Here is a 53,672-nt window from a genome sequence, read left to right as displayed (position 1 = left end):
CTGGGCCTGGCCGCCCTGCCGAGCGTGGTGTCGGTGCTCTCCAACCTCGACGTCGCCGGCACGTCCAACCTGGGCGGGCCCAGCGTCGGGGCCGACCGGACGATCCTGGTCGGCGGCCTGCTGCTGGCGCTGCTGGCCGCGGCCGTGCCCGCCAACCGGCGCACCGGCACCGGGCAGGCGCACCTGGCGGTGGTGCTCGGCGCCGGCGTGGTGATATGCGGCTTCGCCTGGTGGCAGATGCACACCATCGGGCACGTCTCGTACTACTTCGAGAAGCTGGCCGGCACCGGTGTGGTGATCGCACTGGTCTCGATCGGCGCGATCGGACCGCTGCTGCGGACCACCCCGCCCGCCCGGGTCCCGGCGCTGCGGCGCCTGATCGGTGACGGCGTGCTCTCGGTGGTCTCGGTGGCGACCGCGCTCAGCCTGTTCGCCGGCGTGCAGTGGGGGATGGAGTCCTTCAAGGCGGCGCCCACGGCCTGGTACCAGAACTCCCTGACGGCCTGGGGCCGGGGCGAGTCCTGGAGCGACATCGGCCCGCGTGAGGGCGCCACCGTCATGGGGGACCTCGACGGCATCAACGAGCCGATGATGGTGCTGTACTCCAACGACGACTACAAGAACCTGAAGTCGACCTGGATCACGGCCCTGCTGCGCGGGCGCGGCGGTGACATGCGGGCGCTCTACGAGACGCACTGGGTGAACATCGGCGCCGAGCCGCGGAAGGACGCGGAGCACGAGGCCGCGCTGGCGCACGTGAAGACGGCCGCGCAGAAGCTCGGCCGGCCGATGACCGTGGTGGTCGCCGACCGGGCCACCGGCGACCGGCTGCGCAAGGAGCTGACCGGCTTCCAGCCGCGGATCACCGTGGTCGAGAAGCCGGGCAACAACTGGGTCGAGCCGTGGAACCGGAGCTTCCCGGGGGACTGATCCGCGACCCGGCGACGCCGGGGTGGCAGCATCGCGTGGGGGCACCGCTCGAACCGGGCGGTGCCCCGTCCGTTTCCGGCCCCGGGGCCGTCGGTCAGCTCTCACACCTCGCTCATCCGGTCTCATCGGGGGCTCACGACCGGCTGCTATTGTCGCCACAATCCAGCCCCACCAGTGGAAAGCGGGACCAAGTCATGTCGACAGCGCCTCAGTTGTCGGTCGTCATGCCGATCTACAACGAGCAGGAGGCGCTCCCGCTGACCGTCGAGCGGCTGCGGCCGATCCTCGACGGGCTCGGGGTCGACTACGAGGTGGTCGGCGTCGACGACGGCAGTACCGACGCCACTCCGGTGCTGATGCAGAAGATCCGGCAGGACTGGCCCGAGTTCCGGATCATCCGCTTCTCCCGCAACTCCGGCCACCAGGCGGCGCTCAAGGCGGGCCTGCACCGGGCGTTCGGCGACTACGTGGTGAGCATCGACGCGGACCTGCAGGACCCGCCGGAGAAGATCCCGGAGATGCTCGCGCTCGCTCGGGAGGAACACCTCGACATCGTCTACGGCGTGCGCGGGGACCGCGGCACCGACAGCGTCTTCAAGCGGCGCACGGCCGGCGCGTACTACTGGCTGATGCGCAAGCTCGTCGGCAAGCGGATGCCCAGCCAGGCCGGCGACTACCGCCTGCTCAGCCGGGCGGCGGTGGACGCGCTCAAGGCCTTGCCCGAGCACCAGCCGGTCTACCGGCTCCTGGTGCCGTGGCTCGGCTTCCCCAGCGGCGAGGTGGTCTACGTCCGCGAGGAGCGGGTGGCCGGCGGCACCCACTACCCCCTGTCCAAGATGGTGCGGCTCGCCCTGGACAGCATCACCAACTTCTCCGCCGCCCCGCTGCGGCTGGCCACCTACCTCGGCCTGGTGAGCTTCGTGGTCTGCATCGGGCTCGCGATCCACGCCACCGTCGCGTACTCGCTCGGGTCGACCGTGCCCGGCTGGTCCTCGCTGTTCATCGGGATGCTGTTCCTCGGCGGCGTGCAGCTGATCTGCGTCGGACTGCTGGGGGAGTACGTCGGCCGGATCTACTCGGCGGTGCAGGCCCGCCCGGCCTACTTCGTCGGGTACGACTCGGCCGAGGACGACGAGCGGGGCCCGGGCCGGTGACCTTGACCGAGGAGCCCGCCGAGCCCGCCCCCAGGACCCGGCAGCTGCCGTCCTTCCTGGTCATCGGCGTCCTCAGCACCCTCTTCTACCTGGGGTTGTTCGTCGCCGCGCGGTGGTTCACCGACCCCCAGGTCGCCAACCTGGTCGCGCTGGCGGTCAGCGCGGTGGCCAACACGGCGGCCAACCGCCGCTTCACCTTCGGGGTCGTCGGATCGGAGGGCATGGTCCGCCACCAGCTGCAGGGCGCGGTGGCCTTCGTGATCGGGCTCGGCCTCAGCAGCGGCGCACTGGCGCTGCTCGACCTGGCGGTGCCGCACGCGTCCCGGGCGGTCGAGGTGGCCGGGCTCGTGGTGGCGAACGGTCTGGCCACGCTGGCCCGGTTCGTCCTGCTCAAGCTGTGGGTGTTCCGGCAGCACTGAGCGGGGCCGGACCGGCGCGCCGGGACCGAACACGAAGGAGGGGGCGCGTGCCGCTGCACGCGCCCCCTCCTGTCGGTCCTGCGTCACCGTTACCGCTCGTTGAGCGAGTCCGTGTAGGCCTTGCACGCCTCGTAGGTCGGGAGCAGACCGGTGGCGATGGCTTCCTTGAGGGAGGGCGCAGCCGCGTCGCGGGCGGACAGCTGCGGAGCCTCGGCGGGCCACTCGATGCCCAGGTCCGGGTCCAGCGGGTGCACGCCGTGCTCGCCGGTCGGGTTGTACGTCGCCGAGCAGAGGTAGGTCAGCGTGGCGTCGTCGGTGAGCGCGCAGAAGCCGTGGCCGAGGCCCTCCGGGATGTAGACGGCCTTGCGCTCGGTGTCGTCGAGGCGCACGCCCTCCCAGCGGCCGAAGGTCGGCGAGCCGACCCGCAGGTCCACGATGACGTCCAGCACCGCGCCGCGGGTGCAGGCCACGTACTTGGCCTGGCCGGGCGGGACGTCGGCGAAGTGGATGCCGCGCACGACGTCCTTGGCGGAGAGCGACAGGTTGGCCTGCGCCAGGTTCAGCGGGTGGCCGACCACCTCGGCGAGCCGGTCGAAGCGGTACCACTCGGTGAAGTGGCCGCGCGGGTCGCCGTGCACCTGCGGGGTGATCTCGAAGGCGCCCTCGATGGAGAGCTCGCGGAACTTCACCGGCCCGCCGCCTCGTCCAGCAGCGCCAGCAGGTACTGGCCGTAGCCGCTCTTCAGCAGCGGCTCGGCGAGCTCGCGCAGCTGGGCGTCGTCGATCAGGCCGGCCCGCCAGACCGCCTCCTCGATGCAGCCGATCTTGAAGCCCTGGCGCTCCTCTATGACCCGGACGAACTCCGACGCCTGCACCATCGAGACGAAGGTGCCGGTGTCCAGCCAGGCGGTGCCGCGGTCCAGGATGGTCACGTGGAGGTCGCCGGACTCCAGGTACGCCTCGTTGACGGCGGTGATCTCCAGCTCGCCGCGGGCGCTCGGCTTCAGGCCGCGGGCGATCTCGACCACCCGGTTGTCGTAGAAGTACAGGCCGGGGACGGCGTACCGGGACTTGGGCGCGGTCGGCTTCTCCTCGATGGAGATGACCTGGCCGTCCTCGTCGAACTCGACCACGCCGTACGCGGTCGGGTCGGCCACCGGGTAGGCGAAGACCCGGCCGCCCTTGGCGCCGGTGTGCTCCGAGAGCCGGGTGCCCAGGCCGCTGCCGTGGAAGATGTTGTCGCCGAGGATCAGCGCCACGGGCTCGTCGCCGATGAAGTCGGCGCCCAGCACGAACGCCTGGGCGATGCCCTCGGGGCGCTCCTGGACGGCGTACTCCAGGCGGAGGCCGAACTGGGAGCCGTCGCCCAGCAGGCGCTCGAACTGGTCCCGGTCGTTCGGGGTGGTGATGATCAGGATTTCGCTGATCCCCGCCATCACCAGGGTCGAGAGGGGGTAGTAGATCATCGGCTTGTCGAAGACCGGGAGGAGCTGCTTCGACACCGCTCGGGTCAGCGGCCAGAGCCGCGAGCCGGTGCCGCCGGCCAGAAGGATTCCACGCATGGGGTGCACCTTATTCGAGTTCGAAGGGGTCGGTGAGGCCCGGGTCGGCGGGTCCCCGGCGCGCCGGTAGACTACGGCGTACTATGCGCATCCTCGTGACCGGCGGTGCCGGCTTCATCGGTTCTGAATTCGTTCGCCAGCTGCTGGGCGCCGACTCCACTGACCAGATCACGGTCTTCGACAAGCTCACCTACTCGGGTGTCGAGGCCAACCTGGCTCCGGTGGCGGGTCACAGCGGCTACTCCTTCGTCCAGGGCGACATCTGCGACGTCGACGCCGTCGATGCCGTGATGCCCGGCCACGACGTCGTGGTGCACTTCGCCGCCGAGTCCCACGTGGACCGGTCCATCGCGGGCGCCGGCCCGTTCGTGCTGACCAACGTCGTCGGCACCCAGGTCCTGCTGGACGCCGCCCGCAAGCACGGTGTGGGCCGATTCGTGCACATCTCCACCGACGAGGTGTACGGCTCGATCAGCGAGGGCTCGTGGACCGAGACCTGGCCGCTGGAGCCGAACTCCCCGTACTCGGCCTCCAAGGCCTCCTCCGACCTGCTGGCGCTGGCGTACCACCGCACCCACGGCATGGACGTCGTGGTGACGCGCTGCTCCAACAACTACGGGCACTACCAGTTCCCGGAGAAGGTCATCCCGCTCTTCACCACCAACCTGATCGACGGCAAGAAGGTCCCGCTGTACGGCGACGGCGGCAACATCCGCGACTGGCTGCACGTCTCGGACCACTGCCGGGGCATCGAGCTGGTCATGCGCGGCGGCCGCGCCGGCGAGGTCTACAACATCGGCGGCGGCACCGAGGCCACCAACAAGGAGCTCACCGGCCTGCTGCTGGAGGCCGCCGGCGCCGGCTGGGACATGGTCGAGCACGTGGAGGACCGCAAGGGCCACGACCTGCGCTACTCGATCGACATCAGCAAGATCCGCGAGGAGCTCGGCTACGAGCCGCAGGTCCGCTTCGAGGACGGCCTCGCCGCGACCATCGCCTGGTACCGCGAGAACCGCGCCTGGTGGGAGCCGCTGAAGCAGAAGGCGGCGCTGCAGAAGTGAGCGCCACTTCCCCGGGCCGGGTCCGCTGGCTCGTCACCGGCGCGGCCGGCATGCTCGGCCAGGACCTGCTGACGGTGCTCGCCGGTGACCCGACGGCCGAGGTGACCGCCCTCGGCCGTGCCGACCTCGACATCACCGACGCGGCGGCCGTGCTGGCCGCCGTCGAGGGCCACGACGTCGTCGTCAACTGCGCCGCCTGGACCGCCGTCGACGCGGCGGAGACCGAGGAGGAGGCCGCCACCGCCGTCAACGGCACCGGTGTGCGCCACCTCGCCGCCGCCTGTGCCAAGACCGGCGCCAGGCTGCTCCAGGTGTCGACCGACTACGTGCTGCCCGGGGACGCCGCCGAGCCGTACGCCGAGACCGCGCCGACCGGCCCGGTCAACGCGTACGGCCGCGGCAAGCTGGTCGGCGAGCAGGCCGTGGCGGAGCTGCTCCCGCAGCACGGTTACGTGGTGCGCACCGCCTGGCTGTACGGCGAACACGGCAAGAACTTCGTCGCCACCATGCTGCGGCTCGCCGCCCAGCGCGAGACGCTGGAGGTCGTGGACGACCAGCAGGGCCAGCCGACCTGGTCGCTGGCCCTGGCCCGGCAGCTCGTCGAGCTCGGCACCGCCGCGCTCGCCGGGCGGGCCCCGGCCGGGGTCTACCACGGCACCGCGGCCGGCCGGACGACCTGGTGCGGGCTGGCGCGCGAGGCCTACCGGCTGAGCGGCCTCGACCCGGAGCGGATCCGTCCGACCACCTCTGCGGCGTACGTCACGCCCGCCGTCCGGCCCGCGTTCAGCGTGCTGGGCCACGACCGGTGGACCGCGGCGGGCCTCAGCCCGCAGCCGGACTGGCGCGAGCAGCTCGCCGAGGCGCTCGGCACCCCCGTCTTCACCGAGCTGGCCGTCAAGGCCCGGACGACCGAGAGCGACAGACCGCAGTGAGGAATCCGCTGACCAAGGTGGCCGCCGCGCTACCGCCGGGAACCCTGGCGGTGGCGGGCGGCACTGTCGTGCTCGGCGCGGCTTCGTACATCCACCTCGGTGTGGCGGGCCACAGCCTCTCCGTCGACGACATGGCGAACGTGTCCCTGCTGTGGACCATCGTGATGTCCGTCGGCATCGGCGTCTTCTTCCCGATCGAGCAGGAGCTGACCCGGATCGTCGCGGCCCGCGCCGCGCTCGGGCACGGCGCCGCCCCGGTGCTGCGCCGCGCCACCCTGCTGACCGGCGGGATCCTCGCCACCGTGCTGCTTGCGCTCGGGGCCGGATCGCGCCAGATCGCCGACGCCATGTTCCACGGCGACCGCTCGCTGGTGCTGGCGCTGGGCGGCGCGTTCCTCGGCATGGCGGTCTGCTACCTCACCCGCGGCGTGCTGGCCGGCCTCGGCCGGTTCGGCGCGTACGGCACTCAGCTCGGCCTCGACGGCGGCCTGCGGATCGGGCTCGCCTTCGGCGCCGCGGTCGGCGGGGTGCACTCGGCGCTGGCGTTCAGCCTGATCCTGGCCGTCGCGCCGGTCGCGGCCACCTTGCTGACCCTGCCGCCGCTGTTCCGGGCCGTTCGGCCCGGCCCGCGGGTGCCCTGGTCGGAGCTCTGCTCCGGGCTGGGCCTGCTGATCTGCTCGACCCTGCTCTCCCAGGTCGTGGTGAACGCCGCCGTGGTGAGCACCAAGCTGCTCGCCCCCTCGGACTCCGCCCTGATCGCGGCGCTGCTCAACGCGCTGGTGCTGGCCCGGGTCCCGCTCTTCGTGTTCGGCTCGCTCCAGGCCTCGCTGCTCAGCGGGCTGTCCTCGGCGATCGCGGTCGGCGACCGTGCGGCCTTCACCGGCATGCTCCGCCGGATCGGCCTCGTGGTGGGCGGACTCGGCGTGCTCGGCGGGATCCCGGCGGTGGCCCTCGGCCCCTGGCTGATCCAGGTGCTCTTCGGCGCCAAGCCGGTGCTCGGCTGCCTCGACTTCTTCTGGATGTCCGCCGGCACCGTGGCGTACATGTTCGCGATGGTGCTCGGTCAGGCGCTGATGGTATTCAAGCGGCACAACCTGCAGCTGCTCTGCTGGGCGGTCGGGACCGCGGTCCTCGCCGGGGTCACCTTCCTGCCGGGCGACGTGTCCACCCGCGTGGTCGTGGCCTACACGGCCGGATCGGTGGTCACCGTGCTCGGTATGCTGGCCGCTCTCAGGCGCAGCTTCCCGGGTTCGACCGGGAACCGGGCCGGTACCGCGCGGAGCACGTCGGAGCAGGCCGCGCCCACCGTGACTGCCGGGGTGGTCGGCGAATGACCGCACCGCCCCACGACATACAGATTGCCGCGCACGAGCGCGGGAGACACCCCGAACATGGAGCCCCCGTGTCCCAGTACGACGATGTCTGGCTGGTGATCCCGGCCTACAACGAAGGCCAGGTGATCGCTGACGTTGTGGAGGGAGCGCGCAAGACGTTCCCGAACATCGTTGTGGTCGATGACGGCAGTGCGGACGACTCCGCCAAGCACATCATGACGACGGGCGCCCACCTGGTGCGGCACCCGGTGAACCTCGGTCAGGGCGCCGCGCTGCAGACCGGCCTCGCCTACGCGCTCGACCAGCCCGGCGCCAAGTACTTCGCCACCTTCGACGCGGACGGTCAGCACCAGACCGCCGACGTCGAGAAGATGGTCGCCCTGCTCCGCACGGGCGAGGCCGACGTGGTCCTCGGCTCGCGCTTCATCGAGCAGAACGGCCAGGTGCCGTGGATCAAGCGCGTCGTGCTGCGGACCGCCGCGACGGTCAGCCCGACCGCGCGCAAGCTCAAGCTCACCGACTCGCACAACGGCCTGCGCGTGCTCAACCGCGAGGCCGCGAGCCGGATCCGGATCACCATGAACGGCATGGCCCACGCCTCGGAGATCGTCAGCTTCCTGGCCGGCGCCGACCTTCGGGTGGCCGAACTCCCGGTGGACATCCTCTACACCGACTACTCGCGCGCCAAGGGTCAGTCCCTGATCAACGGCGTGAACATCATCTTCGACATTTCGCTTCGGGAGCGTGGCCGCCGATGAACTACTTCTGGATCCAGCTGGTGCTGATCGTGGGCGCGGTCACCCTCGCGTTCATGTTCATCCGGCGTTGGGACGCCGCGAACACCCGCGCCTGGAAGCGCATCGCGTTCTCCGTCTTCGTGATCGCGAACATCTACGCGATCCTGCGTCCGAGTGACGTCACCTGGGTGGCCCACAAGCTCGGCGTCGGCCGCGGCACCGACCTGGTGCTGTACGTCATGGTCCTGGCCATGGGCTTCCTGACCCTGAACACCTTCCTGCGCTTCCGCTCGCTGGAGAAGAAGCTCACGGACCTGGCCCGCACCGTCGCGATCAACGAGGGCTCCCGGCTGAACGGGGAGCGCTTCGACCTGGACCTGCCGGTCTCCGCCCCGGTGAAGAGCAACGGAGCCTGAGTCCCATGGCGACCTTCGAGTTCATGCTGCCGTACTACGGCGACGTGGCGTTGATGCAGGCCGCCGTGCGCAGCATCCTGGGGCAGACCGACCCGGACTTCCGGCTGACCGTCATCGACGACGGCAAGGAGCCGGAAGTCCCGGGCTGGTTCGCCGAGCTCGGCGACGAGCGGGTCCGCTACCTGCGCAACGAGCAGAACCTGGGGATCACCAAGAACTTCCAGAAGTGCGTGGAGCTGTCCACCGCGGACCGCGTGGTGATCATGGGCTGCGACGACCTGCTGCACCCGCACTACCTGGAGACCGTCCGGGCGATCCTCAACGCCAACCCGGACCTCGGCATGGTGCAGCCGGGCGTCGAGGTGATCGACGGTGACGGCGTGGTCAGCCACGGCCTGGCCGACAACGTGAAGGGCAAGCTGTACGCCCCGAACGTCAAGGGCCGGCGCCTGATGGGCGGCGAGGAGCTCGCGGCCAGCGTGCTGCGCGGCAACTGGCTGTACTTCCCGTCGATCTGCTGGCGGGGCGAGGCCCTGCGCCAGGTCAACTTCCGCGACGAGTACTCGGTGATCCAGGACCTGGCACTGGTGGTCGACCTGCTGGAGCGGGGTGAGTCGATGATGATCGACAACACCACCGTGGTCTTCCAGTACCGCCGCCACGCGGTCAGCGAGTCGTCGGTGCAGGCTTTCTCCGGCACCCGCTTCACCGAGGCGGAGCGCTACTTCAACGCGGTCGCCGAGCGGATGGACGCCCGTGGCTGGCCCAAGGCCGCCCGCGCGGCCCGGGTCCGCAGCGCCTCCCGCTTCCACGCGCTCACGATGCTCCCCGGCGCCCTGCGCCGCGGCCAGTCGGCCGGCGTCAAGGTGCTGGCCAAGCACGCGTTCACCGCGGGGCAGCGTCACTGACGCGCGACTCGGCGGCTATGTGAAGGAGCCCGGCCCCCCGCTCAGGCGGGGGGCCGGGCTCTTGCGTTCGCGGCGGTCAGTGCGCCGGCGGGGCCAGCACGCTGTCGATGACGCCGGAGGCCTTCGGGCGGGCGGGGTACGGGCTGTTCGGGGAGCACCCCAGGGTGCCCTGGTCCGGGCCCTGGACGAGCCGTCCGGACAGGTCGCCCGGCTTGGCGCACTTGTGGTCCGGCGCGTACTTGGAGCAGTGCCCGTCGAAGCTCGCGGTGGTCTGGGAGGCCAGGGCGAGGTGCCCGGTGTCGCTCTGCTGGGTGGGCATGAAGCGGTCGGTTGTGGCGGAGCCGGCCATCCCGTACAGCAGGCCGAGGGCGCAGAGCGCGCCCGTGGCGACCGCACGCGGGGTGAACCGGGGGAGCACGCGGGCCGGCGCGGCTTCGGTGGCCGCGGCGCGCCGGGCACCGAACCGGCGGGAGGCCAGGTAGCAGGCGAGGCCGACGAGCACGAGCGTGCAGTAGAGGAGCTGGGCGCTGGTGCGGGGGTAGAGCATGACCGCCTGGTCCTTCTCCATGTGGGAGGCGTACCAGTACCGCATGACCAGGGCGCTGGCCGCGCAGGCGGCGGTCACCAGGACGGAGGGGCGGTTGATGCCCAGCGCCAGGGCGAAGCCGAGGCCGGCGAGCAGGACGACGGAGAACAGCCCGACCCCGCCGAGCTCACCGGGCAGCGGCCAGGTGCTCCAGGCGTCGGAGCCGGGGAGGTCGTCCCGCCACATCGCGAAGTACGTCGGTTCGACGTAGGTGTCGAAGTAGCAGTACCGGTCGACGGTGGATCCGGCCGAGCCGAGCATCCGCACCAGGTAGCTGCCGGCCACCGCGAGGAAGACCACGGTGGTCGCCGCGAGAGTGGTCCCGGCCGTGGCCAGCGCCCGGGTCCCGCCGTCCTTCCAGACCCGGACGAGGAGCAGTGCGGTCAGGACGACCATGCCGAGCGCCGACCAGACGAACCAGCCGGAGTAGAGGATGAACAGCAGGCCGATGGCGAGGCCGAGGCCGGCTCCTTGGGCCGCGGCGCGGCCGCGGCGGAGCTCCTTGGAGCGCTGGAGCAGCTGGACGAGCTTGCCGAGGACCGGCACCAGCGCGACCAGGACCAGGGTGGTGTAAGGCTTGTAGGGCTGCATCATCGGCAGTGACGCGGTGACCCCGACGCCCAGCGCCCACAGCGGCGGCAGCAGCAGCCGCCACGACAGGTAGGCGAGCGGGCCGAGCAGCCCGGTGAAGAGCAGGGTGACGAGCTTCATCGCGTAGCCGACGTCGCCACCGGTGAAGGTCTCGGCGGTCCAGGCGACCAGGTGCGGGAACATCGGGGGGTAGGCGCCGTCGAGGGGCCTGCCGTGCATGAGGGCGCCGGCCCACGCCTGGAGCGTGCCGGAGTCGCCGCCCTGGGCGTACAGCGGCCAGAAGGTGTCGCGCAGGGCGAGCGAGACGCCGGCCGCGACGACGCCGGAGGAGAGCCCGGCGACGGCCGCCGCCGCGAACCGCAGCGGGGTCTCCGGCCAGCGGCGCATCGCCGGGAGGCAGATCACCAGGACGAGGGCGAGCACGAGCAGCAGCTGGAGCTGCAGCGCGGCCAAGCCGCTGACCTGGCCGATCCGGGACATCGGGTTGAGGTCGACGAACCGTGCGAGGTAGGTCATCAACAGTGCCGCGGCCAGCGCGACCACACCTTCGAGGATCCAGAGCAGGACGGCGTTGGCCGGGGGTCTGCTCGAGCCCCGGTGCTGCACGGGACCTCGTATGTGGTCGGCCGGGAGAGCCGCGGTCTGGAGGCTGGTCACTGCGTGGTCCTTCGGAGCCGGGCGGTGGATGGTAGACGAACTGTGTCGAGCGCCCAGGACCGGTCGCTCAACTGCTCGACTGATTCTGCCAGGGGGCGGATGCCGATTTTCCTTCGATCGGACACATGTGCGGACGTCCGGTGGAGGCCGGGCTCCCAACTGTGATCAAACCGGCGGAAAGCCCTCCGGCGGCGGTCGGGACGGCGCGGACCGCCCGGGCGGCGCAGCCGTGGGAGCCCGCCCGCGCCGTGTCGCGGGGCGGCCGGGGGAGCGCCCTGTGGACCAGCTCCGCCCGCCGCCGCGGCACCGGGGCGCGGTAGTGTCTCCGAGGCGGCCCGGGCGTCCGGCACCGCCCTGTGGAAGTCCGCAGTCCTACGGAAGTGAAGCGACAATGACCGATCTGGCAACCGACCGGCTCAGCGGACCGAATGTGTCACCAGGAGCGGACGACGGTGCCCGTACCGCCGACCGGGCGGCCGGTGACCGCTGGTTCGAGCAGCGCCGGGTGCTGGTGGCCGCGGAGATCCTGGTCAGCGCGGTGGCGGCGCTCGGCTTCACGCTGCTCTGCGGCCACATCAGCGTGAACCCGCTGAACCGGATAGGTCAGGTCAGCGGTCTGGCCAAGATCCAGCAGTACGCGGCGGTGATCGGGCTGCCGGTCCTCGCGGTCCTGGTCTACACCGCCTACCGCGGCGGGCTGCGCCGGCACGGCATCGTCCAGCGGCTGGTCTGCGGGGCCCTGGCGGGCCTGGCCACCGGCGTGGTGGCCGGCGGCGTCGTGGTCGCGCTGCGCGGTACCCCGTGGCCGCTCGGCGGGCAGGAGGGCGACCCGAGCGTCCTGATCGACATGGCGACGTCGATGATGCATGGCCACGGGATCTCCGGTGTCTACCCGCCGCTGTTCCCGGCGGCGATCGCGTTCTGGTCCGAGCTGCGCTACGGGGGGGTCGGCGGCGCCGGCTTCGCCCTGCACGACCTGCAGATCGTCTGCAGCGCGCTGGTGGGGCCGCTCAGCTACCTGGCCTGGCGACTGATGCTGCGGCCGTTCTGGGCGCTGGCCATCGCCGTGCCGTCGGCGCTGGTGTTCCTTGACCCGATCCGCCCGTACAGCCACGTCACGATGATCGTCCTGCTGCCGCTGCTGGCGGCCTGCCTGCGCGAGCTGCGCCGGGCGGGGGAGCTGTCGACCCGTTCGCTGTGGCTGCGCGGGCTCGGGTTCGGCGCCGCCTTCGGGATCCTGTTCCTGTGGTACTCGGGCTGGTTCGTCTGGTCGGCGCCGGGGGTCTTCCTGCTGACCCTGTTCCTCTTCCCCTGGCGCGCAGGCCGGCAGACCGTCCGCCGCACCCTGCTGTTCCTGGCGGCCACGCTGGTCACCGCCGGGGTGATCGGCTCGCCGCTGCTGTACAACATGATCAGGCTGGGCGCCGACACCCCGGACCGCTACGCCTACATCGTCAACTACATCGACCCGACCTACGTGCTGGGCTGGATGTCCGACCGCAGCGGCTCGCTGACGTACCACAACTGGCCGCAGGCGGGCGAGTTGGCCGGCCAGACCGGGTTCGCGATCATGCTGATCGCCGCGGTCGGCATCGGGGTGGGCCTGGGCCTGCGCAACATGGTGGTGCGGGTCGCGGCGGCGGTGCTGGCCGGTGCCTGGCTGATGCGGTTCTGGTTCGCCTCGCACATGGCGCACTCCCAGACGATCCAGCTCTACCCGCGGACCACCTGGATCATCATGTACTGCCTGCTGATCCTCGCGGTCGTCGGCCTGATGACCGGCCTGGAGCGCGGCACCGGCTGGGTGGAGCGGCTGTTCCGCTCCGGCGGGCGCGCCCCCTCCGCGGGGCCGGTGATCCCGCGCCGGGTGACCAAGCAGCTGGCGGCCGGCCTGATCTGCGCCCTCGCGCTGTTCGCCACCATGGGCGCCTCCTGGTCGGTGGACCGCTACATGCCGCAGTCGGAGTCCACCAACAGCATGGGCCTGGACGCCTGGCGGGCGCACACGATCAAGAAGAAGGACGGCACCTGCCCGAAGTTCTCGCCGGTGCAGAAGTGCGCGGACATCATCACCAAGGACTGGAAGCCGGACACCGACAAGGGCTTCATCTGGTGCGCCAACGTGAGCACCGAGGACTGGCCGGCGGTCTGCGGCCGACAGGCCCCCTGGGTGACCGATCAGAAGAAGTAATCCGCGCGAGCGACGATCGGGGCCGGTGAGGTACACCTCACCGGCCCCGATTGGCATCCGGGCTGCTCCATGTGGCAGTATGTCCAAGTTGCTCGGTTGAGTGCCGATGCTGCGCGCCTCCCGCCGGGAGGACTGGAAGCGAGTCCCATGTACTCGTCGTTCCCGTGATGGCCGTCAAGCGTGAGTTCTACGCCACGGCAGCTGCGGGGCGGACGTACGGGAATCTTCCGGGAAGCGTATGCGGGGCCTCGGCCCGGCTCCCCCCACCCCGAAAGTTCGAAACCGACGAGTTCTTCGCCGGTTTTTTCCAAGCGCGAGTGCGACACGCCCGAGCGCGGGGGTCGGAGGGGGTCGCGCAGTGACTAAGGACAAAGGACTACTGAGTAGCCATGGCGGGACAGAAGATCCGCATCCGGCTCAAGGCCTACGACCACGAGGTCATCGACTCCTCGGCGAAGAAGATCGTCGAGACGGTGATCCGTACTGGTGCGCAGGTCGCGGGCCCGGTGCCGCTGCCCACTGAGAAGAACGTGTACTGCGTCATCCGCTCGCCGCACAAGTACAAGGACTCGCGCGAGCACTTCGAGATGCGTACTCACAAGCGTCTGATCGACATCCTCGACCCCACGCCGAAGACGGTTGACTCGCTGATGCGTCTCGACCTGCCGGCGGGCGTCGACATCGAGATCAAGCTCTGAGAGGCGCACCGAAGATGGCTAAGCAGATTAAGGGCATCCTGGGCGAGAAGCTCGGCATGACCCAGGTCTGGGACGAGAACAACCGGGTCGTCCCGGTGACCGTCGTCAAGGCCGGGCCGAATGTCGTGACCCAGGTCCACACCGCCGACAGCCCGGCCGGCTACGACGCCGTCCAGATCGGCTTCGGCGAGATCGACCCCCGCAAGGTGAACAAGCCCCTCGCGGGCCACTTCGCCAAGGCCGGTGTCACCCCGCGTCGCCACCTGGTCGAGCTCCGTACCTCGGACGCGTCCGAGTACACCCTGGGCCAGGAGATCACCGCGGAGCTGTTCGAGGCGGGTGTCAAGGTCGACGTGACCGGCACCTCCAAGGGCAAGGGCTTCGCCGGTGTCATGAAGCGCCACAACTTCCGGGGCCTCGGCGCCGGTCACGGTGTGCAGCGCAAGCACCGCTCGCCCGGCTCGATCGGTGGCTGTGCCACCCCGGGTCGCGTGTTCAAGGGCGTGAGGATGGCCGGCCGGATGGGCCACGAGCGTGTGACCACCCAGAACCTGACCATCCATGCCGTTGACGCGGAGAAGGGGCTGCTCCTCATCAAGGGCGCAATCCCGGGCCCGAACGGCGGCCTCATCCTCGTCCGCACCGCGGCGAAGGGGCTGTGAGGATATGAGCACCATTGACATCCTGTCGCCCTCGGGTGACAAGACCGGCAGCCTCGAGCTGCCGGCCGAGATCTTCGACGCGAAGGTCAGCGTTCCGCTGATGCACCAGGTCGTCGTGGCGCAGCTCGCTGCGGCCCGTCAGGGCACCCACAAGACCAAGACTCGTGCCGAGGTCCGCGGTGGCGGCAAGAAGCCGTACCGCCAGAAGGGCACCGGCCGCGCCCGTCAGGGCTCGACCCGTGCGCCGCAGTTCGCCGGCGGTGGCGTTGTGCACGGTCCCGTGCCGCGCGACTACTCGCAGCGGACCCCGAAGAAGATGATCGCCGCCGCCCTGCGCGGTGCGCTCACCGACCGGGCCCGCCACAACCGCATCCACGTCGTCACCGGCGTGACCGCGACCGAGGCGCCGTCGACCAAGGCCGCCAAGGGTCTGTTCGGCAAGATCACCGAGCGCAAGAACATCCTCCTCGTCGTCGAGCGTGCCGACGAGCTGGGTCTGAAGAGCGCCCGCAACCTGCCGCACGTGCACATCCTGGACGCCGGTCAGCTGAACACCTACGACGTGCTCGTCTCCGACGATGTGGTCTTCACCCAGGCCGCCTTCGAGCGTTTCGTGGCCGGTCCGGCCGCGTCCGCCAAGGCCGTGGCTGCTGAGGGCGAGCTCGAAGGGAGCGCCGCCTGATGAGCGACGTTACGAGCAAGACGTTCACGGACCCCCGTGACGTCCTGGTGAAGCCGGTCATCTCCGAGAAGAGCTACAGCCTTCTCGACGAGAACAAGTACACGTTCATCGTGTCGCCGGGCGCCAACAAGACCCAGATCAAGCAGGCCGTCGAGGCGGTCTTCTCGGTCAAGGTCGAGGCTGTCAACACGATCAACCGTCAGGGCAAGCGCAAGCGCTCCAAGACGGGCTTCGGCAAGCGCAAGGACACCAAGCGCGCCATCGTGACGCTGGCTGAGGGCAACCGCATCGACATCTTCGGTGGTCCGGTCTCCTAACGGAGATCGTGATCGTCGATAAGGACGAGGACGAGAGAGCCAAATGGGCATCCGCAAGTACAAGCCGACTACGCCGGGCCGTCGTGGCTCCAGCGTGGCCGACTTCGTAGAGATCACGCGGTCCACGCCGGAGAAGTCGCTGGTTCGCCCCCTGCACAGCAAGGGCGGCCGTAACAACGCCGGTCGGATCACCGTTCGCCACCAGGGTGGCGGTCACAAGCGCGCCTACCGCGTGATCGACTTCCGTCGTCACGACAAGGACGGCGTGCCGGCCAAGGTCGCGCACATCGAGTACGACCCGAACCGCACCGCGCGCATCGCGCTCCTGCACTACGCGGACGGCGAGAAGCGCTACATCATCGCTCCGCGCGGCATCACGCAGGGTGACCGGATCGAGAACGGCGCTGGCGCCGACATCAAGCCGGGCAACAACCTGCCGCTTCGCAACATCCCGGTCGGTACGACCATCCACGCGGTGGAGCTGCGTCCCGGTGGCGGTGCCAAGATGGCCCGCTCCGCGGGCTCCGGCATCCAGCTGCTGGCGCGTGAGGGCAAGATGGCGCACCTGCGCATGCCCTCCGGCGAGATCCGCCTGGTCGACGCGCGCTGCCGCGCCACCGTCGGCGAGGTCGGCAACGCCGAGCAGTCGAACATCAACTGGGGCAAGGCCGGCCGCATGCGCTGGAAGGGCGTCCGCCCGACCGTGCGTGGTGTCGCCATGAACCCGATCGACCACCCGCACGGTGGTGGTGAGGGTAAGACCTCTGGTGGTCGCCACCCGGTCTCGCCGTGGGGCCAGAAGGAGGGTCGCACCCGTCGCCCGAAGAAGGCGTCGGACGCTCTCATCGTGCGCCGCCGCAAGACCAACAAGAAGCGCTAGGAGCAGGTCAGATGCCGCGCAGTCTCAAGAAGGGCCCCTTCATCGACGGCCACCTTCTCAAGAAGGTGGACGCTCAGAACGAGGCGGGTACCCAGAACGTCATCAAGACCTGGTCCCGTCGCTCCGTGATCTTCCCGGCCATGCTCGGCCACACGATCGCGGTGCACGATGGCCGCAAGCACGTCCCGGTGTTCGTCACCGAGTCGATGGTCGGCCACAAGCTCGGCGAGTTCGCTCCGACCCGCACCTTCCGTGGCCACGTGAAGGAAGACCGGAAGTCGAAGCGTCGCTAAGCGCCTGAGCTTCAAGCGCCAGAACGACTCAATGACTTACTCCATTAAGGGGACAACCATGGAAGCCAGGGCCCAGGCGCGGTACATCCGCGTCACGCCCATGAAGGCCCGCCGCGTGGTGGACCTCATCCGTGGCCTGCCGGCCACGGAGGCCCAGGCCGTCCTGCGTTTCGCTCCGCAGGCCGCCACCGTGCCGGTCGGCAAGGTGCTCGACAGCGCCATTGCCAACGCCGCGCACAACTACAACCACTCCAACGTGGACGACCTCGTCATCAGCGAGGCGTACGTTGACGAGGGCCCGACCCTGAAGCGGTTCCGTCCGCGTGCCCAGGGTCGTGCCTACCGGATCCGCAAGCGGACCAGCCACATCACCGTGGTCGTCAGCAGCAAGGAAGGGACCCGGTAATGGGCCAGAAGGTTAACCCGCACGGGTTCCGCCTCGGCATCAGCACGGACTTCAAGTCCCGCTGGTACGCCGACAAGCTGTACAAGGACTACGTCAAGGAAGACGTCGCCATTCGTCGCATGATGACGAAGGGCATGGAGCGCGCCGGCATCTCCAAGGTCGAGATCGAGCGCACCCGCGACCGCGTCCGCGTTGACATCCACACCGCCCGCCCCGGCATCGTCATCGGCCGCCGTGGCACCGAGGCCGACCGCATCCGCGGCGACCTCGAGAAGCTGACCGGCAAGCAGGTCCAGCTGAACATCCTCGAGGTCAAGAACCCCGAGCTGGACGCCCAGCTCGTGGCTCAGGGCGTCGCGGAGCAGCTGTCCTCCCGCGTCTCCTTCCGCCGTGCCATGCGCAAGTCGATGCAGGGCACCATGAAGTCCGGCGCCAAGGGCATCAAGGTCCAGTGCTCCGGTCGTCTCGGCGGCGCCGAGATGAGCCGTTCGGAGTTCTACCGCGAGGGCCGTGTGCCGCTGCACACCCTGCGCGCGAACGTCGACTACGGCTTCTTCGAGGCCAAGACCACCTTCGGCCGTATCGGCGTGAAGGTCTGGATCTACAAGGGCGACGTCAAGAACATCGCCGAGGTCCGCGCTGAGAACGCCGCTGCCCGCTCGGGCAACCGCCCGGCCCGTCCCGAGGGTGGTCGTCCCGCCCGCGGTGGCGAGCGCCGTGGTGGCGAGCGCGGTGGCCGTGGCCGTCGTCCCGCCGCTGCCGAGGCCCCCGCGGCCCCGGTCGCCGAGGCTCCGGCTGCCGAGAACACCGGAACGGAGGCCTGACTCCCATGCTGATCCCCCGTCGGGTCAAGCACCGCAAGCAGCACCACCCGAAGCGCCGTGGCGCTGCCAAGGGCGGCACCGAGCTCGCGTTCGGCGAGTACGGCATCCAGGCCGTCACCCCGGCCTACGTGACGAACCGGCAGATCGAGTCCGCTCGTATCGCCGTCACCCGTCACATCAAGCGTGGCGGCAAGGTCTGGATCAACATCTACCCGGACCGTCCGCTCACCAAGAAGCCGGCCGAGACCCGCATGGGTTCCGGTAAGGGTTCGCCCGAGTGGTGGATCGCGAACGTGCACCCGGGTCGGGTCATGTTCGAGCTGTCGTACCCCAACGAGAAGGTGGCTCGTGAGGCGCTGACCCGCGCAGCTCACAAGCTCCCGATGAAGTGCCGGATCATCCGGCGCGAGGCAGGTGAGAGCTGATGTCGGCCGGCACCAAGGCTGCTGACCTCCGCGAGCTGGACAACGAGGGTCTCGTTGCCAAGCTCCGTGAGGCCAAGGAGGAGCTGTTCAACCTCCGCTTCCAGGCGGCGACCGGGCAGCTCGACAACCACGGACGGCTCAAGCTCGTCCGCAAGGACATCGCGCGGATCTACACCCTGATGCGCGAGCGCGAGCTGGGCATCGAGACGGTGGAGAACGCCTGATGACTGAGAACACCAACGAGACGCGCGGTTTCCGCAAGACCCGTGAGGGTCTCGTCGTCAGCGACAAGATGGACAAGACCGTCGTCGTCGCCGTCGAGGACCGCGTCAAGCACGCTCTGTACGGCAAGGTCATCCGCCGTACGAACAAGCTGAAGGCGCACGACGAGGCGAACGCCTGCGGCATCGGCGACCGGGTCCTCCTCGCGGAGACCCGCCCGCTGTCCGCGACGAAGCGCTGGCGCGTCGTCGAGATCCTCGAGAAGGCCAAGTAACGAAGCCGATGTGGTACGGCCGTATGTGCAGCGGGTCCCCCTGGGACGCCGGTGTGAGCAGCGGCCGGCCCGTCGACTCTCGTTGACGATCAGGAGAAAGCTGTGATCCAGCAGGAGTCGCGACTGCGTGTCGCCGACAACACGGGCGCGAAGGAAATCCTTTGCATCCGCGTTCTCGGTGGCTCCGGTCGCCGCTACGCCGGTATCGGGGACGTCATCGTCGCCACCGTCAAGGACGCGATCCCCGGCGGTTCGGTGAAGAAGGGTGACGTCGTCAAGTGCGTCGTCGTCCGTACCGTGAAGTCGCGCCGTCGCCCCGACGGTTCGTACATCCGGTTCGACGAGAACGCCGCCGTCGTCCTCAAGAACACCGAGGGTGACCCCCGCGGTACCCGCATCTTCGGCCCGGTGGGCCGCGAGCTGCGCGACAAGAAGTTCATGAAGATCATCTCGCTTGCGCCGGAGGTGCTCTAACCCATGGCGAACAGCATGAAGATCAAGAAGGGTGACCTGGTTCAGGTCATCACCGGCAAGGACCGCGGCAAGCAGGGCAAGGTCATCCAGGCCATGCCCGCCGAGAACAAGGTCCTGGTCGAGGGTGTGAACCGGGTCAAGAAGCACACCAAGCCGGGCCCGGGCACTCAGGGTGGCATCGTCACCGTCGAGGCCCCGGTGCACGTCTCCAACGTCCAGCTGGTCGTGGAGAAGGACGGCAAGAAGGTCGTCACCCGCGTTGGCTACCGCTTCGATGACGAGGGCAACAAGATCCGCGTTGCCAAGCGAACCGGTGAGGACATCTGATGTCTGAGACGACTGTTGAGAAGGTGACCCCCCGTCTCAAGGAGCGTTACAACTCCGAGATCAAGGGTCAGCTGCAGGAGCAGTTCTCGTACGAGAACGTCATGCTGACGCCCGGCCTGGTCAAGGTCGTCGTCAACATGGGTGTCGGCGAGGCCGCCCGTGACAGCAAGCTGATCGAGGGCGCGATCCGCGACCTGACCGCGATCACCGGTCAGAAGCCGGCCGTGACCAAGGCTCGTAAGTCCATCGCGCAGTTCAAGCTGCGCGAGGGCCAGCCGATCGGCACGCACGTCACCCTCCGCGGTGACCGCATGTGGGAGTTCCTGGACCGTCTGGTCTCGCTGGCCCTGCCGCGAATCCGTGACTTCCGTGGTCTCTCCCCGAAGCAGTTCGACGGCCGTGGCAACTACACCTTCGGTCTGACCGAGCAGGTTATGTTCCACGAGATCGACCAGGACAAGGTCGACCGTCAGCGCGGTATGGACATCACCGTCGTGACCACCGCTCAGACCGACGACGAGGGCCGGGCGCTCCTGCGTGCTCTGGGCTTCCCGTTCAAGGAGGCGTGAGCCAATGGCGAAGAAGTCCCTCATCGCGAAGTCCGAGCGCAAGCCGAAGTTCGGCGTCCGGGCCTACACCCGGTGCCAGCGCTGCGGCCGTCCGCACTCGGTGTACCGCAAGTTCGGCCTCTGCCGTGTGTGCCTTCGTGAGATGGCGCACCGCGGCGAGCTGCCGGGCGTGACCAAGAGCTCCTGGTAATCCAGGACCTCGCGGTAACGCCATAGCGAAGCAGGTGTGCCCGACCCCACAGAGCCCCTTTTTGGGGCTACGTACGGAATCCCGTAGGGTAGTGAGGTCGGGCCCCCTGTCGCGGGAGCTCCATAGCTGCCGTCGACCCTCTTCGGAGGGCTCGCACCCAGTCTTACGACGCCGCAGGTCCCCTGCGTCTGTGCCCCCGCCGCACTCCTCGGAGTGCGGCGGGGGGACCTGGCGCGGAGAAACCACGGCGAGAGAGGCCTGAGGCCATCATGACCATGACCGACCCCATCGCAGACATGCTCACGCGTCTGCGTAACGCGAACTCGGCGTACCACGACACCGTGGCGATGCCGGCCAGCAAGATCAAGGCGCACGTCGCCCAGATCCTGCAGCAGGAGGGGTACATCTCCTCCTACAAGGTTGAGGAGCCCGCTGAGGGCGAGGTCGGCAAGAAGCTGACCATCGAGCTCAAGTTCGGCCCCAACCGTGAGCGCTCCATCGCCGGCATCAAGCGCATCAGCAAGCCGGGTCTGCGCGTTTACGCAAAGTCCACCAACCTGCCGAAGGTTCTCGGCGGCCTGGGCGTGGCGATCATCTCCACGTCGTCCGGCCTCCTGACCGACAAGCAGGCCGCCAAGAAGGGCGTAGGCGGAGAAGTTCTCGCCTACGTCTGGTAATTCGGGAAACGGAGGTACAGCAATGTCGCGCATTGGACGGCTGCCCATCCAGGTCCCCGCTGGCGTGGACGTCACCATCGATGGCCAGGCGGTCTCGGTGAAGGGCCCGAAGGGCACCCTCACCCACGTTGTCGCCGCGCCGATCGAGATCGGTAAGGGCGAGGACGGCACGCTGCTCGTCACCCGCCCCAACGACGAGCGTCTGTCGAAGGCCCTGCACGGTCTTTCCCGCACGCTGGTGGCGAACATGATCACCGGCGTGACCGCGGGCTACCGCAAGTCGCTGGAGATCAGCGGTGTCGGCTACCGAGTTCTGGCGAAGGGCTCCGACATGGAGTTCCAGCTGGGCTACAGCCACCCGATCCTGGTCGAGGCCCCCGAGGGCATCTCCTTCGTCGTCGAGTCGGCCACCAAGTTCCACGTGGACGGCATCGACAAGCAGAAGGTCGGCGAGGTCGCCGCGAAGATCCGCAAGCTGCGCAAGCCCGACCCGTACAAGGCCAAGGGTGTCAAGTACGCGGGCGAGGTCATCCGCCGCAAGGTCGGAAAGAGTGGTAAGTAAGCGATGAGCGTCTCTGTCAAGATCGGCAAGGGCAACGCCTACAAGAGCGCCGCTCGCAAGCGCCGCGCGATCCGCGTTCGCAAGCGCGTCGTCGGCACCGAGGTGCGTCCGCGCCTCGTCGTGACGCGCTCGAACCGTCACATGGTCGCCCAGGTCATCGACGACGCCAAGGGTCACACCCTGGCGTCGGCGTCCACCCTCGACGTGTCCATCAAGGGCGCCGAGGGCGACAAGACCGAGCTGGCCAAGAAGGTCGGGAGCCTGGTCGCCGAGCGCGCCAAGGCCGCCGGCATCGAGTCGGTCGTCTTCGACCGCGCGGGCAACCGGTACGCCGGCCGCATCGCCGCCCTGGCGGACGCGGCCCGCGAGGCCGGGCTCGACTTCTAAGCCGCTCGTCGACTCAGTCGACGGACGTAATCGAGAGAGGTAATTCCAATGGCTGGACCCCAGCGCCGCGGTGGCGGCGCCGGCGGTGGCACCGGCGGTGGCGAGCGGCGCGACCGTAAGCGTGACGACCGGGGCAACGCCCCCGCCGTCGAGAAGACCGCTTACGTCGAGCGCGTTGTCGCGATCAACCGTGTCGCCAAGGTTGTCAAGGGTGGTCGTCGTTTCAGCTTCACCGCGCTGGTCGTGGTGGGCGACGGTGACGGCACCGTGGGTGTCGGTTACGGGAAGGCGAAGGAGGTTCCGGCCGCCATCGCCAAGGGTGTTGAGGAGGCCAAGAAGAACTTCTTCAAGGTCCCCCGTATCCAGGGCACCATCCCGCACCCGATCCAGGGTGAGAAGGCTGCCGGCGTCGTGCTCCTGAAGCCCGCCGCCCCCGGTACCGGTGTTATCGCCGGTGGTCCGGTGCGCGCCGTCCTGGAGTGCGCCGGCATCCACGACATCCTGTCGAAGTCGCTCGGCTCGGACAACGCGATCAACATCGTGCACGCCACGGTGGCCGCTCTGAAGGGCCTCGTGCGCCCCGAGGAGATCGCCGCCCGTCGTGGCCTGCCGCTGGAGGACGTGGCCCCCGCCGCTCTGCTGCGGGCTCGTGCTGCAGGGGTGAGCGCCTGATGGCTCGCCTGAAGATCACGCAGACCAAGTCGTACATCGGCAGCAAGCAGAATCACCGTGACACCCTGCGTTCGCTTGGCCTCAAGCGCATGCACGACGTCGTGGTGAAGGAGGACCGTCCCGAGATCCGCGGGATGGCCCACACGGTCCGTCACCTGGTGACGGTTGAGGAGGTGGACTGATCATGGGCGACAACCCGATCAAGATCCACAACCTGCGTCCCGCCCCGGGTGCCAAGACCGACAAGATCCGCGTGGGTCGTGGTGAGGGCTCCAAGGGTAAGACCGCCGGTCGTGGTACCAAGGGCACCAAGGCCCGCTACCAGGTTCCGCAGCGCTTCGAGGGTGGCCAGATGCCGCTCCACATGCGTCTGCCGAAGCTGAAGGGCTTCAAGAACCCGTTCAAGATCACGTTCCAGGTCGTCAACCTCGACAAGCTGGCCGAGCTCTACCCGCAGGGTGGCGAGGTCACGGTCGAGGACCTGGTCGCCAAGGGCGCGGTTCGCAAGAACTCCCTCGTCAAGGTGCTCGGCACCGGCGAGATCTCGGTCGCCCTGCAGGTGACGGTGGACGCCGTCTCCGGCTCGGCCGCCGAGAAGATCACCGCCGCCGGCGGTACGGTCACCGAGCTCGTCTGAGCCCGCTGACCACCGGCTTCGAGCCCCGCACTTCCTCCGGGAAGTGCGGGGCTCGCGCTTTTTCGGGCCATTCCCGTATTGGCCGCTCCGGCCCGGTAATGCGCTCGTTCTTTTGTGTGGCAAACCCGGGCATCCCGTACCCCGTGAGTGGGGGAGCGGCCGTACGCGCTTCTTTCGAGCGGCCGCGCACTGTTAGAGTCCGTGGAGTTCCCTTGTAGGCTGCGCGTAGGCTCGCCTATGCCGTCTGTACGGGAGCCCGAACCGCAAACTCCCCATTCCAGGACCGACCCTCCCGCCGACGACGTGCGGGAGGCGCAGGAGGCACCGTGCTCAGTGCGTTCGCGCGGGCGTTCCAGACGCCCGACCTGCGCAAGAAGCTGCTGTTCACGCTGGGCATCATGGTGCTGTTCCGGCTGGGCTCGCACATTCCGATGCCGGGCGTGAACTTCACGGCCGTGCACGAGTGCGTGAAGGAGACCAAGAACAACGGCCTCTTCGGGCTCGTCAACCTGTTCAGCGGTGGCGCGCTCCTCCAGCTGACGATCTTCGCCCTCGGCATCATGCCGTACATCACGGCGAGCATCATCCTCCAGCTCCTCACCGTCGTGATCCCGCGACTGGAGATGCTGAAGAAGGAGGGTCAGGCCGGCCAGGCGAAGATCACCCAGTACACCCGCTACCTGACCATCGCGCTCGCCGTGCTCCAGGGCACCGGCATCGTGGCGACGGCCTCCAGCGGCGCGCTGTTCTCGGGCTGCCCGCTGGCCAACCAGATCGTGCCGGACACCTCGGTGTTCCGGATCGCCGTCATGGTCATCACGATGACCGCCGGCACCACCGTCATCATGTGGCTGGGCGAGCTGATCACCGACCGCGGTATCGGCAACGGCATGTCGCTGCTGATCTTCACCTCGATCGCCGCGCAGTTCCCGACCAACATGTGGGCGATCAAGCAGTCCGGCACCATCGGCGGCGGCTGGGTCGAGTTCCTCTCCGTCATCGCGGTCGGCGTCATCGTTGTGATGCTGGTCATCTTCGTCGAGCAGGCCCAGCGTCGGATCCCGGTCCAGTACGCGAAGCGGATGATCGGCCGCCGGGCGTTCGGCGGCACCTCGACCTACATCCCGCTCAAGGTGAACCAGGCCGGTGTCATCCCGGTCATCTTCGCCTCGTCGCTGCTGTACATCCCGGCTCTGGTCGTTCAGCTGACCAACAGCCAGGCCGGCTGGGCGGTGTGGATCAAGCAGAACTTCGTCAAGGGTGACCACCCGATCTACATGGCCACCTACTTCCTGCTGATCGTCTTCTTCGCCTTCTTCTACGTCGCGATCTCCTTCAACCCCGAAGAAGTTGCCGACAATATGAAGAAGTATGGTGGCTTCATCCCGGGCATCCGGGCCGGCCGGCCGACGGCCGAGTACCTGAACTACGTGCTGACCCGAATCACGTGGCCGGGTTCGCTCTACCTGGGCCTGATCGCGTTGATCCCGATGATCGCCCTGGTCGCCTTCGGACAGCAGACCAACTTCCCGTTCGGCGGCACCAGCGTTCTCATCGTCGTCGGCGTCGGACTCGAAACTGTGAAGCAGATCGAGAGCCAGCTCCAGCAGCGCAATTACGAAGGGTTCCTCCGCTGATGCGTATCGTCCTCGTTGGTCCTCCCGGGGCCGGGAAGGGTACTCAGGCGCACTTGCTCGCCAAGACCCTGTCCATCCCCCACATCTCCACCGGCGACCTGTTCCGCGCCAACATCGGCCAGGGCACCCCACTGGGGCTCGAGGCCAAGAGCTACATGGACGCGGGTCGCCTGGTGCCGGATGAGGTCACCATCGGGATGGCCAAGGACCGCATGCTCCAGGCCGACGCGGCCAACGGCTTCCTGCTCGACGGCTTCCCCCGCAACCTGGGCCAGGCCAAGGCGCTGGACGAGTTCCTCGCCGAGCAGGGCATAGAGCTGGACGGCGTGCTGGACCTGGAGGTCCCCGAGGACGAGGTCGTCCGCCGGATCGCCGGCCGCCGCCTGTGCCGCAACGACGGTGGCCACGTCTTCCACGTGGACTACAACCCGCCGAAGGTCGAAGGCGTCTGCGACGAGTGCGGCGGCGAGCTGTACCAGCGCTCGGACGACACCGAGGACAAGGTGCGCACGCGCCTGGAGGTCTACCACACGGAGACCGAGCCGATCATCGACTACTACGTCCAGCAGGGCCTGGTGGCGACGATCTCGGCCCTCGGCAAGGTGGACGAGGTCACCCAGCGCGCGATCGAGGCGCTGAAGCAGAACGGCTGAGTTCCCTCAGCGAGGTACGCGTGTACGGCCGGGTCGCCCGTGGAGCGGGCGGCCCGGCCGTTTCGGCGTCGTACGGTGGTAGGCAGTGGTAATCCGGACTTGGAAGGCGTGACCTGATGGTGGAGATCAAGACCCCCGAGCAGATCGCGAAGATGCGAGCGGCCGGGCTGGTCGTCGCCGAGGCGCTCAAGGCCTGTCGCGAGGCGGTCGCTCCCGGGGTGACCACCCAGGAGCTCAACGACATCGCCGACAAGGTCATCACCGGCCACGGCGCCACCTCGAACTTCCGCGCCCACCACGGCGGTCTGTGGTTCCCCGGCGTGATCTGCGCCTCGGTGAACAACGAGGTCGTGCACGGCATCCCGGGTGAGCGGGTACTGCAGGAGGGCGACGTCATCTCGATCGACTGCGGCGCCATCCTGGACGGCTGGCACGGCGACTCGGCGATCACCGTCGCGGTCGGCGAGGTCCGGCCCGAGGTCGAGATGCTGAGCCGGGTGACCGAGGGCTCGATGTGGGCCGGCATCGCCCAGATGAAGAAGAACAACCGCCTGGTCGACGTCTCCAAGGCGATCGAGGGCTACATCCGTCGCCAGCCGCTGCCGCCCAAGGGCAAGTGGGGCATCACCGAGGGCTACGGCGGCCACGGCATCGGCACCGCGATGCACATGGAGCCGCACGTGCTGAACTACGTCGAGCGCGGCCGCGGCAAGGGCCCGAAGCTGATCCCCGGCACCGTGCTGGCGATCGAGCCGATGGTCTCGCTGGGCACCCCGCACACCACCGTGCTGGACGACGAGTGGACGGTCGTCACGAACGACGGCACCTGGGCCTCGCACTGGGAGCACTCGGTGGCCGTGACGGAGCAGGGCCCGCTGGTGCTGACCGCCTTCGACGGCGGCAAGGCCGAACTCGCCAAGCTGGGCATCACCGCAGCTCCGGACCCGCTGGCGTAGTCGCGGCGGCGCACGACTGCCGCCCCTGACGAGGGATCAGAGCCCTGGAGGTTTGGACCTCCAGGGCTTTTGTCCTATTTTTGACGGCTGGCAGTGGCAATCTGCGGCTTGACTGGCCTTCGATCGATGCAGGAGAGAGCACGTGCTCAAGGGATTCCGCGACTTCATGATGCGCGGCAACGTCGTCGACATGGCGGTCGGTGTGGTCATCGGCGCCGCGTTCACCGCCGTGGTGACCGGCTTCGTGTCGGCCTTCCTCACCCCGCTCGTCGGTGTGGTGGTCGGCGCGGCCGGCGACTTCAGCTCGTACAAGGCGACGGTCGCCGGGGTCACCTTCCCGTACGGCCAGTTCCTGAACGTGCTGATCGCGTTCTTCATGACCGCCGCGGTGCTGTACTTCTGCATCGTGCTGCCGATCACCAAGGCCACCGCGCGCTACCTGCCGAAGAAGCCGAAGGCCCCGAAGCGCCCCTGCCCCGAATGCCTGACCGAGATCCCCGAGGCCGCCCGCCGCTGCTCGGCCTGCACCGCCCACGTGGAGCCGCTGACGGTCCCCTCCGGGCTCTGAGGCACGGGTGTGACGTGTACCGCCTTCCGGGTCCCGGTTTTGGCCCATCGGACGCGCTGGCGTAGGATGGACCGTCGGCTCACTCGTAGCGTGCTTCAGCACGCCCTCTTCCCTTCGGGGCTGGGGTGAACCCAGGTTCGCACGAGCGTTCCGCATACGGTAGCCGGTCCCGGAAGGTGGATCTCGCAGTTCATGGCTAAGAAGCAAGGCGCCATTGAGATCGAGGGCACCGTGATCGAGTCTCTTCCGAACGCGATGTTCAAGGTCGAGCTGCAGAACGGTCACAAGGTCCTCGCGCACATCAGTGGCAAGATGCGCATGCACTACATCCGCATCCTGCCGGACGACCGGGTCGTCGTGGAGCTCAGCCCCTACGACCTCACGCGCGGCCGGATCGTCTACCGCTACAAGTAAGAACGTCAGATCTAGACCCGGAGAACCTGAACATGAAGGTCAAGCCGAGCGTCAAGAAGATCTGCGACAAGTGCAAGGTGATCCGCCGTCACGGCCGGGTCATGGTGATCTGCGACAACCTGCGCCACAAGCAGCGCCAGGGCTGATCTCTCCCCAGCATTTCTCGTAGTACTTCGCGCGACGCGAAAACGTCATAAGCGGGCTACCCGATCCGTCCTGGAACAGGCGGACTGCCGCCCCCGGTCAGAGGCCGGGGCTCCCTCACCGTGAGGTGTCGGAGTAGGTAGCACGCAAGACCTCTGAAGAACCACAGGAGCCTTGAATGGCACGCCTCGCCGGCGTTGATCTCCCCCGTGAGAAGCGGATCGAGATCGCCCTCACCTACGTGTACGGCATCGGCCGTACCCGCGCCCAGCAGACCCTCGCCGAGACCGGCGTCAACCCGGATGTCCGCGTTCGCGACATCACCGAGGACGACCTGGTCAAGCTGAGCCAGTACATCGACGCCAACTTCACGGTCGAGGGTGACCTCCGCCGCGAGGTGGCCGCCGACATCCGCCGCAAGGTCGAGATCGGCTGCTACGAGGGTCTGCGTCACCGCCGTGGCCTGCCGGTCCGCGGCCAGCGCACCCACACCAACGCGCGTACCCGCAAGGGCCCGCGTCGCGCGATCGCCGGTAAGAAGAAGCCGGGCAAGAAGTAGTCCGTCCCGTAACCGGACATCCCTCCGGCCCGCGGGTCAGCGGACCGACCACCTCAGTAGGAGAACAGACTTATGCCCCCCAAGGGTCGTCAGGCTGCCGGCGCGAAGAAGATCCGCCGCAAGGAAAAGAAGAACGTCGCTCACGGCCACGCGCACATCAAGAGCACGTTCAACAACACCATCGTTTCGATCACCGACCCCGCGGGCAACGTGATCTCCTGGGCCTCCGCCGGCCACGTCGGCTTCAAGGGCTCGCGCAAGTCCACCCCGTTCGCCGCGCAGATGGCCGCCGAGGCCGCTGCCCGTCGCGCGCAGGAGCACGGCATGCGCAAGGTTGACGTCTTCGTGAAGGGTCCGGGCTCCGGCCGCGAGACCGCGATCCGTTCGCTCCAGGCCACCGGCCTGGAGGTCGGCTCGATCCAGGACGTCACCCCCACCCCGCACAACGGCTGCCGTCCGCCGAAGCGCCGCCGCGTCTGACGCAGCGCCTTCGGGCTCGCAGTCTCTGCTTTAAACCTGGTACGGGCTCCTACGCCGTTGATTCAACACAGCGCGCAGGAGCCCGTACTCTTGGTCCTGTCGGCATCAAATAGTGGGTGCCGAAGACAACTGGAGGAACCTCCCCATGCTTATCGCTCAGCGTCCTTCGCTGACCGAAGAGGTCGTCGACGAGTTCCGCTCGCGGTTCGTGATCGAGCCGCTGGAGCCGGGCTTCGGCTACACCCTCGGCAACTCCCTGCGCCGCACGCTCCTGTCGTCGATCCCGGGTGCCGCTGTCACCAGCATCCGCATCGACGGCGTCCTGCACGAGTTCACCACCGTGCCGGGCGTCAAGGAGGACGTGACCGACCTCATCCTCAACATCAAGCAGCTGGTCGTCTCCTCGGAGCACGACGAGCCGGTCGTGATGTACCTGCGCAAGCAGGGCCCGGGTGTCGTCACCGCCGCCGACATCGCCCCGCCGGCGGGTGTCGAGGTGCACAACCCCGAGCTGGTCCTCGCCACGCTGAACGGCAAGGGCAAGCTGGAGATGGAGCTGACCGTCGAGCGCGGTCGCGGCTACGTCTCCGCCGTCCAGAACAAGGCGTCCGGCCAGGAGATCGGCCGCATCCCGGTCGACTCGATCTACAGCCCGGTGCTGAAGGTCACCTACAAGGTCGAGGCCACCCGTGTCGAGCAGCGGACCGACTTCGACAAGCTGATCGTCGACGTCGAGACCAAGCCCGCCATGCGTCCGCGCGACGCCATGGCCTCGGCCGGCAAGACCCTGGTGGAGCTGTTCGGCCTCGCCCGCGAGCTGAACATCGACGCCGAGGGCATCGACATGGGCCCGTCCCCGACGGACGCCGCCCTGGCCGCCGACCTGGCGCTGCCGATCGAGGAGCTGGAGCTCACCGTCCGCTCCTACAACTGCCTCAAGCGCGAGGGCATCCACACCGTGGGTGAGCTCGTCGCCCGCTCCGAGGCCGACCTGCTCGACATCCGCAACTTTGGTGCGAAGTCGATCGACGAGGTCAAGGCGAAGCTGGCCGGCATGGGCCTGGCCCTCAAGGACAGCCCGCCCGGGTTCGACCCGACCGCTGCCGCCGACGCCTTCGGCGCCGACGACCTCGACGACTCGCACTTCGCCGAGACCGAGCAGTACTAAGAGATTTGGCCGCGGGGGCGGTTCCACGGAGCCGCCCCCGTCGTCATGAAAGCCGTACGGGCACAGTGCCCGTACGCCCGCTGCGGTACCTGGTACGGCCGCAGTCGGAGATACAAGGAGTAATTCCATGCCGCGTCCCACCAAGGGTGCCCGCCTCGGCGGCGGCCCGCACCACGAGCCGCTGCTGCTCGCCGGTCTGTGCCGGGAGCTGTTCCAGTACGGCCGCATCACCACGACCGAGGCCAAGGCCCGTCGGATGCGCCCGCTGGCGGAGAAGCTGATCACCAAGGCGAAGAAGGGCGACATCCACAACCGTCGCCTGGTGCGCAAGACGATCACCGACATCGCCGTGCTGCACACCCTCTTCACCGAGATCGCGCCGCGCTACGAGAACCGCCCGGGTGGCTACACCCGCATCACCAAGATCGGTCCCCGTCGTGGCGACAACGCCCCGATGGCCGTGATCGAGCTGGTCGAGGCGCTGACCGTCGCCCAGACCGCCGTCGGCGAGGCCGAGGCCGCCACCAAGCGCGCCGTCAAGGAGGCCGAGGAGGCCAAGGTCGAGGAGACCAAGGCTGACGAGGCCGCCGAGGCCGAGCAGGCCTGACGCCTCTAGGTGTTGCCGCGGGCCCGCTTTCCCAGCGATGGGGGAGCGGGCCCGTTCCTTGTCCGCGAGGTCCCTGGGAGAAGAGAAGCAGTGGTCAGTGATTGCGCCGAGCAGCCGCCGGTGAAGGACGGTCCGGCCGACGGGTACGTCCGGGTCCGGCTCGACCTCGCCTACCACGGCGCCGAGTTCTCCGGCTGGGCCCGCCAGAAGGGCGGTCGCCGGACGGTCCAGGAGGAGATCGAGAGCGCGCTGCAGGTCGTCACCCGCAGCCAGGAGCTCTTCCCGCTCACCGTGGCCGGCCGCACCGACGCCGGGGTGCACGCCCGCGGCCAGGTCGCCCACGTGGACCTCCCGGCGGAGCTGTGGGAGGCGCACCGGGAGAAGCTGCTGCGCCGGCTGGCCGGGCGACTGCCCGGGGACGTCCGGATCTACCGGGTCGGCGAGGCGCCGGCCGGGTTCGACGCGCGCTTCTCGGCGATCTGGCGCCGGTACGCGTACCGGGTCGCCGACCACCCCGGCGGGGTCGACCCGCTGCTGCGCGGGCACGTGCTCTGGCACGACCGGCCGCTGGACCTGGACAGGATGAACGCGGCCGCGAAGCTGCTGGTCGGCGAGCACGACTTCGCCGCGTACTGCAAGAAGCGCGAGGGCGCCACCACCATCCGCACCCTGCTGGAGCTGCACTGGGACCGCGTCCCGGTGGACACCTACGCGGCCCAGGAGGGCTCGCTGGCGGTCGCCACCGTCCGGGCCGACGCCTTCTGCCACAACATGGTCCGGGCGCTGGTCGGCGCGATGCTGCTGGTCGGCGACGGGCACCGGCCGGTGGAGTTCCCCGGCGAGGTGCTGGCCGGCGGGGTCCGCAACTCGGCGGTCAACGTGATCCGGCCGTACGGGCTCACGCTGGAGGAGGTCGGCTACCCGGCCGACGACCAGCTCGCCGAGCGCAACCGCCAGGCCCGGCGGATGCGCACGCTGCCCGGGCAGCAGGCTGTCGGGTAATCCGTTTTGGCCGGAGGCGTCGGCTTGGGACAATCGCTCCCATGGGACACGTCGAGATTTCGCACCTTGAGTACTACCTGCCGGACGGGCGGGTGCTGTTCGACGACGCGTCCTTCCGGGTCGGCGAGGGCGCCGCGGTCGCCCTCGTCGGGGCCAACGGCGCCGGCAAGACGACGCTGCTGCGCATGATCGCGGGCGACCTCCAGCCGCACGGCGGCTCGGTGACGATCAGCGGCGGGCTCGGCGTGATGCGCCAGTTCGTCGGCACCACCGGCCGCGAGGACCAGTCGGCGACCCCGGGCGCGCTGCCGGCCGACGCCTCCGTCCGCGACCTGCTGGTGTCCGTCGCCCCCGGGCGGATCGCCACCGCCGCCCGTGCGGTGGACGCCGCCGAGCTCGCGATGATCGCCCAGGATGACGAGAAGACCCAGATGGCCTACGCCCAGGCGCTCTCCGACTGGGCCGACGTCGGCGGCTACGACTACGAGACCGACTGGGACGTCTGCACCATGGCGGCCCTCGGCGTGTCCTTCGACAAGGCCCAGTGGCGCGGCCTGAACACCCTCTCCGGCGGCGAGCAGAAGCGGCTCGTCCTGGAGGCGCTGCTGCGTGGCCCGGAGGAAGTGCTCCTCCTCGACGAGCCGGACAACTACCTGGACGTCCCGGGCAAGCGCTGGCTGGAGGAGGCCATCCGGGCCACCTCGAAGACCGTGCTGTACATCTCGCACGACCGCGAGTTGCTCTCCAAGACCGCCGACAAGATCATCGCGGTCGAGTCCGGCGCCGCCGGCAGCAGCGTCTGGGTGCACGGCGGCGGCTTCGACTCGTTCCACGAGGCCCGCAAGGACCGCTTCGCGCGCTTCGAGGAGCTGGGCCGACGCTGGGACGAGGAGCACGCCAAGCTCAAGAAGCTGGTCGTCACCCTGCGCCAGGCGGCCTCCGTCAGCCACGCGCTCGCCACCCGCTACGCCGCCGCCCAGACCCGGCTGAAGAAGTTCGAGGAGGCCGGCCGCCCGGAGGAGCCCCCGCGCGAGCAGAGCATCACCATGCGGCTCAAGGGCGGGCGTACCGGCATGCGCTCTTTCACCATGGAGCAGCTGGAGCTCACCGGTCTGATGCAGCCCTTCGACCTGGAGGTCTTCTACGGCGAGCGGGTCGGGGTGCTCGGCGCCAACGGGGCGGGCAAGTCGCACCTCCTGCGGCTGCTGGCCGGCGACGAGACGGTCGAGCACACGGGGGCGTGGAAGCTCGGCGCCCGGGTCGTCCCGGGCCACTTCCGGCAGACGCACGCCCATCCGGAGCTGTTCGGGCGTACCGTCCGCTCGATCGTCGAGGAGGAGCACGCGCTCAGCCGCGGCGCCGCGATGGGCGCGCTGCGCCGGTACGAGCTGGACCGCCAGGAGGAGCAGAAGTTCGAGTCGCTGTCCGGCGGCCAGCAGGCCCGGCTGATGATCCTCAAGCTCGAACTCTCCGGTGTGACGGCCCTGTTGCTCGACGAGCCGACCGACAACCTGGACCTGGAGAGCGCCGAGGCGCTGCAGGCCGGGCTGGAGGCCTTCGACGGCACGGTGCTGTGCGTCACCCACGACCGCTGGTTCGCCAGGACCTTCGACCGCTACCTGGTCTTCGGGGCCGACGGCCGGGTGTACGAGTCGCCCGAGCCGGTCTGGGACGTCACCCGGGTGGAGCGCGAACGCTGAGTGACGGCCCGGTGGGCGGAGGGGATTTTTGACCCCTCCCCGCCCGCCCGGTAACCTGGACGCTTGATGTGCGTATTGGCTCGCTCTATCTCACGTGAGAGGTCGGTACGCCGGAGACATCAGGTCGACGACCAGCGGTCCCCCTTGAATTGCGTCCAAGGTTGGCCAGGCTGCTCTTCCGTCCGGGTGCTCCTGTCAGGACTCACTCACTGAAAAGCGAAGGCTACGACCGTGCGTACGTACAGCCCCAAGCCCGGCGACGTCCAGCGTCAGTGGCACGTCATCGACGCGACCGACGTCGTGCTCGGCCGCCTGGCTTCCCAGGCCGCCAACCTCCTCCGGGGCAAGCACAAGGCGATCTACGCGCCGCACGTTGACACTGGTGACTTCGTCATCATCATCAACGCCGACAAGGTGCACCTGTCCGGTAACAAGAAGACCCAGAAGCTGGCCTACCGCCACTCGGGCTTCCCGGGCGGTCTGCGCTCGGTGCGCTACGACGACCTGCTGGCGAACAACCCCGAGAAGGCCGTCGAGAAGGCCATCAAGGGCATGATCCCGAAGAACAGCCTGGGCCGTCAGATGCTCTCGAAGCTGAAGGTCTACTCGGGCGACCAGCACCCCCACGCTGCCCAGCAGCCGGTGCCGTTCGAGATCACCCAGGTCGCGCAGTAATTCCGGCCACCAAGCCCCCCATCACTGAAAAGAGCTGAGGAACACCGTGGCCGAGACCACTGAAACCCTTGAGGTCGACTTCGACGAGGCCGTTGAGGCCGTCGAGGGCGAGTACACCTCCGAGGAGACCTACACCTCCGAGTCCCTGGCCGGCCGCTTCGGCGAGGCCGTCCCCGGCGCCGGCCTCGGCCGTCGCAAGGAGGCGATCGCCCGCGTGCGCATCGTCCCCGGCACGGGCGTGTGGAAGATCAACGGTCGCACCCTTGAGGACTACTTCCCCAACAAGGTGCACCAGCAGACCGTGAACGAGCCCTTCAAGCTCCTGGAGCTGGACGGCCGTTACGACGTCGTCGCCCGCATCAGCGGTGGCGGCGTCTCCGGCCAGGCCTACGCGCTGCGCCTCGGCGTGGCCCGTGCCCTGAACGAGGCCGACGTGGACAACAACCGCGGCGCCCTCAAGAAGGCCGGCTTCCTGACCCGTGACGCCCGCGCCGTCGAGCGCAAGAAGGCCGGTCTGAAGAAGGCCCGCAAGGCGCCGCAGTACAGCAAGCGCTAATCGCGTCCCCGGGGGTGCGTTCCGCCCTGGCGGCGCACCCCCTGGTTGCGCAAACCGTCGCCCCGGAGTACCTCGTGTACTCCGGGGCGACGTGTTCCCCGGCTAACGTGCGGCGGCCGGGATCATCGGTGGGTTCCGAGCATGGTGATGGAGGACGGGACAGTGGGACGACTCTTCGGTACGGACGGCGTACGCGGGGTGGCGAACGAGGGCCTGACGGCGGAGCTGGCGCTCGGCCTGTCGGTCGCGGCCGCCCATGTGCTCGGCGAGGCCGGCGCCTTCGACGGGCACCGGCCGGTCGCGGTGGTCGGCCGTGACCCGCGTGCCTCGGGCGAGTTCCTGGAGGCCGCGGTCATCGCCGGGCTGGCCAGCTCCGGGGTCGACGTCCTGCGGGTCGGTGTCCTGCCCACCCCGGCCGTGGCGTACCTCACCGGCGCGCTCGGCGCCGACATCGGCGTGATGCTGTCCGCCAGCCACAACGCCATGCCGGACAACGGCATCAAGTTCCTCGCCCGCGGCGGCCACAAGCTGGACGACCGGATCGAGGACGCGATCGAGGCGCACTACCGCAAGCACACCGTCGGCGGCGAGGACTGGAACCGTCCCACCGGCGCGGCCGTCGGCCGGGTGCGCGAGTACACCGAGGGCTTCGACAAGTACGTCGCCCACCTGATCGGCGTGCTGCCCAACCGCCTGGACGGCATCAAGGTCGTCATCGACGGCGCCCACGGCGCCGCCGCGTACGTCGCCCCCGAGGCCTTCGCCCGGGCCGGCGCCGAGGTCGTCCACACCCTGGGGGCCGAGCCCACCGGCCTCAACATCAACGACGGCGTCGGCTCCACCCACCTGGACCGGCTGCGCGTCGCGATGAAGGAGCACCGCGCCGACCTCGGCATCGCCCTGGACGGCGACGCCGACCGCTGCCTGGCCGCCGACGCCGAGGGCGAGGAGGTGGACGGCGACCAGATCATCGCCATCCTCGCCGTCGCCATGAAGGAGGCCGGCACCCTGCGCCGCAACACCGCGGTGGCCACCGTGATGTCCAACCTCGGCTTCAAGCTGGCGATGGAGCGCGAGGGCATCGACCTGGTGGAGACCGCCGTGGGCGACCGCTACGTGCTGGAGGCGATGAAGGAGCAGGGCTTCGCGCTGGGCGGCGAGCAGTCCGGCCACGTCATCCTGCTGGACCACGCCACCACCGGCGACGGCACCCTGACCGGCCTGATGCTGGGCGCCCGACTGGCCGCCACCAAGCAGCCGCTGGCCGACCTGGCCGCCGTGATGACCCGGCTGCCGCAGGTGCTGATCAACGTCAAGGGCGTCGACAAGAGCCGGGTGAAGACCAGCGTCGAGCTGGCCGAGGCGGTCGCCGCGGCCGAGGCCGAGCTGGGCTCCACCGGCCGGGTGCTGCTGCGCCCGTCCGGCACCGAGCCGCTGGTCCGGGTCATGGTCGAGGCCGCCGACCCGGCGCAGGCCGAGGCGGTTGGGCAGCGGCTGGCCGAGGCGGTGCGCACCCACCTGGGCTGACGGCCCCCTCGTACGGCGCAGGCCCCCACTGGAGACAGTGGGGGCCTGCGGGCGTTTCCAGGGCTCCAGGGGGCCTCCGGGGGCCTTCCCGGGCTTCGCGGGGGCTGGCTAGAGCTTGCGCAGCAGCGCCCGGCGGACCTTGTGGTCCGGGCCCTTCTGCAGGATCAGGGTGGCCCGGCCGCGGGTCGGCAGCACGTTCTCCAGCAGGTTGGGCTTGTTGATGGTGCGCCAGACCTGGCGGCCGTACTCCATCGCCTCCTCCTCCGGCACCTCGGTGAAGCGGCGGAAGTAGGAGTTCGGGTCCTGGAAGGCGGTCTGCCGCAGCTTGCGGAATCGGTCCAGGTACCAGTGCTCGATGTCGTCGGTACGGGCGTCGACGTAGATCGAGAAGTCGAAGTAGTCGGCCACCGCGAGGCGGGTGCGGCCGTCGGTGCCGGGCAGGGCCGGCTGGAGCACGTTCAGGCCCTCGACGATCAGGATGTCCGGGCGCTCCACGGTCAGCCGCTGGTCCGGCACGATGTCGTACACCAGGTGGGAGTACACCGGCGCCGTGACCCGGTCCTTGCCTGCCTTCACGTCCGCGACGAAGCGCATCAGAGCCCGGCGGTCGTACGACTCGGGGAACCCCTTGCGGGCCATCAGGCCGCGGCGGCGCAGCTCGGCGTTGGGCAGCAGGAAGCCGTCGGTGGTGACCAGCTCGACCCGGGGGTGCTCGGGCCAGCGGGCCAGCAGCGCCTGCAGCAGACGGGCCGTGGTGGACTTGCCGACCGCGACCGAGCCCGCCACGCCGATGATGAACGGGGTGCGGGTGCGCTCGGTGTCCGGGGTGTCCAGGAACGTGCCCAGGGTGCCGCGCAGCTCGTGCGTGGCGTGGATGTACAGGTTGAGCAGCCGGGACAGCGGCAGGTAGACGTCGCGGACCTCGTCCAGGTCGAGCGCCGTGCCGAGGCCGCGTAGCTGCTCCACCTCCTCGGCGGTCAGCGGCAGTGGCGTACGCTCGCGCAGCGCGCTCCACTCGGCCCGGCTGAGGTCCACGTAAGGGGACGGCGACGGGCCGGGCGTGGCGGCGCCCCGCGTACAGAGTTCGGTCAGCACATGCTCCATTGTGAGCCGTAGCGGTGTTCACGGTGGCTGTGGTGTCGGTCACGCAGGGTTGGTCCGAGGCGGGAAAACGGCCACAGAACCGCCCTTATGCTGGCACGCATGTGCGGAATTGTTGGATACGTGGGCGCGCAGTCCGCCCTCGACGTAGTAATCGCGGGCCTGCAGCGACTGGAGTACCGGGGCTACGACTCGGCCGGTGTCGCGGTGCAGGCGCAGGACTCCCAGGGGCAGTGGGGTCTGGTCACGGACAAGCGGGCCGGGAAGCTCGCCAACCTCGAGAAGTCGCTCGCCGAATCCCCTCTGCCCGGCGGCACCACCGGCATCGGCCACACCCGCTGGGCCACCCACGGCGGTCCGACGGACGCCAACGCCCACCCCCACCTGGACGACGACAACCGGGTGGCCGTGGTCCACAACGGCATCATCGAGAACTTCGCCCAGCTGCGCGCCGAGATCGCCGAGCGCGGCCACACCCTCCGGTCCGAGACCGACACCGAGGTCGTCGCCCACCTGCTGGGCGAGGCGTACGAGGGCGACCTCGCCGAGGCCATGCGGGTGGTCTGCCGCCGCCTGGACGGCGCCTTCACCCTGGTCGCCGTGCACGCGGACGCGCCCGGCGTGGTCGTCGGCGCCCGCCGCAACTCGCCGCTGGTGGTCGGCCGCGGCGAGGGCGAGAACTTCCTGGCCTCGGACGTCGCCGCCTTCATCGCGCACACCCGCGAGGCGATCGAGCTGGGCCAGGACCAGGTCGTCGAGCTGCGCGAGGGCGGCGTGACGGTGACCAACTTCGACGGCACCCCGGCCGAGGTGCGCGAGTACCACGTGGACTGGGACGCCTCCGCCGCCGAGAAGGGCGGCTACGACTACTTCATGCTCAAGGAGATCGCCGAGCAGCCGAAGGCCGTCGCCGACACCCTGCTGGGCCGGATCGGCGCCGACGGGCGGCTGACCCTGGACGAGCTGCGCATCTCCGACGCGGACCTGCGCTCGGTCGATAAGGTCGTCATCGTCGCCTGCGGCACCGCGTTCCACGCGGGCATGATCGCGAAGTACGCGATCGAGCACTGGACCCGCATCCCCTGCGAGGTCGAGGTCGCCTCGGAGTTCCGCTACCGCGACCCGATCATGGGCCCGGGCACGCTGGTCATCGCCATCTCGCAGTCCGGCGAGACCATGGACACCCTGATGGCCCTGCGGCACGCCCGGGAGCAGGGCGCCAAGGTGCTGGCGATCTGCAACACCAACGGCTCCACCATCCCGCGCGAGTCGGACGCGGTGCTGTACACCCACGCCGGCCCGGAGGTCGCGGTCGCGTCCACCAAGGCGTTCCTGACCCAGCTGGTCGCCTGCTACCTGGTCGCCCTCTACCTGGGCCAGGTGCGCGGCACCAAGTGGGGCGACGAGATCTTCACCATCATCCGCGAGCTCGGCGACGCGCCGAAGCAGGTCGAGCAGGTGCTGGAGACCATGGAACCGGTGCGCGAGCTGGCCCGCTCGCTGGCCGACGCCCGCTCGGTGCTGTTCCTCGGCCGCCACGTCGGCTTCCCGGTGGCCCTGGAGGGCGCGCTCAAGCTCAAGGAGCTCGCCTACATGCACGCCGAGGGCTTCGCGGCGGGCGAGCTCAAGCACGGCCCGATCGCGCTGATCGAGGAGGGGCTGCCGGTCGTGGTGGTCGTGCCCTCGCCGCGCGGGCGGTCGATCCTGCACGACAAGATCGTCTCCAACATCCAGGAGATCCGGGCCCGCGGCGCACGCACCATCGTGATCGCCGAGGAGGGCGACGAGGCGGTCGTGCCGTACGCGGACCACCTGATCCGCATCCCGGCGACCCCGACCCTGCTGCAGCCGCTGGTCTCCACCGTGCCGCTCCAGGTCTTCGCCTGCGAGCTGGCCACGGCCAAGGGCCACGAGGTCGACCAGCCGCGCAACCTGGCGAAGTCGGTCACCGTCGAGTAGTAGCGGCGTGGTGCCCCTGCGGTGGCTGTGCCCTACCGCAGGGGCGCCGTGTCGAGCGTGAAGGAGAACGGCGCGGGGAGTTTGATGCGCCTACCGAATTCGGTCTCGTGAAGGGTGGTGTAGTCGCCGTCCTTCGGATCCGTGAACAGCGTCACCGTGCCTTCGCTGCGGTCGATGAGCAGGTAACAGGGGATTCCCGCAGCGGCGTAGCCCAGGCGCTTGGACTCGCGGTCCTTGTGCGGGTTGATCGATGTCACTTCAAGGACCAGTTCGACTCCCACTGCGGATGACCACGAATCCTGAGCGCGGAAATGGCCGACGGGAGCGACCGTGGCGTCTGGAATGAAACGGCCCTTGGGGGTGATCAACCCCTTCCCGCCGCTGACGTACAGCTCCTCGGCCGCCTCACGCGCAACCGCGCGGGCGAACCGGGCAATGGCGTCCTCATGGTCGCCGTCCGGCGGTGGCGTCACGACGATCTCCCCTTCGATGAGCTCGGCCTTGAAACCGGGCGGCGTGTCCAGCTCCAGAAACGCCTGGAGGACGCTGTCCTGGTCCAGCGGGTGCTCGACTGCCGGCATGGCGACCATGGCCCTTCTCCCTCCTGCTGGTTCGTGTCGAGCCACAAGGTAGGTGCACGGACTCAAGCCGGTGGGGGATCGAAGTGGTTGTCACTCGAAAGTGTGCCGCAGGCCCGGCTCCCGTGGGGCGGTGACGCGGGCTAGCGTCGGCGGTAGTCGACCGCCGAAGGAGCCCCGCCATGCGTCATGCACACCCTGTGGAAACCGTCCGGGCCGCCGAGGCCGCGCTGATGGCCCGGTTGCCGGAGGGCACCCTGATGCAGCGGGCGGCCGCCGGGCTGGCGGCGACCTGCGCCCGACTGCTGACGCGGCGTCGGGGGCGGGTGTACGGCAGTCGGGTGACGGTGCTGGCGGGCAGTGGGGACAACGGGGGTGACGCCCTGTACGCCGGGGCGGCGCTGGCCCGGCGCGGGGCGCGGGTGACGGCGGTGCTGCTCGCGCCGCAGAAGGCGCATCAGGGCGGGCTGGCCGCGCTGCGGGCCGCGGGCGGACGGGTGACGGCGGAGCGGGAAGTCGGCCTGGCCGACTTCTCACGCGCGGACCTGGTACTGGACGGGATCGTCGGCATCGGCGGCCGGGGCGGGCTGCGCCCCGAGGCGGAGCCGTACGCGCGGGCCGAGCGGCGCGGCACGGTGGTGGCGGTGGACCTGCCCAGCGGGGTCGAGGCGGACACCGGCGAGGTGCCGGGGGCGGCGCTGCGCGCGGACGTCACGGTCTGCTTCGGCACGTACAAGCCGGGGCTGCTGATCGACCCGGGGGCCTCGTACGCGGGCGCGGTGCAGCTGGTGGACATCGGGCTGGAGCTGCCGGAGCCGGAGGTGACGGTCCTGCAGCACGCGGACGTGGCGGCGCTGCTGCCGTTGCCGGGCGCGGAGAGCGACAAGTACCGGCGCGGCGTGGTCGGGGTGGCGGCCGGTTCGGCGACGTACCCGGGGGCGGCGCTGCTGGCGGTCGCCGGGGCGCTGCGGGGTGGCGCGGGCGCCGTCCGGTACGTCGGTACGGCGGCCGAGGAGGTGGTGCGGCGCTTCCCGGAGACGCTGGTCACCGAGGGCGGGCCGGCCGGGGCCGGCCGGGTGCAGGCCTGGGTGGTCGGGCCGGGCGGCGGCGAGGGGGCGCGGCAGGCGCTGGCCGAGGCGTTGGCGGCTGACGTCCCGGTGCTGGTGGACGCGGACGGGCTGACCGAGCTGGGCCGGCTCGGCCCGCGGGCGCTGGCCGGCCGCACCGCGCCGACCCTGCTCACCCCGCACACCGGCGAGGCCGCCCGGCTGCTCGCGGGCGCCGAGGGCACCGCGCCGCCCGCCGCCGAGGAGCTGGCCGCCACCCGGCTGGCCGCCGCCCGGCGGCTGGCGGCCGCCTACCGGGCCACCGTGCTGCTGAAGGGCTCCACCACGGTGGTGGCCGACCCGGGTGGGGCCGTCCGGGTGAACCCGACCGGCACCGCCTGGCTCGCCACCGCGGGCAGCGGGGACGTGCTGGCCGGTCTGGCCGGCTCGCTGCTGGCCTCGGGCCTGTCGCCGCTGGACGCCGCCTCGGCGGCCGCCTACCTGCACGGCCTGGCGGGCCGCGAGGCGGCGGGCGCCCCGGGCGCGCCGGTGACGGCGACGGGCGTCGCCGGGGCGCTCCCGGCGGTCTGGCGGGCGGTGTGTCAGGGATAGTCGAACGGAACCGAACCGTCCGTCCGGGGCGTCCCAGACACCGCGGACCAGTCGTCCGCCGCAGGTCGGCGGGGTGCCCGGCGCCCCGGTGCCGACCGCCGCGCCGATGGGCCGTTCGGCGAGGACTCCGGGACGTCTGGGAGACTGACCCTGATGACAACTGCGAACACGATCGGCACAGCCACCCTCACCGACGGCGTACGGGCTGAGGCGACCATCGATCTCGCCGCCCTGCGCGGCAACCTCGCCGCGCTGCGCGAGCGCGTCGGCGACTCCGCCGTGATGCTCGCGGTCAAGGCCGACGCCTACGGCCACGGCGCGGTCGAGTGCGCCCGGGAGGCGGTCGCGAACGGGGTCGGCTGGCTCGGCTGCGCGACGCCCGAGGAGGCGCTGGCGCTGCGGGCCGCGGGCATCCGCCCGGAGCGGGCCCGCATCCTGTGCTGGCTGTGGACGCCCGGCGGGCCGTGGCGCGAGGCGCTGCGCGCGGACCTGGACATCTCGGTCAGCGGCCAGTGGGCGCTGGAGGAGCTGCTGTCGGCCGTCCGGGAGACCGGCATCCCGGCGCGGGTCCACCTGAAGGCCGACACCGGCCTGGGCCGCAACGGCTGCCAGCCGCACGACTGGCCGCAGCTGGTGGCGAACGCCCGGCGCGCCGAGGCCGAGGGGCTGCTGAAGGTCGTCGGCATCTGGTCGCACTTCGCCGCCGCCGACGAGCCCGGCCACCCGTCGATCCAGGCCCAGCTGGACTCCTACCGCGCCGCGCTGGCGCACGCCGAGGCCGCCGGGCTGCGCCCGGAGGTCCGGCACCTGGCGAACTCCCCGGCCACCCTGCTGCTGCCCGAGACGCACCTCGACCTGGTCCGCACCGGTCTGGCCGCGTACGGACTGTCGCCGGTGCCCGAGGTCGGCTCCCCGGCGGACTTCGGGCTGCGCCCGGTCATGGCGCTGACCGCCCGGCTGGCGCTGGTCAAGCACGTCCCCGGCGGGCACGGGGTCAGCTACGGCCACCACTACGTGACGCCCGGCCCGACCACCCTGGGGCTCGTCCCGGTCGGCTACGGCGACGGCGTCCCGCGCCACGCCAGCGGCACCGGCCCGGTGCAGATCGGCGGCAAGTGGCGCACGGTGGCCGGCCGGGTCGCGATGGACCAGTTCGTGGTGGACCTGGGCGGCGACACCCCCGAGATCGGCGACGAGGTGCTGCTGTTCGGCAACGGCGAGCGCGGTGAGCCGACCGCCGAGGACTGGGCCCGCGCCTGCGGCTCCATCTCGTACGAGGTCATCACCCGGATCGGCGCCCGGGTACCCCGCCGCTACCTGGGCGGCAGCCACCGCGAGGGCCTGCCGGCATGACCGGCACCCCGGCCGAGAGCAATCCGGTCGCGGCGGTGGCCAAGGCGGCCGGCGCGGCGTCCGGCGTGAGCCGGGCCGGTGTGATCGGGATCTCCGTCGGCGTGCTGGCGGCCGGCGCGGCCGCGGGCGTCGCGATCGAGCGGCTGACGGTCGGCCGGGCGATGCGCCGCCGGGCCCGGGCCGAGCTGGACGCCACCGCCTCGTACGGCTCGCTGCGCGGGCGCCCGCTGACGGTGGCCGCGCCGGACGGCACGGATCTGTACGTGGAGTTGGACGGCCCCCGCCCCGAGCTGGACGGCCCCCGCCCCGAGCCGCTGACTGTGGTGTTCTGCCACGGCTACTGCCTCAACCAGGACAGCTGGCACTTCCAGCGCGCCGCGTTGCGCGAGGGCATGCGGCTGGTCTTCTGGGACCAGCGCAGCCACGGCCGCTCCGAGCGCTCCCGCTCGTACCTGGCCGGTGATCCGGCGAGCATCGATCAGCTGGGCGGCGACCTCAAGGCGGTGCTGGACGCCGTCGCGCCGACCGGGCCGCTGGTGCTGGTGGGCCATTCGATGGGCGGCATGACGGTGATGGCGCTGGCCGAGCAGCACCCGGAGCTGTTCCGGGAGCGCGTCGCCGGGGTCGCGCTGGTCGGCACCCTGGCAGGGGACTGGGACGAGGTGAGCCTCGGGCTGCCGAAGGCCGGGGCGAAGCTGTTCAAGAAGGTCGCGCCCGGGGTGATGCGGCTGCTGGGCCGTCAGGTGGACCTGGTGGAGGCCACCAGGCGGGTCGGCTCGGACGTGGCCGCCGTCTTCTACCGGAAGTTCTCCTTCGGCGGCCGGGACGTCGACCCCGGTGTGGTGCGCTTCGCCGAGCAGCTGCTGGACGCGACCCCGATCGACGTGGTCGCCGAGTTCTACCCGGCGTTCGACGCGCACGAGAAGTACGCGGCGCTGGACGCGCTGCGCGGTCTGCCCGCCCTGGTGCTGGCCGGGACGAAGGACCTGCTGACGCCCGCGTCGCACAGTGAGGAGATGGCCGAGCGGCTGCCCGGTGCCGAGCTGGTGCTGGTCGAGGGCGCCGGGCACCTGGTGCTGCTGGAGTGCCCCGAGCTGGTCGACCACGAGCTGGCGCGGCTGCTGCGCCGGGCCGCCGACTTCGCCGGCGCCGCGCCGCTGCCGGCGGCCGTCCTGGAGCTCGCCAGCGAGCGGCCCCGGGAGCCGGAGCCGAACCCGGTCGTCGACCCCGCCTGACTCCCGCCCGACCCCCCCGCCCGCCGCGGCGGGGTGCGGCGGTGTGGCACGGTAGCGGTGGCGGCCGGTGGTCGGCGCGCCGCTACGGACCGAAGGGCAAGACACGCGCATGGGCTCGCACGCCACTCTCACCATCCCCACTCCGGAGCGGATGGGCCGGCTCGGCCGGGAGCTGGCCGCGCTGCTGCGGCCGGGTGACCTGGTGCTGCTCTCCGGTGAACTGGGGGCGGGGAAGACCACGCTGACCCGGGGCCTGGGGGAGGGGCTGCAGGTCCGCGGGGCGGTGACCTCGCCGACCTTCGTGATCGCCCGGGTGCACCCCTCGCTGGTCGGCGGCCCGGCCCTGGTGCACGTGGACGCGTACCGGTTGGGCGGGAACCTGGACGAGATGGAGGACCTCGACCTGGACGTCTCGCTGCCGGAGTCGGTGGTCGTGGTCGAGTGGGGCGAGGGCAAGGTCGAGCGGCTGTCCGAGGACCGGTTGGAGGTCCGGATCGAGCGGGCGATCGGCGACACCGCCGGGGAGGACCACGACCCGCGCCGGGTGGTGCTGACCGGCATCGGAGCCCGCTGGTCGGGTGTGGAGCTGGCGAAGCTCGGATAGGCGTTCCCCGTTTTACCGACAGCCTGTCGGCATGGTGTTGCGGGCGGGGTGCCGGGCGTGGTGGGATGGGTGCTGCGGTTAGGTCTGCCTAACTAGGGAGGCGCCATGTCGAGCACCACCCCCGCCCCGGAGCGCGCCGCGCGCGACACCGGGGCCGGAGAGTCCGCCCGCCGCGCTCCGGGAGCGCCGATGCGGGCGCTGCTGGCCGCCTGTGCGGCCGCCGAGGCGGTGTCCACCCCGCCCGAACCGCGGCCGGAGCAGGCCGAGGAGCCCGAGGCGGAGACACCCCGGGCCGCCTAGGGCCTGTCTCAGGCGACCACGACCACCTTGGTGCCGTTGGGCGCGAAGTCCCAGAGCAGCTGCCCTTCGGCGCGGCTGCTGCGGATGCCGCCGGTCTTGGTCTTCGGGTCGGCGGTCGGCGTCGTGCCGTCCATCGCCGAGCTGAAGCCGAACACCACGCCGTTCTGCTGCGCGAAGCGCACCACGTGCTCGATCTGTCGGCCGTCCGTGCCGGTGCCGACCGGGGTGCGGCTGGACACCGAGTAGCTGCCCGGGGTCGGCTCGACCGTGCCCGGGGCGACCTGGAAGGTGGCCGCGACCTGCGGGTTCTTCTTCGGGTCGACCAGCCAGACGTAGTGGCTGCTCACCGAGTAGACCACCCGCGTGCCGCTGCCCGAGCTGGTCGGCAGCGGCGGGGGGGTCGGGGTGGCCGAGGCGCTCGGCGTCGCCGAGGCGACCGGGCCGGTGGACGGCGCGGCGGTGGTGGTGGGACGGGCTCCGCCCGCGCGGTCCTGCGCGCCGTTGGCCTGGAAGGCCAGCAGGCTCACCACCGCCAGGGCCCCCAGGGTCAACCCCGTGACCACCACTCCAGGACCCATCTTCGCCACGTGCCGCTCCCGCCGCCGTCCTCTGTACGTACCGCCCTTATCGTGCCAGGTCCCCTCGGCCGGCCGGCAGCGCCCAGTACGTGTGTTCCGAATGGGGACACCAGCTCGATCAATCGGTCGGCCCAACGTCGGTCTAACCTTGACCCCGTGCTGCTGCTCGCGTTCGACACCGCTACCCCCGCCGTCACCGCCGCCGTCCACGACGGCACGGCCGTCCTCGCCGAGACCCACCAGGTCGACGCCCGACGGCACGGCGAACTGCTGCTGCCCGCGATCGACCAGGTCCTGCGGGCGGCCGGGGTGGACAAGCACCGGCTCACCGGCATCGCGGTCGGCGTCGGCCCCGGCCCGTACACCGGCCTGCGGGTCGGCCTGGTGACCGCCGCCGCGCTCGGCCACGCCCTCGGGCTGCCGGTGCACGGCGTCTGCACCCTGGACGCGATCGCCTTCCAGGCCCGCGCCGAGGGCCTGGCCGGGCAGCCGTTCACGGTGGCCACCGACGCGCGCCGCAAGGAGGTCTACTGGGCCTCCTACGACGCCGAGGGCCGCCGCACCGAGGGCCCCGGCGTGGACCGCCCGGCCGAGCTGACCCCCGAGGCCCGCTCGGTGGGCGCCGGCGCGCTGCTCTACCCCGACGCCTTCCCGGGCGCCCACGGCCCCGAGCACGTCTCGGCCGGCTCCCTGGCCGGCTTCGCCGCGGCTGAGCTGGCCGCCGGCCGCGAGCTGCTGCCGAACCTCCCGCTGTACCTGCGCCGCCCGGACGCCCAGGTCCCCGCCGGCTACAAGGCGGTGCTCCCGGCGTGAACCACGGCACCACCCTGCGCCCGATGCGCTGGTGGGACATCGAGCCGGTGATGGAGCTGGAGCTCAAGCTCTTCCCCGAGGACGCCTGGTCCCACGGGATGTACTGGTCCGAACTCGCCGAGGCCCACCCCGGCGGCACCCGCCACTACACCGTCGCCACCACCGGGGACGGCGCCATCGTCGGTTACGCCGGGCTGATGGCAGTCGCCGGCGAGGGCGACGTCCAGACCATCGCCGTCGACGAGCGCCACCAGGGCGCCGGCCTCGGCGCGGCGCTGCTCACCGACCTGATCGGCGAGGCCGCCCGGCGCGGCTGCGCCGAACTGCTGCTGGAGGTACGGGTGGACAACCCGCGCGCCCAGCGGCTGTACGAGCGCTACGGCTTCGAGCCGGTGGGCATCCGGCGCGGCTACTACCAGCCCGCCAACGTCGACGCGCTGGTGATGCGCCTCGACCTCCCGAGCACTGACAGCACTGACCCGAAGGACATTGAGGACACCCGCCATGGCTGACGAACCGCTCGTCCTCGGCATCGAGACCTCCTGCGACGAGACCGGCGTCGGCATCGTGCGCGGCACCACGCTGCTGGCCGACGCGGTCGCCTCCAGCGTCAACGACCACGCCCGCTTCGGTGGCGTCGTCCCGGAGATCGCCAGCCGCGCCCACCTGGAGGCGATGGTCCCGACCATCCAGCGTGCCCTGGACACCGCCGGGATCAAGGCGAGCGACCTGGACGGCATCGCCGTCACCGCCGGCCCCGGCCTGGCCGGCGCGCTGCTGGTCGGCGTCAGCGCCGCCAAGGCGTACGCCTGGGCGCTGGACAAGCCGCTGTACGGGGTCAACCACCTCGCCTCGCACATCTGCGTCGACCAGCTGGAGCACGGCCGGCTGCCCTCGCCGACGATGGCCCTGCTGGTCTCCGGCGGGCACTCCTCGCTGCTGCTCAGCGAGGACATCACCACGGACGTCCGCCCGCTCGGCGCGACCATCGACGACGCGGCCGGCGAGGCCTTCGACAAGGTCGCCCGGGTGCTCGGCCTGGGCTTCCCGGGCGGACCGATCGTCGACCGGACGGCCCGCGAGGGCGACCGCAAGGCGATCAACTTCCCGCGCGGCCTGAGCGGCAGGAACGACCCCGAGTACGACTTCTCCTTCTCCGGCCTGAAGACCGCCGTCGCCCGCTGGGTGGAGGCCAAGCGCCGGGCCGGCGAGGAGGTGCCGATCGCCGACGTCGCGGCCTCCTTCCAGGAGGCGGTCACCGACGTGCTCACCCGCAAGGCCGTCAAGGCGTGCAAGGACAACGGCGTCGACCACCTGATGATCGGCGGCGGCGTCGCGGCCAACTCCCGGCTGCGTGAGATGGCCCAGCAGCGCTGCGACCGGGCCGGGATCCGGCTGCGGGTGCCCCGGCCGGGCCTGTGCACCGACAACGGCGCGATGGTGGCGGCGCTGGGCTCCGAGATGGTGTGGCGGGGCCGCACGCCCTCCGCCCTCGACCTGTCCGCCGACTCCTCGCTGCCGGTGACCGACGTCCACGTCCCGACTGCGGACAGCGGGCACGGGGACTTCCACGGCCAGGCCTACGACGCCCTCGGCGGGGGCGCCGCGTGACCGTCGCCGCGATGTGGGAGGCCCGGGCGGCGGACGACCGTGGAGCTGAACTCGCCACCTGGGTGCGGGAGTTCGCGCTGCCTGCGGTCCGTGGCGCGGCCGGGCTGGAGCGTCTCGAACTGCTCTCCGCCCCGGGCGAGCGGGTGCTGCTGATCACCTGGTGGAGCGGCGAGCCCGCCCCGGTCGCCGACCCGCCGGCCGAGCTGCTCGGCCGCCCGGTGCACCGCTGGTCCTTCACCAGCGACCACGTCGAGTAGACGCTGGTCGGGAACCGCCGCCCCGGCCGCTACCGTGCATAGCTGAGAGAAGGCTGGACGGGACCGGGAGCGCGGTGCGGTGAACAGGGACGGGCGAAGCAGGACCAGGACGTACGCAGCAGGGGTGCTGGCCCTGCTGGCCTTCGCCACCGCGTGCGGCGACAACGGTGGCGGCGGCGCCACCCCGGCCGCGGCGAAGAACGCCTCGGCCGCGCCCCAGTCGTCCGGCGGCGCCGCACCGACGGCCGGAGCCACCACCCCCGGCGCGGCCCCGGCCGAGGGCGACGCCGCGGCCTGGGCGAAGTGGAACCTCAAGCCGCTCGCCCCGGCCCCCGCGCCGCCCGCGGACAAGCCGATCAAGCTCGAACGCGCCGGCACCGTACCGGTGTTCAGCGACGTGAAGACGAGCGACAAGGTCGTCTTCATCACCATCGACGACGGCGCCGAGAAGGACCCGAAGTTCGTCGAGATGCTGACCGACCTCAAGGTGCCGATCACGATGTTCCTGACCAAGGACATCGTCAAGAACGACTACGGCTACTTCAAACCGCTCCAGGCGCTCGGCAACCACATCCAGAACCACACCGTCACCCACCCGGTGATGAGCAAGCTCTCGGCCGACAAGCAGAAGTCCGAGATCTGCGACGACCAGGCCGCGCTCACCCAGCAGTACGGCACCGCCCCGCTGCTGTTCCGCCCGCCGTTCGGCGACGGCGCCAACACCCCGATGCTCAACACCTCGGTGCAGCAGTGCGGCCCGCGCGCGATCGTGCTCTGGCGCGAGTCGATGCAGATCCACGACATGCAGTACCAGGCCACCGACAAGAAGCTGAAGCCCGGCGACATCATCCTGGCGCACTTCCGCGGCCCCAAGGAGCTCAAGGGCGCCACGATGACCCAGATGTTCGGCGAGCTGCTGGCCCGGATCCAGGAGCAGGGCTTCTCGGTGGCCCGGCTGGACGACTACATCCAGCCGCCCGCCTCCTAGGTCGTCCCTCAGGGCGCCTGGACGGGCCGGCCCAGCATCATCAGCGGGCCGTGGTCGGTGCGGCTGAGGATCACCGTGACGGTGTTCGGCCCGGAGGGCTTGAGCTGACGGCGCAGCTCCTCCGGGGTGATCGCCATGCCGCGCTTCTTGATCACCACCGTGCCGACCTGACGCTCGCGCAGCAGCGCCTTCAGCTTCTTGATGTGGAACGGCAGCACGTCGGTGAGCTCGAAGGCGTGCGCGTACGGGGTGGCGACCAGCCGGTCCGAGGTCAGGTAGGCGATCTTCGGGTCGATCAGCCGGCCGCCGACCTGCTCGGCCACCTCGGCCACCAGGTGCGCCCGGATCACCGCGCCGTCCGGCTCGTACAGGTACCGCCCGACCGGGCCGGCCGGCGGGTCGGGCAGGTCGCCGCCGGTCAGGCTGGCGCCCTGCGGCAGCAGGGTGGCGCGGTGCGGGCGGGCGGACCGGGTGCCGAACCAGAGCACCGCTTCCTTGACGTCCCCGTGGTCGGAGACCCACTCCGCCTCGGCGTCCGCCGGGACGGCCTCGTGCGGGATGCCCGGCGCCACCTTCAGCGCGCCGATCGGGGTCCGCCGCCCGGCCTCGATCGCCCAGGACAGCGGCGGGGCGTACGCCTCGGGGTCGAACACCCGGCCGCGCGAGGTGCGGCGGGCGGGGTCGGTGAACACCGCGTCGTAGCCGGTGACGTCCACCTCGGCGACGTCCGCGCAGCGCACCTCGACCAGCTCGGACAGGCCCAGCGCGGCGGCGTTGGCCGCGGTCGCGGCGCAGGCCGCCGGGTCCTTGTCGACGGCCAGCACCTCGATCCCGGCCCGGGCCAGCGCCAGCACGTCCCCGCCGATGCCGCAGCACAGGTCGGCGAGCCGCCGTACGCCCAATTCGGCGAACCGGCGCGCCCGCCACTCGGCCACACTGCGCCGGGTGGACTGCTCGACCCCGTTGGGCGTGAAGTACATCAGGTCCGCGTCCGCCCCGAACTTCGCCCGCGCCCGCTGCCGCAACCGCGCCTGCCCGAACGCCGCCGACACCAGCTCCGCCGGATGCTCCCGCCGCAGCCGGGTGGCGAGTGCCAACTCCTCCTCGGGCGTGAACTCGCGCAACTCGGCGAGCAGGGCCTGACCCTCGGGGGTCAGCAGGGGCTGGAGGTTCTCGGTGTCCACGGGGCCATTCTCGCCGGTCAATCGAGCAGCCACAGTGCCAGATCGAGGGTGAGCGGAGTGGTCAGGAGGACGACCGGCATGATCCGGTACCCGCGCCGCCGGGCGCGCCGGGCCGCCCACCCGGCCACCAGGAGCGGGATCGAGAACCAGACGGCCTCGACGATGTTGCGGGTGGTCGCCGCGTGTGGGGCGCTGTCCCACATGAGGACGATGACCACCGCGGTCTCGACCGCCATCCCGACCAGCACCGCCACCGCCGCGAGCAGCGCGGAGGCCACGTCTCGCCCCCGGGTCGGCCCGGTCACCGGAGAGCGCCCGAGCAGAACAGCGCCGGCAGGACGAGCGGTGCCAGCCCGGCGATGACCGGGAGGAACCGGTACCCCTTCCGCCAGGTGCGGAAGGCCACCGTGCCGGGCACCCCGAGGACGAGCGCGGTGTCGACGAGCAGAGCGACGGTCAGGACCAGCTCCTGGGCGTGTCCTGGCACGTTCAGGACGAGTGCGATCGTGAGCGAGACGGCGACGAGCGGAAGAACCGCGAGCAGGGGCAGGAGCAGCAGGGCCGGAACCAGATCGTCCGACAGCGCCGGGCCGATGCGCTTGGGCTTCTGAGGCATGGCCTGAGTGTCGGTCGCGGGGCCGGTGCCGCACATGAGTACGGATACTCATCCGCAACACGAGACTTCAGGGCGCGCCGTTGGCACTCTGGTTGACTGAGTGCTAACACCGGCCTATGGTCATCCTTGGCACTCCCCACTGGGGGAGTGCTAACGCGAAGACGCGTGTCTGACCCCCGCGACGGCAGGCTCGCAGGTTCGCCCCTACCCGTTAGAAAACCCCGTAATCTCCGAAGGGGAGCTCGGACGTGACCACCAGCAGCAAGGTTGCCATCAAGCCGCTTGAGGACCGCATTGTGGTCCAGCCGCTCGACGCCGAGACCACCACGGCCTCCGGCCTGGTTATCCCGGACACCGCCAAGGAGAAGCCCCAGGAGGGCGTCGTCCTGGCCGTCGGCCCGGGCCGCTTTGAGGACGGCCAGCGTCTGCCGCTCGACGTCGCCGTCGGTGACATCGTCCTGTACTCGAAGTACGGCGGCACCGAGGTGAAGTACCAGGGCGAGGAGTACCTGGTGCTCTCCGCCCGCGACGTTCTCGCGATCATCGAGAAGTAAGACGTCTCGACCCGCCCCGGATCCGTGTCCCAAGTGACAGGGGCCCGGGGCGTGGTTGTTGGTTCACGTAGTTCGGCGGCCGCTGGGCCGGCCGCAGCCCCGAGGGAATAGGGAACATGGCGAAGATCCTGCAGTTCGACGAGGACGCCCGCCGCTCGCTGGAGCGCGGTGTCAACAAGCTGGCCGACACCGTCAAGGTGACCATCGGCCCCAAGGGCCGCAACGTCGTCATCGACAAGAAGTTCGGCGCCCCGACCATCACCAACGACGGTGTCACCATCGCCCGCGAGGTCGAGCTGGACGACCCGTACGAGAACCTTGGCGCGCAGCTCGTCAAGGAGGTCGCCACCAAGACCAACGACGTCGCGGGTGACGGCACCACCACCGCCACCGTGCTGGCCCAGGCCCTGGTCAACGAGGGTCTGCGCAACGTCGCCGCCGGTGCCGGCCCGGCCGCCCTGAAGAAGGGCATCGACAAGGCCGTCGCCGCCGTCTCCGAGCACCTGCTGTCGGTGGCCCGCGAGATCGAGGGCAAGGACGACGTCGCCGCCGTCGCGTCCCTCTCCGCCCAGGACACCCAGGTCGGCGAGCTGATCGCCGAGGCGATCGACAAGGTCGGCAAGGACGGTGTCATCACCGTCGAGGAGTCGAACACCTTCGGCGTGGAGCTGGACTTCACCGAGGGCATGCAGTTCGACAAGGGCTACCTGTCGCCGTACTTCGTCACCGACGCGGAGCGGCAGGAGGCGGTCCTGGAGGACCCGTACATCCTGATCAACCAGGGCAAGGTCTCCTCCATTCAGGAGCTGCTGCCGCTGCTGGAGAAGATCCTGCAGGGCGGTGCCTCCAAGCCGCTGCTGATCATCGCCGAGGACGTCGACGGCGAGGCGCTGTCGACCCTGGTCGTGAACAAGATCCGCGGCACCTTCAACGCCGTCGCCGTGAAGGCCCCGGGCTTCGGCGACCGCCGCAAGGCGATCCTCGGCGACCTGGCCGTCCTGACCGGTGGCCAGGTCATCTCCGAGGAGGTCGGCCTCAAGCTCGACCAGGTCGGCCTGGACGTGCTGGGCACCGCCCGCCGCGTGACCATCACCAAGGACGAGACCACGATCGTCGACGGTGCCGGTGACGCCGAGGCCGTGGCCGGCCGTGTCGCCCAGATCAAGGGCGAGATCGCCGCGACCGACTCCGACTGGGACCGCGAGAAGCTGCAGGAGCGCCTGGCCAAGCTGGCCGGCGGCGTCTGCGTCATCAAGGTCGGCGCCGCCACCGAGGTGGAGCTGAAGGAGCGCAAGCACCGCCTGGAGGACGCCATCTCGGCGACCCGCGCCGCGGTCGAGGAGGGCATCGTCGCCGGTGGTGGCGCCTCCCTGGTCCACGCCGCCAAGGTGCTGAACGACGGCCTGGGCCTGTCGGGCGACGAGGCCACCGGTGTCGCCGTGGTCCGCAAGGCGCTGCACGAGCCGCTGCGCTGGATCGCCCAGAACGCCGGCCTGGAGGGCTACGTCATCACCTCCAAGGTCTCCGAGCTGGAGATCGGCCAGGGCTACAACGCCGCCACCGGCGAGTACGGCGACCTGGTGAAGGCCGGCGTCATCGACCCGGTCAAGGTCACCCGCTCCGCGCTGGAGAACGCCGCCTCGATCGCCTCCCTGCTCCTCACCACCGAGACCCTCGTGGTGGAGAAGAAGGAGGAGGAGGCCGAGAACGGTCACGGCCACTCGCACGGCCACGGCCACTCGCACTGAGGCTCCGACGCCTGACCGGAGGCCCGGTCCGCCCCCTCGGGGAGGCGGGCCGGGCCTCCGGCTGTTACTCGCCGCCCGCTCGCCTCCGGGGCTGAGATTCGCCCGCTCGCCTCCGGGGCGCTCGGACCCGGTGCCGACGGTCGGCGCTCCGGCGCTCGTGCCTCGCTGGTCGCTTCTCCCTTTCGGCACCGGCGCGCCCCTTCGGCTCGGGGCGGGGACTCGCCCGCTCGCCTC

General features: G+C 70.4%; 68 protein-coding genes (1 of these 68 running past the window's edge). 59 read left to right on the top strand and 9 right to left on the bottom strand.

Annotated elements, in window-relative coordinates; all coding sequences use genetic code 11:
* From ACFQ87_RS00340 to ACFQ87_RS00330, 3 genes are all read left to right on the top strand, one after another.
* Window positions 1–930, top strand: the final stretch of a protein-coding gene (locus ACFQ87_RS00340; protein WP_380608274.1) for a hypothetical protein. The gene continues 1,122 nt to the left of window position 1, outside the view; only the last 930 of its 2,052 coding nucleotides appear in the window; the start codon falls outside the window, past its left edge; its stop codon occupies window positions 928–930.
* Window positions 931–1,124: 194 nt separating this feature from the next.
* Complete coding sequence (locus ACFQ87_RS00335; RefSeq protein ID WP_380608273.1) at window positions 1,125–2,084, top strand: glycosyltransferase family 2 protein; 960 nt, start codon at window positions 1,125–1,127, stop codon at window positions 2,082–2,084.
* Window positions 2,081–2,503 carry a GtrA family protein gene (locus ACFQ87_RS00330; protein ID WP_380608272.1) on the top strand — a complete coding sequence of 141 codons (423 nt, stop codon included), beginning with the start codon at window positions 2,081–2,083 and terminating at the stop codon, window positions 2,501–2,503. Before ACFQ87_RS00335 ends, ACFQ87_RS00330 begins: the two co-directional genes overlap by 4 nt.
* Before the next feature lie 89 nt (window positions 2,504–2,592).
* On the opposite strand, the gene rfbC is transcribed toward ACFQ87_RS00330, so the two are convergent.
* Window positions 2,593–3,192, bottom strand: coding sequence for a dTDP-4-dehydrorhamnose 3,5-epimerase (rfbC, locus tag ACFQ87_RS00325; RefSeq protein ID WP_380608271.1), 600 nt, complete (start codon window positions 3,190–3,192; stop codon window positions 2,593–2,595).
* Window positions 3,189–4,064 carry a glucose-1-phosphate thymidylyltransferase RfbA gene (gene rfbA, locus ACFQ87_RS00320; RefSeq protein ID WP_380608270.1) on the bottom strand — a complete coding sequence of 292 codons (876 nt, stop codon included), beginning with the start codon at window positions 4,062–4,064 and terminating at the stop codon, window positions 3,189–3,191. Before rfbA ends, rfbC begins: the two co-directional genes overlap by 4 nt.
* Window positions 4,065–4,147: 83 nt before the next feature.
* Here rfbA and rfbB point away from each other — a divergent pair, with 83 nt between their 5' ends.
* The 6 genes from rfbB to ACFQ87_RS00290 all read left to right on the top strand — a co-directional run bounded on the left by rfbB (window position 4,148) and on the right by ACFQ87_RS00290 (window position 9,452).
* Window positions 4,148–5,125, top strand: coding sequence for a dTDP-glucose 4,6-dehydratase (gene rfbB / locus ACFQ87_RS00315; RefSeq protein ID WP_380608269.1), 978 nt, complete (start codon window positions 4,148–4,150; stop codon window positions 5,123–5,125).
* Window positions 5,122–6,057 carry a dTDP-4-dehydrorhamnose reductase gene (gene rfbD / locus ACFQ87_RS00310; RefSeq protein WP_380608268.1) on the top strand — a complete coding sequence of 312 codons (936 nt, stop codon included), beginning with the start codon at window positions 5,122–5,124 and terminating at the stop codon, window positions 6,055–6,057. The genes rfbB and rfbD overlap by 4 nt, the downstream gene beginning before the upstream one ends.
* Complete coding sequence (locus ACFQ87_RS00305) at window positions 6,054–7,391, top strand: lipopolysaccharide biosynthesis protein (RefSeq protein WP_380608267.1); 1,338 nt, start codon at window positions 6,054–6,056, stop codon at window positions 7,389–7,391. The genes rfbD and ACFQ87_RS00305 overlap by 4 nt, the downstream gene beginning before the upstream one ends.
* 68 nt (window positions 7,392–7,459) lie before the next feature.
* On the top strand, window positions 7,460–8,149 hold the full coding sequence (locus ACFQ87_RS00300) for a glycosyltransferase family 2 protein (RefSeq protein WP_380608266.1): 690 nt from the start codon (window positions 7,460–7,462) through the stop codon (window positions 8,147–8,149).
* Entirely contained in the window at window positions 8,146–8,544 is a 399-nt protein-coding gene (locus ACFQ87_RS00295) for a DUF2304 domain-containing protein (protein ID WP_380608265.1), read from the top strand. The genes ACFQ87_RS00300 and ACFQ87_RS00295 overlap by 4 nt, the downstream gene beginning before the upstream one ends.
* Window positions 8,545–8,549: 5 nt before the next feature.
* Window positions 8,550–9,452: a glycosyltransferase family 2 protein gene (locus ACFQ87_RS00290; protein ID WP_380608264.1), complete on the top strand. Its 903-nt coding sequence runs from the start codon at window positions 8,550–8,552 to the stop codon at window positions 9,450–9,452.
* Between the two features lie 76 nt (window positions 9,453–9,528).
* Here the strand turns inward: ACFQ87_RS00290 and ACFQ87_RS00285 are convergent, their stop codons facing one another.
* Window positions 9,529–11,286 (bottom strand): hypothetical protein, encoded by a 1,758-nt coding sequence (locus ACFQ87_RS00285; RefSeq protein WP_380608263.1) that lies wholly within the window; start codon window positions 11,284–11,286, stop codon window positions 9,529–9,531.
* Window positions 11,287–11,677: 391 nt separating this feature from the next.
* Here ACFQ87_RS00285 and ACFQ87_RS00280 point away from each other — a divergent pair, with 391 nt between their 5' ends.
* From ACFQ87_RS00280 to glmM, 37 genes are all read left to right on the top strand, one after another.
* Window positions 11,678–13,477, top strand: coding sequence for a hypothetical protein (locus tag ACFQ87_RS00280; RefSeq protein ID WP_380608262.1), 1,800 nt, complete (start codon window positions 11,678–11,680; stop codon window positions 13,475–13,477).
* Window positions 13,478–13,866: 389 nt separating this feature from the next.
* Window positions 13,867–14,175 carry a 30S ribosomal protein S10 gene (rpsJ, locus tag ACFQ87_RS00275; protein WP_012785157.1) on the top strand — a complete coding sequence of 103 codons (309 nt, stop codon included), beginning with the start codon at window positions 13,867–13,869 and terminating at the stop codon, window positions 14,173–14,175.
* A 14-nt stretch (window positions 14,176–14,189) separates the two neighbouring features.
* On the top strand, window positions 14,190–14,837 hold the full coding sequence (rplC, locus tag ACFQ87_RS00270; RefSeq protein ID WP_350503569.1) for a 50S ribosomal protein L3: 648 nt from the start codon (window positions 14,190–14,192) through the stop codon (window positions 14,835–14,837).
* Window positions 14,838–14,841: 4 nt separating this feature from the next.
* On the top strand, window positions 14,842–15,519 hold the full coding sequence (gene rplD, locus ACFQ87_RS00265) for a 50S ribosomal protein L4 (protein ID WP_380608261.1): 678 nt from the start codon (window positions 14,842–14,844) through the stop codon (window positions 15,517–15,519).
* A complete protein-coding gene (gene rplW / locus ACFQ87_RS00260) occupies window positions 15,519–15,836 on the top strand; it encodes a 50S ribosomal protein L23 (protein WP_030280768.1) in 318 nt (105 codons plus the stop codon). The genes rplD and rplW overlap by 1 nt, the downstream gene beginning before the upstream one ends.
* Before the next feature lie 43 nt (window positions 15,837–15,879).
* Entirely contained in the window at window positions 15,880–16,716 is an 837-nt protein-coding gene (gene rplB / locus ACFQ87_RS00255; RefSeq protein ID WP_380608260.1) for a 50S ribosomal protein L2, read from the top strand.
* Between the two features lie 11 nt (window positions 16,717–16,727).
* Entirely contained in the window at window positions 16,728–17,009 is a 282-nt protein-coding gene (gene rpsS / locus ACFQ87_RS00250) for a 30S ribosomal protein S19 (protein WP_363380942.1), read from the top strand.
* A gap of 58 nt (window positions 17,010–17,067) precedes the next feature.
* Window positions 17,068–17,415, top strand: a complete 348-nt coding sequence (gene rplV, locus ACFQ87_RS00245) for a 50S ribosomal protein L22 (RefSeq protein ID WP_030055822.1) — start codon at window positions 17,068–17,070, stop codon at window positions 17,413–17,415.
* On the top strand, window positions 17,415–18,239 hold the full coding sequence (gene rpsC / locus ACFQ87_RS00240; protein WP_030055823.1) for a 30S ribosomal protein S3: 825 nt from the start codon (window positions 17,415–17,417) through the stop codon (window positions 18,237–18,239). Before rplV ends, rpsC begins: the two co-directional genes overlap by 1 nt.
* A gap of 5 nt (window positions 18,240–18,244) precedes the next feature.
* Complete coding sequence (gene rplP / locus ACFQ87_RS00235; RefSeq protein ID WP_030055824.1) at window positions 18,245–18,664, top strand: 50S ribosomal protein L16; 420 nt, start codon at window positions 18,245–18,247, stop codon at window positions 18,662–18,664.
* Window positions 18,664–18,888 (top strand): 50S ribosomal protein L29, encoded by a 225-nt coding sequence (gene rpmC, locus ACFQ87_RS00230; protein ID WP_063348970.1) that lies wholly within the window; start codon window positions 18,664–18,666, stop codon window positions 18,886–18,888. Before rplP ends, rpmC begins: the two co-directional genes overlap by 1 nt.
* A complete protein-coding gene (gene rpsQ, locus ACFQ87_RS00225; RefSeq protein WP_030055826.1) occupies window positions 18,888–19,160 on the top strand; it encodes a 30S ribosomal protein S17 in 273 nt (90 codons plus the stop codon). Before rpmC ends, rpsQ begins: the two co-directional genes overlap by 1 nt.
* 102 nt (window positions 19,161–19,262) lie before the next feature.
* The gene (gene rplN, locus ACFQ87_RS00220) at window positions 19,263–19,634 is read left to right on the top strand and encodes a 50S ribosomal protein L14 (RefSeq protein ID WP_030055827.1); all 372 of its coding nucleotides are present in this window, start codon (window positions 19,263–19,265) and stop codon (window positions 19,632–19,634) included.
* A gap of 15 nt (window positions 19,635–19,649) precedes the next feature.
* Window positions 19,650–19,961 (top strand): 50S ribosomal protein L24, encoded by a 312-nt coding sequence (gene rplX, locus ACFQ87_RS00215; RefSeq protein WP_030055828.1) that lies wholly within the window; start codon window positions 19,650–19,652, stop codon window positions 19,959–19,961.
* A complete protein-coding gene (gene rplE / locus ACFQ87_RS00210) occupies window positions 19,961–20,530 on the top strand; it encodes a 50S ribosomal protein L5 (protein WP_030393302.1) in 570 nt (189 codons plus the stop codon). The genes rplX and rplE overlap by 1 nt, the downstream gene beginning before the upstream one ends.
* 4 nt (window positions 20,531–20,534) lie before the next feature.
* Window positions 20,535–20,720 (top strand): type Z 30S ribosomal protein S14, encoded by a 186-nt coding sequence (locus ACFQ87_RS00205; protein WP_030055830.1) that lies wholly within the window; start codon window positions 20,535–20,537, stop codon window positions 20,718–20,720.
* Between the two features lie 269 nt (window positions 20,721–20,989).
* Complete coding sequence (rpsH, locus tag ACFQ87_RS00200) at window positions 20,990–21,397, top strand: 30S ribosomal protein S8 (RefSeq protein ID WP_350503566.1); 408 nt, start codon at window positions 20,990–20,992, stop codon at window positions 21,395–21,397.
* Between the two features lie 22 nt (window positions 21,398–21,419).
* Window positions 21,420–21,959, top strand: coding sequence for a 50S ribosomal protein L6 (gene rplF, locus ACFQ87_RS00195; protein WP_097237490.1), 540 nt, complete (start codon window positions 21,420–21,422; stop codon window positions 21,957–21,959).
* Between the two features lie 3 nt (window positions 21,960–21,962).
* The gene (gene rplR, locus ACFQ87_RS00190; RefSeq protein ID WP_030280785.1) at window positions 21,963–22,346 is read left to right on the top strand and encodes a 50S ribosomal protein L18; all 384 of its coding nucleotides are present in this window, start codon (window positions 21,963–21,965) and stop codon (window positions 22,344–22,346) included.
* 48 nt (window positions 22,347–22,394) lie between these two features.
* A complete protein-coding gene (gene rpsE / locus ACFQ87_RS00185) occupies window positions 22,395–23,018 on the top strand; it encodes a 30S ribosomal protein S5 (RefSeq protein WP_380608258.1) in 624 nt (207 codons plus the stop codon).
* A complete protein-coding gene (gene rpmD / locus ACFQ87_RS00180; protein WP_030055835.1) occupies window positions 23,018–23,200 on the top strand; it encodes a 50S ribosomal protein L30 in 183 nt (60 codons plus the stop codon). Before rpsE ends, rpmD begins: the two co-directional genes overlap by 1 nt.
* A gap of 2 nt (window positions 23,201–23,202) precedes the next feature.
* The gene (gene rplO, locus ACFQ87_RS00175) at window positions 23,203–23,655 is read left to right on the top strand and encodes a 50S ribosomal protein L15 (RefSeq protein WP_255752515.1); all 453 of its coding nucleotides are present in this window, start codon (window positions 23,203–23,205) and stop codon (window positions 23,653–23,655) included.
* Between the two features lie 326 nt (window positions 23,656–23,981).
* Window positions 23,982–25,292, top strand: coding sequence for a preprotein translocase subunit SecY (gene secY / locus ACFQ87_RS00170; RefSeq protein ID WP_380608257.1), 1,311 nt, complete (start codon window positions 23,982–23,984; stop codon window positions 25,290–25,292).
* A complete protein-coding gene (locus ACFQ87_RS00165) occupies window positions 25,292–25,945 on the top strand; it encodes an adenylate kinase (protein ID WP_380608256.1) in 654 nt (217 codons plus the stop codon). Before secY ends, ACFQ87_RS00165 begins: the two co-directional genes overlap by 1 nt.
* 116 nt (window positions 25,946–26,061) lie before the next feature.
* Window positions 26,062–26,901, top strand: a complete 840-nt coding sequence (gene map / locus ACFQ87_RS00160) for a type I methionyl aminopeptidase (RefSeq protein ID WP_380608255.1) — start codon at window positions 26,062–26,064, stop codon at window positions 26,899–26,901.
* Between the two features lie 142 nt (window positions 26,902–27,043).
* Window positions 27,044–27,469, top strand: a complete 426-nt coding sequence (gene mscL / locus ACFQ87_RS00155) for a large conductance mechanosensitive channel protein MscL (RefSeq protein WP_380608254.1) — start codon at window positions 27,044–27,046, stop codon at window positions 27,467–27,469.
* Between the two features lie 192 nt (window positions 27,470–27,661).
* Window positions 27,662–27,883 carry a translation initiation factor IF-1 gene (infA, locus tag ACFQ87_RS00150; RefSeq protein WP_003956442.1) on the top strand — a complete coding sequence of 74 codons (222 nt, stop codon included), beginning with the start codon at window positions 27,662–27,664 and terminating at the stop codon, window positions 27,881–27,883.
* 32 nt (window positions 27,884–27,915) lie between these two features.
* Window positions 27,916–28,029 carry a 50S ribosomal protein L36 gene (rpmJ, locus tag ACFQ87_RS00145; RefSeq protein WP_003956441.1) on the top strand — a complete coding sequence of 38 codons (114 nt, stop codon included), beginning with the start codon at window positions 27,916–27,918 and terminating at the stop codon, window positions 28,027–28,029.
* A gap of 176 nt (window positions 28,030–28,205) precedes the next feature.
* Window positions 28,206–28,586: a 30S ribosomal protein S13 gene (gene rpsM, locus ACFQ87_RS00140; RefSeq protein ID WP_380608253.1), complete on the top strand. Its 381-nt coding sequence runs from the start codon at window positions 28,206–28,208 to the stop codon at window positions 28,584–28,586.
* Between the two features lie 72 nt (window positions 28,587–28,658).
* Entirely contained in the window at window positions 28,659–29,066 is a 408-nt protein-coding gene (gene rpsK / locus ACFQ87_RS00135) for a 30S ribosomal protein S11 (protein WP_030232513.1), read from the top strand.
* 145 nt (window positions 29,067–29,211) lie between these two features.
* Window positions 29,212–30,234, top strand: coding sequence for a DNA-directed RNA polymerase subunit alpha (locus ACFQ87_RS00130; RefSeq protein WP_049649049.1), 1,023 nt, complete (start codon window positions 29,212–29,214; stop codon window positions 30,232–30,234).
* A gap of 127 nt (window positions 30,235–30,361) precedes the next feature.
* On the top strand, window positions 30,362–30,841 hold the full coding sequence (gene rplQ, locus ACFQ87_RS00125) for a 50S ribosomal protein L17 (RefSeq protein WP_380608252.1): 480 nt from the start codon (window positions 30,362–30,364) through the stop codon (window positions 30,839–30,841).
* A 90-nt stretch (window positions 30,842–30,931) separates the two neighbouring features.
* Complete coding sequence (gene truA, locus ACFQ87_RS00120; RefSeq protein ID WP_380608251.1) at window positions 30,932–31,843, top strand: tRNA pseudouridine(38-40) synthase TruA; 912 nt, start codon at window positions 30,932–30,934, stop codon at window positions 31,841–31,843.
* Window positions 31,844–31,884: 41 nt separating this feature from the next.
* Window positions 31,885–33,543: an ABC-F family ATP-binding cassette domain-containing protein gene (locus ACFQ87_RS00115; RefSeq protein ID WP_380608250.1), complete on the top strand. Its 1,659-nt coding sequence runs from the start codon at window positions 31,885–31,887 to the stop codon at window positions 33,541–33,543.
* Window positions 33,544–33,774: 231 nt separating this feature from the next.
* Entirely contained in the window at window positions 33,775–34,218 is a 444-nt protein-coding gene (rplM, locus tag ACFQ87_RS00110) for a 50S ribosomal protein L13 (RefSeq protein WP_030055846.1), read from the top strand.
* Window positions 34,219–34,264: 46 nt separating this feature from the next.
* Window positions 34,265–34,774, top strand: coding sequence for a 30S ribosomal protein S9 (rpsI, locus tag ACFQ87_RS00105; RefSeq protein ID WP_380608249.1), 510 nt, complete (start codon window positions 34,265–34,267; stop codon window positions 34,772–34,774).
* A 162-nt stretch (window positions 34,775–34,936) separates the two neighbouring features.
* Window positions 34,937–36,301: a phosphoglucosamine mutase gene (glmM, locus tag ACFQ87_RS00100; protein WP_380608248.1), complete on the top strand. Its 1,365-nt coding sequence runs from the start codon at window positions 34,937–34,939 to the stop codon at window positions 36,299–36,301.
* A gap of 108 nt (window positions 36,302–36,409) precedes the next feature.
* Here glmM and coaA read toward each other — a convergent pair whose 3' ends face one another.
* Window positions 36,410–37,405 carry a type I pantothenate kinase gene (gene coaA / locus ACFQ87_RS00095; RefSeq protein WP_380608246.1) on the bottom strand — a complete coding sequence of 332 codons (996 nt, stop codon included), beginning with the start codon at window positions 37,403–37,405 and terminating at the stop codon, window positions 36,410–36,412.
* Between the two features lie 99 nt (window positions 37,406–37,504).
* On the opposite strand from coaA, the gene glmS reads away from it, so the two are divergent.
* Entirely contained in the window at window positions 37,505–39,361 is a 1,857-nt protein-coding gene (gene glmS, locus ACFQ87_RS00090) for a glutamine--fructose-6-phosphate transaminase (isomerizing) (protein WP_380608244.1), read from the top strand.
* Window positions 39,362–39,393: 32 nt separating this feature from the next.
* Here the strand turns inward: glmS and ACFQ87_RS00085 are convergent, their stop codons facing one another.
* Window positions 39,394–39,951, bottom strand: a complete 558-nt coding sequence (locus ACFQ87_RS00085; protein WP_333493489.1) for a Uma2 family endonuclease — start codon at window positions 39,949–39,951, stop codon at window positions 39,394–39,396.
* 170 nt (window positions 39,952–40,121) lie between these two features.
* Between ACFQ87_RS00085 and ACFQ87_RS00080 the strand changes: the two genes are divergently transcribed.
* The 5 genes from ACFQ87_RS00080 to ACFQ87_RS00060 all read left to right on the top strand — a co-directional run bounded on the left by ACFQ87_RS00080 (window position 40,122) and on the right by ACFQ87_RS00060 (window position 45,089).
* A complete protein-coding gene (locus ACFQ87_RS00080) occupies window positions 40,122–41,597 on the top strand; it encodes an NAD(P)H-hydrate dehydratase (RefSeq protein WP_380608243.1) in 1,476 nt (491 codons plus the stop codon).
* Between the two features lie 153 nt (window positions 41,598–41,750).
* Window positions 41,751–42,950 carry an alanine racemase gene (gene alr / locus ACFQ87_RS00075; RefSeq protein ID WP_380608242.1) on the top strand — a complete coding sequence of 400 codons (1,200 nt, stop codon included), beginning with the start codon at window positions 41,751–41,753 and terminating at the stop codon, window positions 42,948–42,950.
* Window positions 42,947–44,185, top strand: a complete 1,239-nt coding sequence (locus ACFQ87_RS00070; protein WP_380608240.1) for an alpha/beta fold hydrolase — start codon at window positions 42,947–42,949, stop codon at window positions 44,183–44,185. Before alr ends, ACFQ87_RS00070 begins: the two co-directional genes overlap by 4 nt.
* Before the next feature lie 109 nt (window positions 44,186–44,294).
* Window positions 44,295–44,789: a tRNA (adenosine(37)-N6)-threonylcarbamoyltransferase complex ATPase subunit type 1 TsaE gene (tsaE, locus tag ACFQ87_RS00065; RefSeq protein WP_380608239.1), complete on the top strand. Its 495-nt coding sequence runs from the start codon at window positions 44,295–44,297 to the stop codon at window positions 44,787–44,789.
* A gap of 105 nt (window positions 44,790–44,894) precedes the next feature.
* A complete protein-coding gene (locus ACFQ87_RS00060; RefSeq protein WP_380608238.1) occupies window positions 44,895–45,089 on the top strand; it encodes a hypothetical protein in 195 nt (64 codons plus the stop codon).
* Between the two features lie 8 nt (window positions 45,090–45,097).
* Here ACFQ87_RS00060 and ACFQ87_RS00055 read toward each other — a convergent pair whose 3' ends face one another.
* Complete coding sequence (locus ACFQ87_RS00055; RefSeq protein ID WP_380608716.1) at window positions 45,098–45,667, bottom strand: hypothetical protein; 570 nt, start codon at window positions 45,665–45,667, stop codon at window positions 45,098–45,100.
* A 156-nt stretch (window positions 45,668–45,823) separates the two neighbouring features.
* Between ACFQ87_RS00055 and tsaB the strand changes: the two genes are divergently transcribed.
* The 5 genes from tsaB (at window position 45,824) to ACFQ87_RS00030 (ending at window position 49,336) form a co-directional block, all read left to right on the top strand.
* A complete protein-coding gene (gene tsaB, locus ACFQ87_RS00050) occupies window positions 45,824–46,480 on the top strand; it encodes a tRNA (adenosine(37)-N6)-threonylcarbamoyltransferase complex dimerization subunit type 1 TsaB (protein ID WP_380608237.1) in 657 nt (218 codons plus the stop codon).
* Between the two features lie 23 nt (window positions 46,481–46,503).
* On the top strand, window positions 46,504–46,992 hold the full coding sequence (rimI, locus tag ACFQ87_RS00045) for a ribosomal protein S18-alanine N-acetyltransferase (protein WP_380608715.1): 489 nt from the start codon (window positions 46,504–46,506) through the stop codon (window positions 46,990–46,992).
* Window positions 46,985–48,091: a tRNA (adenosine(37)-N6)-threonylcarbamoyltransferase complex transferase subunit TsaD gene (tsaD, locus tag ACFQ87_RS00040; RefSeq protein WP_380608236.1), complete on the top strand. Its 1,107-nt coding sequence runs from the start codon at window positions 46,985–46,987 to the stop codon at window positions 48,089–48,091. The genes rimI and tsaD overlap by 8 nt, the downstream gene beginning before the upstream one ends.
* Window positions 48,088–48,348 carry a hypothetical protein gene (locus ACFQ87_RS00035; RefSeq protein ID WP_380608234.1) on the top strand — a complete coding sequence of 87 codons (261 nt, stop codon included), beginning with the start codon at window positions 48,088–48,090 and terminating at the stop codon, window positions 48,346–48,348. Before tsaD ends, ACFQ87_RS00035 begins: the two co-directional genes overlap by 4 nt.
* Window positions 48,349–48,427: 79 nt before the next feature.
* Entirely contained in the window at window positions 48,428–49,336 is a 909-nt protein-coding gene (locus ACFQ87_RS00030) for a polysaccharide deacetylase family protein (protein WP_380608233.1), read from the top strand.
* A gap of 8 nt (window positions 49,337–49,344) precedes the next feature.
* Here ACFQ87_RS00030 and ACFQ87_RS00025 read toward each other — a convergent pair whose 3' ends face one another.
* Genes ACFQ87_RS00025 through ACFQ87_RS00015 form a run of 3 tightly spaced genes read right to left on the bottom strand, consistent with a single transcriptional unit; the run spans window position 49,345 to window position 51,136 of the window.
* The gene (locus ACFQ87_RS00025) at window positions 49,345–50,520 is read right to left on the bottom strand and encodes an SAM-dependent methyltransferase (RefSeq protein ID WP_380608232.1); all 1,176 of its coding nucleotides are present in this window, start codon (window positions 50,518–50,520) and stop codon (window positions 49,345–49,347) included.
* Window positions 50,521–50,537: 17 nt separating this feature from the next.
* A complete protein-coding gene (locus ACFQ87_RS00020; protein ID WP_380608231.1) occupies window positions 50,538–50,798 on the bottom strand; it encodes a hypothetical protein in 261 nt (86 codons plus the stop codon).
* A 23-nt stretch (window positions 50,799–50,821) separates the two neighbouring features.
* The gene (locus ACFQ87_RS00015) at window positions 50,822–51,136 is read right to left on the bottom strand and encodes a hypothetical protein (protein ID WP_380608230.1); all 315 of its coding nucleotides are present in this window, start codon (window positions 51,134–51,136) and stop codon (window positions 50,822–50,824) included.
* A 248-nt stretch (window positions 51,137–51,384) separates the two neighbouring features.
* Between ACFQ87_RS00015 and groES the strand changes: the two genes are divergently transcribed.
* Window positions 51,385–51,690: a co-chaperone GroES gene (groES, locus tag ACFQ87_RS00010; protein WP_014136232.1), complete on the top strand. Its 306-nt coding sequence runs from the start codon at window positions 51,385–51,387 to the stop codon at window positions 51,688–51,690.
* 116 nt (window positions 51,691–51,806) lie between these two features.
* The gene (gene groL, locus ACFQ87_RS00005; RefSeq protein WP_380608229.1) at window positions 51,807–53,438 is read left to right on the top strand and encodes a chaperonin GroEL; all 1,632 of its coding nucleotides are present in this window, start codon (window positions 51,807–51,809) and stop codon (window positions 53,436–53,438) included.
* The last annotated feature ends 234 nt before the right edge of the window (window positions 53,439–53,672 follow it).

The sequence above is a fragment of the Kitasatospora sp. NPDC056531 genome (assembly GCF_042794375.1).
Taxonomy (GTDB): Bacteria; Actinomycetota; Actinomycetes; order Streptomycetales; family Streptomycetaceae; genus Kitasatospora.
This window is presented reverse-complemented; position numbering and strand designations above follow the sequence as displayed.

Coding starts and splice junctions, on each gene's coding strand:
- ACFQ87_RS00335 (WP_380608273.1), top strand. CDS start 1,125: ATGTCGACAGCGCCTCAGTTGTCGGTCGTCATGCCGATCTACAACGAG.
- rfbA (WP_380608270.1), bottom strand. CDS start 4,064: ATGCGTGGAATCCTTCTGGCCGGCGGCACCGGCTCGCGGCTCTGGCCG.
- rfbB (WP_380608269.1), top strand. CDS start 4,148: ATGCGCATCCTCGTGACCGGCGGTGCCGGCTTCATCGGTTCTGAATTC.
- ACFQ87_RS00295 (WP_380608265.1), top strand. CDS start 8,146: ATGAACTACTTCTGGATCCAGCTGGTGCTGATCGTGGGCGCGGTCACC.
- ACFQ87_RS00290 (WP_380608264.1), top strand. CDS start 8,550: ATGGCGACCTTCGAGTTCATGCTGCCGTACTACGGCGACGTGGCGTTG.
- ACFQ87_RS00280 (WP_380608262.1), top strand. CDS start 11,678: ATGACCGATCTGGCAACCGACCGGCTCAGCGGACCGAATGTGTCACCA.
- rpsJ (WP_012785157.1), top strand. CDS start 13,867: ATGGCGGGACAGAAGATCCGCATCCGGCTCAAGGCCTACGACCACGAG.
- rplC (WP_350503569.1), top strand. CDS start 14,190: ATGGCTAAGCAGATTAAGGGCATCCTGGGCGAGAAGCTCGGCATGACC.
- rplD (WP_380608261.1), top strand. CDS start 14,842: ATGAGCACCATTGACATCCTGTCGCCCTCGGGTGACAAGACCGGCAGC.
- rplW (WP_030280768.1), top strand. CDS start 15,519: ATGAGCGACGTTACGAGCAAGACGTTCACGGACCCCCGTGACGTCCTG.
- rplB (WP_380608260.1), top strand. CDS start 15,880: ATGGGCATCCGCAAGTACAAGCCGACTACGCCGGGCCGTCGTGGCTCC.
- rpsS (WP_363380942.1), top strand. CDS start 16,728: ATGCCGCGCAGTCTCAAGAAGGGCCCCTTCATCGACGGCCACCTTCTC.
- rplV (WP_030055822.1), top strand. CDS start 17,068: ATGGAAGCCAGGGCCCAGGCGCGGTACATCCGCGTCACGCCCATGAAG.
- rpsC (WP_030055823.1), top strand. CDS start 17,415: ATGGGCCAGAAGGTTAACCCGCACGGGTTCCGCCTCGGCATCAGCACG.
- rplP (WP_030055824.1), top strand. CDS start 18,245: ATGCTGATCCCCCGTCGGGTCAAGCACCGCAAGCAGCACCACCCGAAG.
- rpmC (WP_063348970.1), top strand. CDS start 18,664: ATGTCGGCCGGCACCAAGGCTGCTGACCTCCGCGAGCTGGACAACGAG.
- rpsQ (WP_030055826.1), top strand. CDS start 18,888: ATGACTGAGAACACCAACGAGACGCGCGGTTTCCGCAAGACCCGTGAG.
- rplX (WP_030055828.1), top strand. CDS start 19,650: ATGAAGATCAAGAAGGGTGACCTGGTTCAGGTCATCACCGGCAAGGAC.
- rplE (WP_030393302.1), top strand. CDS start 19,961: ATGTCTGAGACGACTGTTGAGAAGGTGACCCCCCGTCTCAAGGAGCGT.
- ACFQ87_RS00205 (WP_030055830.1), top strand. CDS start 20,535: ATGGCGAAGAAGTCCCTCATCGCGAAGTCCGAGCGCAAGCCGAAGTTC.
- rpsH (WP_350503566.1), top strand. CDS start 20,990: ATGACCATGACCGACCCCATCGCAGACATGCTCACGCGTCTGCGTAAC.
- rplF (WP_097237490.1), top strand. CDS start 21,420: ATGTCGCGCATTGGACGGCTGCCCATCCAGGTCCCCGCTGGCGTGGAC.
- rplR (WP_030280785.1), top strand. CDS start 21,963: ATGAGCGTCTCTGTCAAGATCGGCAAGGGCAACGCCTACAAGAGCGCC.
- rpsE (WP_380608258.1), top strand. CDS start 22,395: ATGGCTGGACCCCAGCGCCGCGGTGGCGGCGCCGGCGGTGGCACCGGC.
- rpmD (WP_030055835.1), top strand. CDS start 23,018: ATGGCTCGCCTGAAGATCACGCAGACCAAGTCGTACATCGGCAGCAAG.
- rplO (WP_255752515.1), top strand. CDS start 23,203: ATGGGCGACAACCCGATCAAGATCCACAACCTGCGTCCCGCCCCGGGT.
- ACFQ87_RS00165 (WP_380608256.1), top strand. CDS start 25,292: ATGCGTATCGTCCTCGTTGGTCCTCCCGGGGCCGGGAAGGGTACTCAG.
- map (WP_380608255.1), top strand. CDS start 26,062: ATGGTGGAGATCAAGACCCCCGAGCAGATCGCGAAGATGCGAGCGGCC.
- infA (WP_003956442.1), top strand. CDS start 27,662: ATGGCTAAGAAGCAAGGCGCCATTGAGATCGAGGGCACCGTGATCGAG.
- rpmJ (WP_003956441.1), top strand. CDS start 27,916: ATGAAGGTCAAGCCGAGCGTCAAGAAGATCTGCGACAAGTGCAAGGTG.
- rpsM (WP_380608253.1), top strand. CDS start 28,206: ATGGCACGCCTCGCCGGCGTTGATCTCCCCCGTGAGAAGCGGATCGAG.
- rpsK (WP_030232513.1), top strand. CDS start 28,659: ATGCCCCCCAAGGGTCGTCAGGCTGCCGGCGCGAAGAAGATCCGCCGC.
- ACFQ87_RS00130 (WP_049649049.1), top strand. CDS start 29,212: ATGCTTATCGCTCAGCGTCCTTCGCTGACCGAAGAGGTCGTCGACGAG.
- rplQ (WP_380608252.1), top strand. CDS start 30,362: ATGCCGCGTCCCACCAAGGGTGCCCGCCTCGGCGGCGGCCCGCACCAC.
- ACFQ87_RS00115 (WP_380608250.1), top strand. CDS start 31,885: ATGGGACACGTCGAGATTTCGCACCTTGAGTACTACCTGCCGGACGGG.
- coaA (WP_380608246.1), bottom strand. CDS start 37,405: ATGGAGCATGTGCTGACCGAACTCTGTACGCGGGGCGCCGCCACGCCC.
- glmS (WP_380608244.1), top strand. CDS start 37,505: ATGTGCGGAATTGTTGGATACGTGGGCGCGCAGTCCGCCCTCGACGTA.
- ACFQ87_RS00085 (WP_333493489.1), bottom strand. CDS start 39,951: ATGGTCGCCATGCCGGCAGTCGAGCACCCGCTGGACCAGGACAGCGTC.
- ACFQ87_RS00080 (WP_380608243.1), top strand. CDS start 40,122: ATGCGTCATGCACACCCTGTGGAAACCGTCCGGGCCGCCGAGGCCGCG.
- alr (WP_380608242.1), top strand. CDS start 41,751: ATGACAACTGCGAACACGATCGGCACAGCCACCCTCACCGACGGCGTA.
- ACFQ87_RS00070 (WP_380608240.1), top strand. CDS start 42,947: ATGACCGGCACCCCGGCCGAGAGCAATCCGGTCGCGGCGGTGGCCAAG.
- tsaE (WP_380608239.1), top strand. CDS start 44,295: ATGGGCTCGCACGCCACTCTCACCATCCCCACTCCGGAGCGGATGGGC.
- ACFQ87_RS00060 (WP_380608238.1), top strand. CDS start 44,895: ATGTCGAGCACCACCCCCGCCCCGGAGCGCGCCGCGCGCGACACCGGG.
- ACFQ87_RS00055 (WP_380608716.1), bottom strand. CDS start 45,667: ATGGGTCCTGGAGTGGTGGTCACGGGGTTGACCCTGGGGGCCCTGGCG.
- rimI (WP_380608715.1), top strand. CDS start 46,504: ATGCGCTGGTGGGACATCGAGCCGGTGATGGAGCTGGAGCTCAAGCTC.
- tsaD (WP_380608236.1), top strand. CDS start 46,985: ATGGCTGACGAACCGCTCGTCCTCGGCATCGAGACCTCCTGCGACGAG.
- ACFQ87_RS00015 (WP_380608230.1), bottom strand. CDS start 51,136: ATGCCTCAGAAGCCCAAGCGCATCGGCCCGGCGCTGTCGGACGATCTG.
- groL (WP_380608229.1), top strand. CDS start 51,807: ATGGCGAAGATCCTGCAGTTCGACGAGGACGCCCGCCGCTCGCTGGAG.